Genomic DNA, 55,998 nt, shown 5'->3' with positions numbered 1-55,998 from the left:
GCGGAAGAACCGCAGGTAGAGGATCTCCTTCTCCCGCTCGGGGAGGTTGGCGAGGTACGGCTTGACCGCTTCCCGGGCCACGACCAGGTCGAAGCCCGCCTCCGGGGTGCCGAGGGTGTCGGCGAGCGAGCAGCCGTCGTCGCTGTTCTGCAGCTCCGCGTCCAGGGACAGGGGACTGAAGCTGTTCAGGGCCTGGGAGCCGAGCAGGACGTCCTCCACGGGCATGCCGGTGTGCTCGGCGATCTGCTCGGGGGTGGGGCCGTGGTCGTCGATGTTGCTGGTGAGTTCCTGGCGGGCGGCGCGTACGCGGTTGCGCAGCTCCTGGACCCGGCGGGGGACGTGCACGCCCCACATGTGGTCCCGGAAGTGGCGCTTGATCTCGCCGATGACCGTGGGCACGGCGAAGCTCTCGAAGGCGTTGCCGTGCGAGGGGTCGTAACGGTCGACGGCCTTGACCAGGCCCATGGCGGCGACCTGCTGGAGATCCTCCAGGTTCTCGCCGCGGTTGCGGAAGCGCAGCGCGAGGCGTTCGGCCATCGGCAGCCAGGCGCTGATGACCCGGCCGCGCAGCTCCTCCCGCTCGGGGCCGTCCGCCAGCGTCACCAGGCGCCGGAAGTCCTCGGCGGTGTCGGGGGCGTCGTCGTGCGGGTGCCGGCCGCGGCGCCCGGTGGCGGCGGGGGCCGCCGGCTTCGCCGCGCGGCGCTGCCGCTTGATGCCGCGGGGCTTGTTCGGCGGGCGGTTCGGGGACTGCTCCGCGCGACGCCGCGTGGAGCGGGCCTCCGTGCCGCGCTCCGGTGCCGATGCCGCCGCGGCGTCCGACACCTCGGACGCCTCCGGAACCTCCGCGGCGAACCGGCGGTCTTCGGTCTGCACTGTGTTCTGCGTCTTCACGAGCATGGTCCGGGCTCCTGGGTCAGCATCTCGTTCCAAAAGGACATGTCTGCATCCGTGGAAGAGCGGCCTGACAGGCGCGTCCTGCGGAAGTCACACTGCTCCCACGGGGCGTGCCTACGGGCCGAAGCACGTAACTCCTGCTGCCCCCGGCTTTCCGCGGCAAACAACCCGCCGAAAATTTTTCCCCACGGCCTTTCCTGCCCGACTCAAACCGCTTGTGAGCTGGGCTTTCGCCCTTCGGGGTCAGCTGTTCCCCGGAGTCCTCCGACGCACTGTCAGAAGGCAGCAGCCGACAGCCGCGACGGCCGCCGGGGCACCCGCGGCGGGGAGGAGAACGCGGTGGTCCACAACGGCGACCAGCCCCGCGCCGACGGCCAGTGTCAGCGCGTTGGGGGCGAAGAGAAGGGTGTTGGCGGTGGCGGCGGCCCGGCCCAGCAGTGCGTCCGGTACCTCACGCTGCACGGCGGTCATGGCGGCGATCAGGACGCAGGGCAGGCCCGCGCCGATCATCGCGCTCGCGGCCAGGGCCACGGGCACCGAGGGCAGGGCGCGCAGCGCGACACCGAGTGCGAAGAGCAGGATGCCCGCTGCCGCGAAGACCCGGTCGGGCATGCGCCGCAGCAGGGCGCCGGCGCACAGCCCGCTGAGCACGGAGCCGATGCCCTGCACGGCGTAGAGCACCCCGGTGAACGCGGGCGGGCGGTGCAGGCCGGCGTCCACCACCGCGTACACCGCGGCGCCGTTGAGCCCGGCCACGCCCATCGTGGCGGCGCCGGCGAGGACCAGCCGCCACAGCAACGGGTGCCGGCGGAGCGCGCCGGCCCCCTGGACGACCTGCGTGGTCCAGCGCTCACCCGGGGGCGGGCCGGTCGCGGGTTCCTCGACGCGCAGCAGCGCGAAGGCCGCAGCGGCGACGGCGAAGGTGACCGCGTCCAGGAGGGCCACGGTGGGACCGCCGAACCGGACGAACAGCCCGGCGCCCAGGAGCGGGGCGAGCAGCTTCATGCCTTCGTTCGCCGTCATGCGCAGGCCGTTGAAGTCGCCCCGCAGTTCCTGGGGTACGGCGGTGGCCACGAGGGCGGCCTCCGCCGCGTCGAGCAGGACGGAGCTGACGCCGTACAGCAGCAGAACGGCGAAGAGGATCCAGATCCGGTCGGCCGAGCGGACGGCGAGCAGCGGCAGCAGGGCGAGCGCCATGGCGAGGTGCACCCGGATCAGCAGCGGCCGCCGGCGCACCCGGTCGGCCACGGTGCCGATCAGCGGGCCGCAGAGCGTGGGTGCCCATACGCAGAAGGTCGTGAGGGCCGCCAGGCTGTCCGAGCCGGTGAGCGACTTGGTCCACACCCCGGCCGCCAGGAACATGGCGGAACTGCCGAAGCCCGAGACCACCACGCCGCTCAGGTAGTACGCCGCGTTGCGGTCGCGGAGCACCCGGACGCCGCTCCAGCCCATGCGGGCTCCCCTTCCCCCGTCACGCTCCCCCGCCGCACCGGACGCGGGCTCCCCTTCGCCCACTCCGCGTACGTACGGAGGCATCGTGGCCGTCCGGGGCGGGGCGCGGCAAGGGCGAGGCGGGCGGGACGGAGGGTCCGTACGGCCGCCGTGCCGCGGGGAGCGGAAATTGACGAGACGGTCCGGTTCGCCACGTGGTACGGTACGTACGTGCGATTCTTCTACTTCCTGTGACGGACCACGCGGCAGCCTGCCCCTCGTGAAGTGACCGAGGCAGCAGGCCGCCTGCCGTGTCCACGGCCGCTCGCCGGCCTTCCGTCGCTCTGACAGGAAGGACACACTCCCCGCCCGTACGGCGGGTGGAGTGTGTCCGGATCCGGAGAACCATGCACACCCTTGCCCTCCCCGCGCGTGCCCGCGCACAGCTCATCGCCGCCGACGTCCGCCTCGCCCGCGGCGGCCGGCCCGTCCTCACCGGCGTCGACATGACGGTCACCCCCGGCTCGCGCTGGGGCGTGGTCGGCGAGAACGGCCGCGGCAAGTCGACGCTGCTGCACGTCCTCGCCGGGGTGCTGGCCCCGGACGCCGGGACCGTGCGGCGCGTCGGCACCCTGGGCAGCGCCGAACAGGAGATGGACGCCGACGAGGACCGTACGGTCGGCGACGTCATCGACACGCACCTCGCCGACGCCCGTGCGGCGCTGGCGGCCCTCGACGACAGTGCCGCCGCGCTCGCCGCGGAGCGTCCCGGCGCCGACGACGCCTACCAGGCAGCCCTGGAGGCGGCCGAGGCGCTGGAGGCGTGGGACGCCGACCGGCGCGTGACGGTCGCGCTCGAAGCGCTCGGCGCGGTGACCGACCGCGCCCGGCGCCTGGTGACCATGTCGGTGGGACAGCGCTACCGGGTGCGCCTGGCGTGCCTGCTCGGTGCCGCCTACGACTTCCTGCTGCTGGACGAGCCGACCAACCACCTCGACCGGGCGGGGCTGGACTACCTGACCGGCCGGCTCACGCGGTGGGACGGCGGCGTGGTGGTGGTCAGCCACGACCGCGCGCTGCTCGGCGACGTGGCCACCACGGTCCTCGACCTCGACCCCAGCAGCGACGGCCGGCCCGCCGTGTACGGCAACGGTTACGACGGATACGTGGCCGGCCGCCGTGCCGCCCGGCAGCGCTGGGAGGAGGAATACGCCGAGCAGCAGGCCGAGCACGCCCGGCTGGCCGCGGACCTGACGGCCGCGCAGCAGCGTCTGGTCACCGGCTGGCGGCCGGGGAAGGGCACCGGAAAACACCAACGCGCCACCCGCGCGCCGGGGTTGGTCCGCTCGGTGCACCGCCGCCAGGAGGACCTCCAGCGGCACGAGGTGACGCTGCCCGAACCGCCCCTGAGCCTCGCCGCGCCCGAACTGCCGGCGCGGAACGGGGTGACGTGGGTACGCGCCGAAGGCGTCACCGTCGCCGGACGGCTGACCGCGCCCGCCGACGTGACGCTCCGGTCCGGGTCGCGGCTGATGGTCTCGGGCCCCAACGGGGCGGGCAAGTCCACGCTGCTCGCCGTGCTCGCCGGGCACCTGGAACCGGACTCCGGGCAGGTGCACCACGCCCGGCACGCACGGGTCCGGCTGCTCCGCCAGGAGTCCGCCGCCCCGGCCCGCCGCCGCGCCCGCGAGCTGTACGACGCGCAGCTCGCCGCGCTGGTCACGGCCGGGCGGCTGGACGGCGGCGAGACGCTTCCCCTGGAGCAGCTGGGCTTGCTCGCCCGGCGCGATCTGGACCGGCCGGTGCGGGAGCTGTCCATGGGCCAGCAACGGCGCCTGGACCTCGCCCTCGCACTGGCCGCCCGGCCGCACGCCCTGCTGCTGGACGAGCCGACCAACCACCTCTCGATCGCCCTCGTCGACGAGTTGACCGAGGCGCTCGAAGCGACTGCGGCCGCGGTGGTGATGGCCACCCACGACCGCCGACTCGGCCGCGACACCGCGCACTGGCCGCACCTCGCACTCGGCGCCGGCGCCACGGTCACCGCACCGGCCGACGCCGGATCCGCCGCCGCACGCGGACATCACGTGGCATGAGCGGCTTCGGGCCGGGCATAGTGCGGGTCGGCGCGCGCGAGATCTTCGGGAGAGCAGTCCGCCGATGGCGGGCATCGCACGCCATGTGATCGACGAGGTCACGGCCGATCGGAGTGGGGCGGCACGCAGTCCTGAGTCGCGCCGGTCAGTGGCTGCCGCCCGGCTTGCGGCCCCACGCGGAGATCAGCGGGGCCATGGTGAGGTCGAGCCGTCCCGCCGTGACGTTCGCGTGGTGTTCCTCGATCTCGGCTTCGGTGGCGAGGCCTGCCTCGACGAGGCGGTCGCGGAGTTGCCGTACCGTCGCGGCCTCCAGCGCATCGCAGGCCGGCGAGGTGACCGGGAAGTAGGCGTCGGCCGCCACGTCGGTGAGGCCGGCCTCGCGCAGCAGGCGCGGCAGGGTCCGCCCGAAGGCCAGGTCGGCGCCGCGCCGGGCGAGCAGTTCGCGGGAGCCCCGCCGCAGCCGGTTGGCCAGCCGCTCGGCCGGCCCGTGCTCGTCCGGACAGGCCAGCGGCTGCAGGGCCGGGTCGGCATCCTCCAGCACGAGCACGCCGCCCGGCCGGAGCGCCCGCACCATTGCCGCGAGGGCGGCCGCGCGCTCCGGTACGTGCACCAGGACCAGGCGCGCGTGCACCAGGTCGAACGGGCCGGGCGGCGGCTCCTCCGCCGCCACGTCGTGGCGCACCACCTCGTACGGGGCGTCCGACTCCATCCAGACCGTGTCGATGTCGGTGGCGAGGACGCGGCCGGCCGGGCCGGTGCGCGCTGCCAGCCAGGCCGGTACGCCGGGGCTGCCCGCGCCCACCTCCCAGCAGTGCCAGCCCCGGGTCACGCCCACGGCCGCCAGGTGCCGGAAGGTGACGTGGTCGAAGAGCTCTGACATCGCAACGAAGCGCTGTCCGGCCTCGGTCTGCTGGTTGTCGAAGAGGTATCCGTCGTCGTTCGCGTGTGCCACCCGGCGATCCTAGACGCGGGGCGCGGGACGGCCCGTCACCGTGCGGGATAATGCCGGCATGCGTATCTCAGCCAGGGCGGACTACGCGGTACGGGCCGCGCTGCAGCTCGCCGCCTGTAACGACGCCGGACCGCTCAAGGCCGAGGCCATCGCCGCCGCCCAGGACATTCCGCACAAATTCCTCGAAGGCATCCTGAACGACATGCGCCGCGGCGGGCTGGTACGCAGTCAGCGCGGCGGCAACGGCGGCTACCGGCTGGCCCGGTCCGCCGAGGCCATCAGCATCGCGGAGGTCATCCGCGCGGTGGACGGGCCGCTGGTGTCGGTGCGCGGCGTCCGGCCGCCGGAGCTGTCGTACACCGGGCCCGCCGAATCGCTGCTGCCGCTGTGGGTCGCGCTGCGTGCCAATGTCCGGCAGATCCTGGACGGGGTGTCGCTGGCCGACGTCGCGGCCGCCCGACTCCCGGCCGACGTCCTGTCGCTGACGGAGAGTCCGGAAGCCTGGACCAACCCCTGACGGGACCTGCCCCCTGACCCGCCCCCACCTGCGACGTCTCATATAACGAGAGCTTTCTGTCCGCCTTTTGAACACCCTCTTGTCACCAGGCATCGCCGCGTCGAGTATTCCTATCAATCCAGTGGGAAAACTAGGGAATCTGTGAGGTCGCCGTGCGTACGCTGATCCTGTTGGCCTTGGCCGGGCTGGGTGCCCAACTGGTGGACGGCAGCCTGGGCATGGCCTACGGCGTCACCTCCACCACACTGCTGCTCGCCGTGGGCACCAACCCCGCCGCCGCCTCCGCCACCGTCCATCTCGCCGAGATAGGCACCACCCTCGCCTCGGGCGCCGCGCACTGGCGCTTCGGCAACGTCGACTGGCGGGTCGTCCTGAAGATCGGCATCCCCGGGGCCGTCGGCGCCTTCGCGGGCGCCACGTTCCTCTCCGCGCTCTCCACCGAGCTCGCCGAGCCGGTGATGGCCCTCCTGCTGCTGGGCCTCGGGCTGTACGTGCTGGGCCGGTTCACCGTCGCCGGGCTGCCCACCGACAAGCTGGACAAGCCGCTGCGCAAGCGTTTCCTGTCCCCGCTCGGGCTGGTCGCCGGGTTCCTGGACGCCACCGGCGGCGGTGGCTGGGGCCCGGTCGGCACGCCGGCGATCCTGGCCAGCGGCCGGCTGGAGCCCCGCAAGGTCATCGGCTCCATCGACACCAGCGAGTTCCTGGTCGCGGTCGCCGCGAGCCTCGGCTTCCTCGTCGGCCTCGGCGGCGAGGGCGTCAACTGGCTCTGGGCCGTTGCCCTGCTGGCCGGCGGACTGATCGCCGCACCGATCGCCGCCTGGCTGGTCCGCCACGTACCGCCGCGCGTCCTCGGCTCCGCCGTCGGCGGCCTCATCGTCCTGACCAACATCCGCACCCTGCTGCGCAGCGACTGGCTCGGCGCCGGCGACGCCACCCAGTGGACGGTCTACGGCTTCGTCTACGTCCTGTGGGCGGCGGCCGTCGCCTACTCGGTCAAGGAGCACCGCCGCGCGAACAGGGCCGTGACGCAGCCCGCGGCGGAGCCGGCGGACGCACAACCCGTCGAGGCCACCACCACCTGACGGCCACCGCCCCGAACCCCCCACCCCGCAACCCCTCCCGGAGGTATCGCGTGTCTCTCGACACCCCTTGTCCGGCGCCCGCCGGGCAGCCGGCCGACGGCGGGCCCTGGCCGCGCACCGTACGGGAACTCGCCGACGACCTCGCCGTGGACGCGAGCGCCCGCGACCGGGCGGGCAAACCGCCCTACGAGGAGGTCTCCCGGCTGCGCGAGGCAGGTCTGCCGGCCTTCCTCGCGCCGCCGGGCCCGGACCGCGGCACGGACTGGCGCTCCGCCTGCGCCGCCGTACGGGAGATCGCGACGGCCGACAGCTCCCTCGCGGAGCTCCTCGCCCACCACCACGTGACCTCCTGGGGCCCCCGGCTCTTCGGCACTCCGGAACACGCCGCGCGGCTCGAACTCCGGGCCGCGCGCGGGCGGTGGCTCTGGGCGGGGCGCACCGACGCGCCGGAGAGCCCGGACGGCAGCGGCCTGTGGCTCGCGCCGCACGGCAGGAAGTACGTGCTCAACGGGGTGCGCGCGCTGGCCGCCGGCGCGAGCACGGCCGACCGGTTCCTGCTTTCGGCCCACCGCCTCGACACCGGGGAGCCGGTCGTCGTCGTGGTGGACCCGGCGCGGACGACCGTGACCCCCGACGCGCCGGAGGAGCGGCTCGGGCAGCGGCTCACCGGCGCGGCCAGCGTCGGCTGCGACGACGTGCCGGTGACGGCCGCTCAGATCCTGGGCACGGTCCCCGGAGACGAGCACACCGTTCTCCCGTACACCGCGCTCGCCCCGCTCGCGCTCCGCCTGATCCTGCTCCACGTCGGCCTGGGCAACGCCGAGGGAGCGCTGGCGGAGGCCCGCGACGTGAGCCGGGTGTCGCCCGGCGTCCATCCGTTCACCGACACCGGCAACGGCGAGTACGCCGCGGCGCCCGGCGAGGACCCGTATCTGCTCCTCGCCTACGGCGAGCTGGCGACCGCGGCGCACAGCGCGTCCTCGGTCGTCGACCGCGCCACGGACGCGATGGCGCAGGGGCTGCTGACGGGTCCCGCGCTCGGGCCGGACGAGCGCGCCGAGATCGCGTTCCTCGTCTCCGCCGCCGAGGCCGTCACCGCCGACGCGGCGCTGCACATCACCACGCGGATCCTCGAACTCACCGCGGGGGCACCGGGCCTCTCCCCCGCCACCGACCCCGGCTTCGACCGCTTCTGGCGCAACGCCCGTACCCTCACCGCCCGCAGCTCGGCCACGCACCGGCTCCGCGACATCGGCGCCCACTACCTCAACGGCGCCCGGCCGTCCCTCACTCTGCACGCCTGAGCCGCGGGGCGGCGGAGGCGGCGCACGCTAACGGCCCGCGGCCGTCCGGTGCAGTGCGTCGATGACGTCCTCGTCGGAGACCTGGGTGAAGTCGTCGTACCACTCGCCCACCGCGCGGAAGTCCGGCGGGCGGCTCAGGCAGAGCACGTCGTCGGCCTCCACCGCCAGCGCGGCGGCCGTGCTCGGGGAGGCGACCGGTACGGCCAGGAGGACGGTGGCGGGGCCGTGGCGGCGGAGGGCGCGCAGGGCGGCCCGGGCCGTCATGCCGGTGGCCAGGCCGTCGTCGACGAGGACGACCGTACGGCCGGTCAGCTCGGGCGGGGGGCGCCGGCCGCGGTAGAGGTCCTCGCGGCGGTGCAGTTCGGTGCGCTCGCGGGCGACGTCGGCCGTCAGCCCCTCCTCGGTGAGGCCGAGGAACTCCAGGGCACGGGCGTCGAAGAGCGGCCGGTCCTCGCCGGCCAGGGCACCGATGGCCAGTTCCGGCTGGCCGGGGGCGCCGATCTTGCGGGCGACGAGGACGTCCAGCGGTGCGCCCAGGTCGCGGGCGATCTCGGCGGCCACCGGGACGCCGCCGCGCGGCAGCGCGAGGACGACGGGGCCGTCGGGCGGGTGCCCGCCGATCAGATCGGGCCGGGTCGCCTCAAGGTGTTCCCGCACCCGCCGCGCGAGCTGCCGGCCGGCGTCTCTGCGGTCCGTGAAGCGCCTCACCGGGGGCCGCCCTCCCTGTGCGGCGGCCTGCCCGGCGCGAAGAACCAGTCGCGGGCCACGACGGCGACCTGGTCCAGGGCGCCGGACTCGGGGAAGAGGTGGGTGGCGCCCGGGATCACGTGGAGTGCGCAGCGGGCCGGCAGCCGGTCGGCGGCCTGCCGGTTCAGCTCCAGCACCTCCGTGTCGCGGCCGCCCACGATCAGCAGGACGGGGGCGCGTACCCGGCTCAGCGCGTCACCGGCGAGGTCGGGGCGCCCGCCGCGGGAGACGACGGAGCTGACCCGGTCGGCGCGTTCGGCGGCGGCCACCAGCGCGGCGGCGGAGCCGGTGCTGGCGCCGAAGAGGTGCGGGCGCAGCCCCGCGGTGGCCGGATGGGTGCGGAGCAGGTCGACGGCCGCCACGATCCGTGCGCCGAGCAGACCGATGTCGAAGCGGTGTTCCCGGGTCACCTCGTCGACCCGGTCCTCGTCCTCGGTCAGCAGGTCCAGCAGGAGGGTGGCCAGGTCGTTGGCGTGCAGGTACTCGGCGACCCCGCGGTTGCGCGGGCTGTGCCGGGAGCTGCCGCTGCCGTGCGCGAAGACGACCACGCCGCTGGGGTGCTCGGGGACTCGCAGGTCGCCCGTCAGGGAGACGTCACCGGCCGGTACGGACACCGTTTCGTCGAAGGTCATCGGACTCGCTCCCGCTCTGTTCGCCGGCGGTATGTCGCTCACCGATACGGGTAACCCCTCACGCAAGATCGTACTCTTCCGCGCAAAGCGGGCAAACGTGGCTGCGGTGGGCCGGGCGCGCACGGGGTCTTGTCAGCTCCGTTGGTATGGACCACTCTGGCTGCCGACCGACGCCGATCATGCCGATGGATGCCGAGGTGTGCCATGAACGACCGCTCGTCAGCGCGCGGACCCTCCGGACGGCTCGGCCGCCGCGGCTTCCTAGGCGCGCTGGCGGCGGGCGCCTCGGCCGCCGGCCTGGCGACCGCGGGCGCGGCACCGGCCACCGCGGCGGGGCGCGACGGGCACAAGGGGTCCGACGGACCGCGGCCGCTGTTCCTGGGGACCTACACCTCGATGCCGGGCGGCGGCAGCGGCATCGGACTGGCGGCGTACGACCCGGCGTCGGGCCGGATCACCGGCAACGGCGTGCTCCCCGGCGTCGCCGACCCGTCCTTCCTCGCCCTCTCCCCCGACGGCGGGACGCTGTACGCGGTCGACGAGAGCACGGACGGCGCGGTCACCGCCGTGGCGCTCGCCGCTGACGGCGCGCACCGCGTGCTGGGCAGCCGGCCGACGGGCGGCGCCGGCCCCTGCCACCTGTCCGTTCACCCCTCCGGCCGCTGGCTGCTGAGCGCCAACTACACCTCCGGCAGCGTCGCCGTGCACCCCGTCGACCCCGCGACGGGCGCCCTCGGCGAGCGCACCGACCTCGTGTCGCACTCCGCGCCACCGCCGGGCCCCGGGCAGGACGGCCCGCACGCGCACCAGATCGTCACCACGCCCGACGGCGGTCACGTCCTCGCCGTGGACCTGGGCACCGACACGGTCTACACGTACCGCCTGGACCCGTCGGCCGGCACGCTCCACCCGGTGTCGACGGCGGCGCTGCGCCCCGGAGCGGGCCCGCGCCATCTGACCTTCCACCCCGGGGGCCGGCACGCCTACCTCGCCAACGAGGTCGACAACACGGCGGTGGTCTGCGCGTACGACCCCGCCACCGGCCGGCTCACGCCCGGCACCCCGCAGCCCACCGGCACCGGGGCCGGGACCAGCTACCCGGCGCAGTTCCTGGTCACCCCCGACGGCCGGTTCGCGTACCTGGCCAACCGCGGCCACAACAGCCTGACCCGGTACGCCATCGAGGAGGACGGCGCCCGGCTGCGGCTGCTGGACACCGTGCCGGTGGGCGGCGACTTCCCCCGGCACATCACGTTCTCGCCGGACCACCGGCTGCTGTTCGCGGGAAATCAGCGGTCGAACACCGTCACCGTCTTCGCCGTCGACCCGGACTCGGGAGACCTGCGGCCCACCGGGACGCCGTTCGAGGCGCCGATGCCGGTGTGCGTGCTGCCGCTGCCGTGACGAGCGCCGGGCGGGTCCTCCGCGGAGAACCCGCCCGGCGCCCCTGCCCTCAGCTGCTCAGCCGGCTGCCCAGCAGCTGCTTGCCCAGCTCGGCGCCCTTGCGACTGTCGGCCTGGGCCTTGCGGAACAGCTCCGCCAGCTCGGTGTCCTTCTCCCGCTCCGCGTCCTGGATGTACGTCTCCATCCGCAGGGCGTTGTCCAGGCACGTCTGCGTGTACCAGAGCAGGTTGTAGTTCTTGTCCTTCGTCCCGGTGACCTCACCGGACTCGTGCGTGCTGGCCATGTGACCGACCTCCACGTCGTGGACTGGGACGTTGCGGGTGTCCGCCGCCCGACGGCCCAAACGCCGGGCCGCGGACCCGGCCGGTTCCGACCGGTCCGCCGCACTCCCGGGACCTCTGCGCCGGACATACGGGACGAAGGTCCCGCTTGCCGGGGTGCCGCGGGCGGCATCACAGGCTCGGAACGCCGTTCCGCGCGCTCCGAGGTCCGACCCGTACGACAGAAGGAAGGCACCGCCATGCTCAGGCCTGCGCCGACCTCGCCCGCCCACCTCACTCCCCCGGTCACCCCGGCCCTCCTCGCGGATCTCGCGGTGGCCGCCTGCACCGCACGCGCCCGGCTGCCGCGCGTCCCCGACATGACGGCGCCGCACGATGCCGACAGCACCGCCGAACTGCGCTCCATAGAGGCACTGCGCCCCACGTTCGCCGCCCTCGCGGAGGCCGCCGACGGCCGTGCCCTCGACCGCGCGCTGCGCACCGAACTGGGCGTGCTGGGCGAGCGGGCCGCGGACGGGACCGCCGCGCACCAGGGCGAGCTGTGGTCCGTCGGGCTGCTCGTGGCGGGCGCGGCGGCCACCGGCTGCCGGTCGGCGTACACGGCCTGCGCGGCGGCCGCGACGCTGGCCCGGCTGCCGTACGAGGGGGCGCCCGGCCCCGCCGACACACCGGGCGGCCGGGCCCGGCTGCACTTCCACGTACCCGGCGCGACCGGCCAGGCCCACTCCGGTTTCCCGCACGTACGGCGGGTCGCGCTGCCCGCGCTGCGCGAGTCCCGGGCACACGGCAGGCCCGAGACCGCCGCGCGGATGGACGCGCTGCTGACCCTGATGGCGACGCTGGACGACACCTCGCTGCTGCACGAGGGCGGGCCCGCTGCGCTGCTCTCGGTGCAGATGGACGCCCGGGACGTGGTGCGGGCCGGCGGTTACGACAGTCCGGGCGGCCGCGCCGCACTGGACCGGCTGCATGCCCGGATGCGCGACTCCGGGCTGACACCCCGCGGCAGCCACGCGGTCCTGTCCGCCGCCCTCTTCCTGGACTTCACGTTCGGCCCGGAGAACCAGGCACCGGGCGCCTGAAAGCCGGCGGGGCAGGCCCTCCCGAGGCTCCTGGCCTGCCCCGCCTCAACTCTTTCCGGCCTCGTCTCCTATGTGTCCGAGCCGACGATGCCGGTGAGGGCCTGCAGGCCCGTGACGACCTCGGCCGCGTCGGGGGCCTGCTCGGGGTCGGTGAGCCACTGCGTCATCAGGCCCGTGAACAGCGCCATCTGCGCGGCACCCAGGGTGCGGGCGGCAGCGTCGTCGATCTCGTCCTCGGGCGTGCTGAGCAGCAGGGCGGCCAGGCCCCGGCGGCCCTGGGCCTGGCCGCCGGACAGATAGCGGCGCAGATCCTCGGAGTGCTCGGCCTGCAGGAGGGCCTCGATCGTGGCCAGCCACAGGGTCCGGTCGTCCTGGAAGGACTTGATGATCGCGGCCCACATCGCCTCGTAGCGCCCGGCCGGTCCGCTGCCGGCCTCCCCGAAGGAGGCCAGCGTGCGGCCGATTCGTGTGCCCCATTCGTCGATCGCCTCGATGAGAGCGGCGGTCAACAGCGCCTCACGGGAGCCGAAGTGGTAGCCGATGGCAGCCATGCTGACGCCGCCGGCGGCGGTCACGATGTCGCGCACCGTGGTGCGGGCCCAGCCCTTCTCCTCCAGGCAGCGCCTGGCTCCCGCCAGCAGATCCTCGCGATTTCCCATGCGGGAACCCTACTCGAGAATTGATTCACCCGTCTTAGACGTACGCCTAATACATTTGCCTAAGACGTACGTCTTGAACGCTCGCGCAAATCTGTCTACAGTCGCGCCGAATCCACCGGCCGAGGGAGATGTCATGCGCGACGCCCGACCCGTCGATCGACGCCGCCTGCTCGGCCTCGCCACCGCCGCCCTCACCGCGGGGCCCCTCAGTGGCGCCGCCACTGCAGCGACCCCGCCGGCCACGGACCCGGTGGACGCCCTGAATCGCAGCGCCCGCCCTCTGGGCGATCTGACGGCCCTCGCTCGCATGGTCGGCGGCGCCCGCGTCGTGGGCCTGGGCGAGGCCTGTCACAGCGGCCACGAGTTCTTCGCCCTCAAGCAGCGCCTCTTCCGCCACCTCGTGGCCGCCAAGGGCTTCACCACCTTCACGCTGGAGGCGAGTTGGAGCACCGGCTTGCGCCTGGACGCCTATGTGACCCGCGGTGCCGGCGACCCCGCGCAGATCATGCGGGACGAGTTCCAGGGCCAGTACGTCTTCTGGAACACCCAGGAGTACCTCGACCTGATCCACTGGATGCGCCGCTACAACGTCGCCCACCCCGACCGGCCGCGGCTGCGCTTCGTCGGCAACGACCTTGGCTTCCCGGGCAGGACCGCCTTCGACCAGGTCGCGGACTACCTCGCCGAACACCGTCCGGACCTGGCCTCCGACATAGCGGCCTCGTACGCCTCCCTGCGGCCCGAAGCCGACGCCGAGGCCGGCCCGTGGATGGCCGACCAGCTCTACGCCAAGAGCGCGGCCGAGCGGAAGGCCGACGCCGACGAGGCCGCCTCCGCCCTTGCGCTGCTGCGCGACCGGGGCCGCCCGCACACTGCCTGCCGACACGGCCGAGAGGCGTACGCCTGGGCGGTGCAGAACGCCACCGCCATCGCGCAGAGCTTCACCGGCTACGCCTTCCCCGACGAGCAGTTCTCCGAGCGGATGCGCTATCGCGACCGGGCCATGGCCGCCAACACCGCCTGGTGGCTGCGCCACCGAGGCGGCAGGATCCTGCTCGCTTCGAACAACGGCCACATCGCCTACACCAGCGACAACCCGGCCGAGTTCCCCGAGCCCGCCGGCGCGGTCCTGCACCGCCGGCTCGGCGACGACTACGTCAGCATCGGCCTGACCTTCAACGAGGGCACCATCAACGCACTGCCCGACTACACCGCACAGCAGCCCAAGACCTACACCGTCGCCCCCGCGCCCGAAGGCCACAACGAGCACACCCTCGACAAGGTCCGCTACCGCGACTTCAGCATCGACCTGCGCACCGCGCCCGCTGCGGCCCGCACCTGGCTCGCCACGGCCCGCCCGACTCGCTCGTACGGCCTGTACTGGTCGGCCGACGACCCGGACACCGCACTGAGCCGCTCCTACGACATCCTCATCCACCTGCACCGAGTCACAGCCGGCCACCTTCGCTGACCCGACCGGGCCGGGCAGCCGAGCGGGAGAACGCCGCTGTACCGATGTTCCGCGAGGCCGTCTGCCGCCCCTCACCCCTCCGCACAACGCCGGAGCAGGGTGCTCAGCTCTGCCTCGAACTCGCCGTAGCGGGCGCGGAGTTCCGCTCCCGGCCAGTCGTCGGGGAGCAGTGGGTCCGGGAGGAGGGGGTCGGTGAGGAGGTGGCGGAGGATCGCCGCGGAGACGGTGAAGCGGCCGGCCGGGCCGGCGGCTTCGTCGAGGGCCGTGAGGAGGGTGCGGGCGCGCGCCGACCAGCCGGCCAGGTCCCACAGGCGGCCGGCGAGGGCGCACGGGTCGCCGTCCGGCGTCCCGGTCAGCCAGGTGCACTGCGCGGTGGCGACGGCGGGGCGCGCCCTGTCGAGGTTGGCGGGGCGCAGCCAGCTGCCCTCGCGCAGTTCGCCGAGGCGCAGGGCCGCCATCGCCTGGCGGAGCGCGGCACGCTCCGTGGCGGTCCGCGGCTCGGCGCCGCTGACCAGGGCGATCTCCCACTCCCCCGACCAGGGCACGGTGCGTGGGATGCGGCTCTCGTCCTGCCGGGCCTGGCGGTCCAGGAGCCGTGCGGTGAGCCCGTAGGCGCCGTCGCGCTGCCGCAGGTCACCGGCCGCGACCATCCGGGAGAGGGCGACCCGGACGGTGCCCTCGGCTATGCCGAACAGCTCGCCGACCCGGACCAGGGCGCGGGCGGGCAGCCGCGGCGGATGGTGGCCGAGGAGGGTGCTGAGCACGACGGAGCGTGCGGTGAGCGGCCGCAGGCCGAGGCGTGGTTCCATGGCAGGCATCATTACAGCCTTCCGCCACATACACGAAAACTGTAACGTCGACTCCATGACGGTCACCCATGAAGTCGTGAATCAGGCCCCGCCGCTCACCGGATTCAGCGCGGCGGACGACCCGGCCCTGCTGGAGGCGCTGCGCCGGGAGGACGCCGGGTGGGGCGAGCGCGAGGTGCAGGTGCTGGGCGCGCTGGCCGGCTCCGAGGAGGTCCAGGAGCTGGCCCGGATGGCGGAGGAGCAGCCGCCGAAGCTGCGCACCCACGACCGGTACGGCCACCGGGTGGACGAGGTGGAGTTCCATCCGGCCTGGCACCGGTTGATGACGGTGGCCGTGGAGCAGGGGCTGCACGCGGCGCCGTGGGCGGAGAACCGGCCGGGCGGCCATCTGGTCCGCGCCGCCAAGTTCTACGTGTGGTCGCAGGCCGAGCCGGGGCACGGCTGCCCGATCTCCATGACGTACGCGGCGGTCCCTGCCCTGCGGGCCACGCCCGAGCTGGCCGCCGAGTACGAGCCGCTGCTCGCGGCCCGTACGTACGACTTCGGACTGCGGCCGCCGCTGGGCAAGAGCGGGCTGATCGCCGGCATGTCGATGACGGAGAAGCAGGGCGGCTCGGACGTGCGGGCCAACACCACGCGGGCGGTGCCGACCGACGACGGCACGTACCGGATCACGGGCCACAAGTGGTTCACCTCCGCGCCGATGAGCGATGTCTTCCTGACGCTGGCGCAGACCGAGGAGGGGCTGACCTGCTTTCTGCTCCCGCGCGTGCTGCCCGACGGCAGCCGCAACCGCTTCCACCTGATGCGGCTCAAGGACAAGCTCGGCAACCGCTCCAACGCCTCCTCCGAGGTCGAGTACGACGAGGCGGTGGCCTGGCCGGTGGGCGAGCCGGGGCGCGGCGTGCGGACCATCGTGGAGATGGTCAACATGACCCGGCTGGACTGCGTGCTGGGGTCGGCGGCGGGGATGCGGGCCGGGCTGCGGCAGGCGCTGCACCACACCGCGCACCGGCGCGCCTTCGGCCGCGAGCTGGCGGACCAGCCGCTGATGCGCGCGGTGCTGGCGGACCTCGCGGTCGAGTCGGAGGCGGCGACCACGCTCGGCATGCGGCTGGCGGCCGCGGTGGACCGGTCGCAGGCCGGGGACGCCGCGGAGGGCGCGCTGCGCCGCCTCGCGCTGGCGGCCGGCAAGTACTGGGTCTGCAAGCGGGGCGCGACGCACGCGGCGGAGGCGCTGGAGTGCCTGGGCGGCAACGGGTACGTCGAGGAGTCGGGGATGCCCCGGCTGTACCGGGAGGCCCCGCTGCTCTCCATCTGGGAGGGCTCGGGCAATGTCGCGGCGCTGGACGTGCTGCGGGCGCTGGCCAAGGAACCGGCGGCGCTGGACGCGTACTTCGCCGAGGTGGAGGGGGCCGCGGGTGCCGATCCCCGGCTGGACGCGGCGGTGGCGCGGCTGAAGGCGATGCTGCCCGAGCTGGCCGATCCGGAGCGGGCGCAGCTGCTGGCCCGTACGCTCGGGGAGCGGCTGACGCTGGTCCTGCAGGGGTCGCTGCTCGTCCGGTACAGCCACCCGGCGGTCGCGGACGCCTTCTGCGCTTCCCGGCTGGAAGGCGACTGGGGCAACGCCTTCGGCACCCTGCCGGCCGGCGTGGACCTGGGCGCGATCCTGGCCCGTACCCGCACCAAGTCGCCGGACGAGGCACGCGGATGAGCACGGTACGGGTCGAGCGGCAGGGGCCGGTCACCACGGTGGTGCTGCATCGGCCCGTGGTCCGGAACGCCGTCGACCGCGTGACGGCCCGGCAGCTGGCCGACGCCTTCCGGGAGTTCGAGCGGGACGACGACGCCTCGGTGGCGGTGCTGTGGGGCGAGGGCGGCACGTTCTGCGCGGGCGCCGACCTCAAGGCGATCGGCACGCCGCGCGGCAACCGGGTCGAGCCGGACGGCGACGGGCCGATGGGGCCGACCCGGCTGCGGCTGTCCAAGCCGGTGATCGCGGCGGTCAGCGGGTACGCGGTGGCGGGCGGCCTGGAGCTGGCGCTCTGGTGCGACCTGCGGGTGGCCGAGGAGGACGCGGTCTTCGGGGTCTACTGCCGCCGCTGGGGCGTACCGCTGATCGACGGCGGCACGGTCCGGCTGCCGCGGCTGATCGGCGAGAGCCGGGCGATGGACCTGATCCTCACCGGCCGCCCGGTCCCGGCCGCCGAGGCGCTGGACATCGGGCTGGCCAACCGGGTGGTGCCGAAGGGCCGGGCCAGGGCCGAGGCCGAGGCGCTGGCGGCGGAGATCGCCCGGTTCCCGCAGGGCTGTCTGCGGGGCGACCGGGCGTCGGTGCGCGAGCAGGCGGGACGTACGGAGGAGGACGCGATGGACATCGAACTCCGTTACGCGCAGGCCTCGTTGGCGCAGGCGGCCGAGGGCGCCGCGCGGTTCGCCGCGGGTGCGGGGCGGCACGGAGCGAAGGAGGCCTGAGCCACCTCTCGGGGCACGTACCACATCCCGGACTTGAACGTGTTCAAGACAGCGCGTACGGTCTGCCGTACACGCAACTTGAACACGTTCAAGAGCAGGGGGAAGGCATGGATGTGCTCGTCCGCCTCATCGTCGCGCTGGGCATGCTGGCGGTGATACCGATGGGGCTCACGCTGGTCGACGAGCCCGGCGCGGCGCGGCTGCGGGGGATCTGGTGGCTGCCCGCTACGCTCGGCGCGGTGAGCCTGTGGCTGCCGCGCGGACCCGCCGCCACCGCACTCGCCGCCTGCTACGCCGCGGCCACCCTCGCCCTCGCCCTGCTCGCGCCCCGGCGGCTGCTGCGCACCCGGTCGCTCGCGCCGCGCGAGATCGCCGTACTCACCGCGCTGGCCACCCCGGCGGTCGCCGGCCTGGCACTGACCGCCGAGCGGCAGGGCACCGAGCTGTTCGGCTTCTCCCTGCGCATGCTGTCGCTGACCGTGCCGCACTTCCACTTCGCGGGGTTCGCCGCCGCGCTGGTGGCGGGGCTGGCCTGCCGGGCCGCCGACACCCCGGCCGCCCGGTGCGCCGCACTCGGCGTCCCGGCCGGCACGCTCCTCGTACTGGCCGGGTACTTCACCGGCGAGTGGGTGGAGTTCGCGGGCGCCGCGGTGCTCAGCTGCGGGATGTGGCTGGTGGGCCTGGCCACCCTGCGCGGTGCGCGCGCCACCGCCGACCGCACCACCCGCACGCTTCTCGCCGTATCGGCCGCGACGCTCGCGGCGACCATGCTCCTGGCGCTGAGCTGGGCACTGGGCGAGGCGAGCGGCCTGCCCCACCCGACCCTGACCTGGATGGCGGCGACCCACGGCGTGGGCAACGCGCTGGGCTTCGCCCTGTGCGCCCTGCTCGCCGCGCGCCGCCCGCAGCACTCCGCCCGCCCCGCCACCCGTACCGAGGAGCGTTCATGACCGCCGCACTCAGCTACCCCGAACACGGCGCCACCCAGCACGGCCCGTTGCCCGCCGGGTACCACCACCTGCGGGTGGAGGTCCTCGTCGGCCACGGCCGGGAGGTGCTCGAAAAGGCGGGCGAGGCGATCACGACCTTCCGGATGCACCGGACTGCCGGGGTCCGCATCCGGGCGGGCGCGGCGAGCGCCGACCCGGGGGTCCCGGTGGAGGCCGGGCTCGGCATCGGCCCGCTGCGCGTCGCCGCGCCCTGCCGGGTGGTGTGGAGCACGTACGACAGCGACCGCATCGGCTTCGGTTACGGGACGCTCGACGGGCACCCCGAGCGCGGCGAGGAGTCCTTCGTCGCGGAGCTGCGCCCCGACGGCTCCGTCTGGTTCACCGTCACCGCCTTCAGCCTGCCGGCGCGGTGGTACACCCGGCTGGCGGGGCCGCTGGTGCCGGTCTTCCAGCGGGCCTACGCGCGGCACTGCGGACGTACGCTGCGCCGGCTCGTCGGCCCCAGTACGTCCACTCCATGTTCATGACATCTTCACCAACTGACCAGTAGGTCATGAGACAACTCCTGGCATGTGTGAGCTGATTCCGCCGCAGGCGGACATGACCGAGGACCGGTGGCTGCGGAGCGGCACCGTCCCCGGCGGGGACCCGACCAGCCCCGCCGACACCCGCCCCGCTCCCCTGCTGAACCGGCGCACGCTCCTGGGCGGCGCCGTCGCCGGAGCCGCGCTCGCCGCGCTGCCCTACGGAGCCGTCGGCACCGCGGCGGCGCGGGACCGGGCGGCGGACGGGAAGTACCCCTTCCCCACCGCGGCCGACAGCAACGGGGAGTTCGCCGTGCTGGTGACCGGCGATGCCGGGACCGGCGAGGAGGGGCAGTACGCGGTGGCCGCGGCCGCCCGCGACCTGATGCGCACCGAACGGATCGGGCTGGCCGTCGGGCTGGGCGACAACATCTACGAGAACGGGCCGGAATCCGCCCACGACTCCGAATTCCAGGACAAGTTCGAGAAGCCCAACACCGGCATGGACGTGCCGTGGCTGATGATCCTGGGCAATCACGACTGCTCGGGGCTGATACCCGGCAGCGGCGGCGACCCCTCGCGCGGGGACCGGGAGGTGGCCTACGCGACGACCTCGAAGCGCTGGTACATGCCCAGCCGCTACTACAGCGTGGCGCTGCCGGCCGGCTCCGGCGCCGACGGCGCCGCGGGCGACGACCCGCTCGTGGAGTTCTTCGCGCTGGACACCACCCCCGTCTCCTCCTACGTCGTCCAGACCGATCCCTACTTCCACTGGGACGGTCCCTACATGCGCGAGCAGCGGGCCTGGCTGGAGGGCGCGCTGAAGGCGTCGCGGGCGCGCTGGAAGATCGTGCTCGGCCACCACCCGTACCTCAACAACGGCAAGCACGGCAGCGCCGGTTCCTACGACGGCTTCACCATCGGGCACTACACCAGCGGCATCCACCTCAAGGAGCTGTACGAGGAGGTGGTGTGCGGCCGCGCCGACCTGATCCTGTCCGGCCACGACCACACCCTCCAGATCCTGGAGCCGTCCGCGCGCACCGGCGGCACCCGCCAGGTCGTCTGCGGCGCCGCGTCCAAGACCGGCGACGGAAAGGCGCACTTCGGCAATCCGGCGGCGTGGCAGGACTTCGCGAGCCACGGCTTCATGGTCCTGAAGGTCTCCGCGAAGGGCCTGACCATCGACGCGTACACGGTGGACGTGGCCACCCGTACGGCGAAGCTGGCGCACCGCACGCGGACCGGCACGCCGGTGCAGGCGCCGGCCGCCGTGGGGAGCTGAGCCGGCTCACCGTACGGGGATCACCGCCGTCGGGCAGTGCCCGTGCAGCAGGACCGCGTTGGCGACGGAGCCCATGAGGCCGCCCTCGCGCAGCCGGCGGCGGTGCCGGCCGACCACCACCAGGTCGGCGGCGCGGGACGCGGCGACCAGCCGGCCCGCCACGTCGCCCTGCGCGACCACCTGGTCGACCGCCACCTTGGGATAGTGGCGCTCGGTGAAGGGACGCAGCCGCTCGTCCTGGCGGGCGCCGGCGTGGGCCTCCTCCTCACCCGAGGTGCGGTGGCCGGGCGGCAGGCTCTCGGGGTCCACGAGCAGGGGGTACGGGCTCGGGTACGCGGTGACCACCCGCAGCTCGGCGGACCTGCGTTCGGCCGCGGCGAAGGCGAAGTCCACCGCCTCGTCGGAGGTCTCCTCGGGGTGCAGGCCGAGCACCACCCGGCCCTGCGTCCCGGCGCCCGGGTCGGCGCGCCGCTCGTCGGGCACGACCACGACCGGGCACGCGGCCCGCATGGCGGCGGCCCGGCCCGCCGAGCCGAGCAGCAGGCTGGTGAAGCCGCCGCGGCCGCGCGAGCCGAGGACCAGCAGCCGGGCCTGCGCGCTCAGCCGGATCAGCGTCGAGGTGGACGCGCCGTGCGCGGCGAGATACCGGATCTCCGGAACGTCGGCACGGTCGGCCAGGTGCTCCTCGACCTCGCGCAGCACGGGATCGGCGGGGTCGGGGGCCGGGTGCGGATGGGCGTCGCCCAGCGCGCGCGGCATGGGGGTGATGGGCCAGACGTGCACCACGTGCAGCCGGGCCCCGGTGAGCCGGGCCGCCTCGGCCGCCCAGTCCAGCGCCCGGAGGCTGTTCGGCGAGCCGTCGACGCCGGCGATGACGGGCAGGGTGCTGTTCACGGTCTCCTCGATCCGTCGGTCGGGCACCGTCTCCGGTACCCCGATGTCCTGGGGCCTCTCGTGGCCGGTGGGGCGCGGGCACGAGGGGTGACGGCGCCGCGCACGGTCCGGGACACCCCGCCGTCCTCGGTTCCCATCCTTACCCGATATGACCGTAAGATCCCGGTATGGAGCGGAGCTGGGACGGGCCCGAGGCGGCGGACGGTGGGCGGGAGCCGCGCCGGAGCCGCCGCAGCCTCCTCGGGACCGGCCGGGAGCGGCCCCACCGGCCGGGCATCGCCCTCCCGGACCTGCTCGCGCTCAACCGGATGGGCTCCTTCGACTGGAACCTGGACAGCGGCGCCTTCGACCTGGACCCGGGCGGCCTGGCCGTCTTCGACCTGCGCCCGGAGGAGTTCGACGGGACCCGGCTCTCGCTGCTCCCCCGCGTGCCCCAGGAGGAGGGCTACCGGCTGGACAGCGCCATCGTGCAGGCGATCCAGCAGGGCCGGCGGTCCTGCGCCGCGTACTTCCGCATCCGCTGCCGGGACGGCACACCGCGCTGGACGCACGCCCAGGGCCGGATCCTGCGCAACGGCAGTGGACGCCCGTACCGGATGGCCGGCATCGTCCGCGAGGCCACCGCCGAGCTGGCCGACTCCGCGCTGCTGAACATCTCCGACGAGGAGCGCGAGCGGCAGACCAGGCTCGTGCAGTGGACCACCGCCGCACTGTCGCGGGCACTGTCGGTCGAGGACGTCACCGACGTGCTCACCGCGCCCGGCGGCCCGCTGCGGCTGGGCGCCGACGCACTGGTCCTCGGCCTGGTCGAGAACGGCGTGTTCGACGTCATCGCGGCCACCCCGCCGCTGGACGACGTGCCGGAACTGCTGCACATGCCGCTGGACCGGACGCTGCCGCTGTCCGACGCGGCCCTCACCCGGGAACCGTCCTACGTCGCCTCCCACGAGGAGCTGTTGCAGCGCTACCCGCGGCTCCGCCCGTACGTGCGGCACATCAGCATCCGCAGCGCCGCCTTCCTGCCGCTGGTCGCGCAGGACAAGGTGATCGGCGCGCTCGCGCTGGTCAACACCGAGGCCAAGGTCTACACGGCGGAGGACCGCAACCTGGCGCTGGCGCTGGCCGGCGTCATCGCGCAGTCCCTCCAGCGGGCCACCCTCTTCGACCAGGAGCGGGAGATCGCGACCGGGCTGCAGGCCTCGATGCTGCCGCGCCGGATCCCCGCCATCACCGGCGGCGACGTCGCGGTCCGCTACCACGCGGCGCGCACCGGCCGGGACGTCGGCGGCGACTGGTACGACGTCGTACCGCTGCCGCAGGGCCGTACGGGTGTGGTGATCGGCGACGTGCAGGGGCACGACACGCACGCGGCGGCCGTGATGGGCCAGCTGCGGATCGCGCTGCGTGCCTTCGCCGGCGAGGGGCATCCGCCGCAGACGGTGCTGGGACGGGCCTCCCGCTTCCTGGCCGAGCTGGAGACCGAACGGTTCGCGACGTGCACGTACATCCAGGCGGACCTCGCTTCGGGGGTGCTGCACGTGGCGCGGGCCGGGCACCTGGAGCCGCTGCTCGTGGACGCGGAGCGGCACGTGCACTGGCCGACCGTGCGCGGCGGGCTGCCGCTGGGGCTGGCCACCGTCTTCGGCGAGGACCACTACCCGGAGACGCAGCTGTCCATGGAGCCGGGCTCCACGCTGCTGCTGTGCACCGACGGCCTGGTCGAGCAGCCGGGCTCGGACATCCTGACCGGGCTCGACGCGCTGACCGGCGCCGTGCGGGACGGGCCCGGCGAGCTGGACGAGCTGGCCGACCACCTCTCGGACCTGCTGTGGGAGCGGCCGGGATCGCCGGACGACATGGCGCTGTTGCTGCTGCGGCGGCTGGCCGAACCGGGCGGCCCGGCGACCCCGCGCATCCGGCTCCACGTCCACCAGGCCGACCCCACGGGCCCGGCCGAGGTCCGCGCCGAGCTGCGGCGGATGCTGGACCAGTGGCGGGCGGGTGAGGTGGCGGGCGACCTCGAACTGGTGGCCACCGAGCTGATCACCAACGCGCTGCGGCACACCGACAGCGGGGCGCTGGTCTCGCTGGAGCTGCGTTCCGGCCCGCCGGACCGGGTGCGGCTGGAGGTCGAGGACCGGTCCAGCCACTGGCCGCGGCGGCGCAGCCCGGGCGAGACCGCGACCACCGGCCGCGGCCTGCTGCTGGTCGAGGCGCTGTCGGACCGGTGGGGCGCGGAGGCCCGGGGCGCGGGCAAGGCGCTGTGGTGCGAGTTCACCGTGCCCGGCCCCGAGGACCCGTGATCCGTGCCCGGCCCCGAGCGCCCCGGAGGTGGCGGTCATTCAGGGCTCAGCCCTTGGCGCCGTACCAGACCGTGGTGATGTTGCAGAACTCCCGGATGCCGTGGTCGCCCAGCTCCCGGCCGTAGCCGGAGCGCTTGGCGCCGCCGAACGGCATGCCCGGGTGCGAGGCGGTCATCCCGTTGAAGAAGACTCCGCCCGCCTGGATGTCGCGCACCAGCCGGTCCTGTTCGGCCGCGTCCTCGGTCCAGGCGTTGGAACTGAGGCCGAAGGGCGTGTCGTTGGCGACGGCGATCGCCTCGTCCAGGTCCGCGACCCGGAAGAGCGTGGCGACCGGGCCGAACGCCTCCTCGTAGTAGATCTTCATGTCCTTGGTGATGCCGGTGAGCACGGTCGGCCGGTAGAACCAGCCCAGGTCCATGCCCTCGGGCCGGCCGCCGCCGCACAGCACCGTGGCACCGTGCATCGTGGCGTCGTCGACCAGCTGCTCCAGGTCGGCGCGGCCCTGCTCGCTGGAGAGCGGGCCCACGTCCGTCCCGTCCGCCATCGGGTCGCCGACCTCCAGCGCCGCCATCTTCTCGGCGAAGAGAGCGGCGAACTCGTCGTAGACGTCGGTGTGGACGATGAAGCGCTTGGCGGCGATGCAGGACTGGCCGTTGTTCTGCACCCGGGCGGTGACGGCGGTGGCCGCCGCCTTCTCCAGGTCGGCCGAGGGCAGCACGATGTACGGGTCGCTGCCGCCCAGTTCGAGCACCGTCTTCTTGATCTCGTCGGCGGCGATGGCGGCGACCGAGCGGCCGGCGGGCTCACTGCCGGTCAGCGTCGCGGCGGCCACCCGGGGGTCGCGCAGGATCATCTCGACCGAGCCGGACCCGATGAGCAGCGTCTGGAAGGCGCCTTCGGGGAAGCCCGCGCGGCGGAAGAGCTCTTCGATGTACAGCGCGGTCTGCGGGACGTTCGAGGCGTGCTTGAGCAGGCCGACGTTGCCCGCCATCAGCGCGGGCGCGGCGAAGCGGATCACCTGCCAGAGCGGGAAGTTCCACGGCATCACCGCGAGCACCGGGCCCAGCGGGCGGTAGCGCACGTAGGCGCGGGCCCCGCCGGAGTCCTTGATGTCGGCGGCCCTCGGGTGCTCGTCGGCGAGCAGCGCCTCGGCGTGGTCGGCGTACCAGCGCATGGTCTTCACGCACTTGGCGGCCTCCGCGCGGGCCTGGGCCAGCGGCTTGCCCATCTCGGTGGTCATGGTGCGGGCGACGTCGTCGGCGTCGGCCTCCAGCAGGTCGGCCGCCTTGCGCAGCAGGGTGGCGCGCCGGTCGAAGCCGGTGGTGCGGTACTCCTGCCAGGCCTGGTCGGCGCGGACCAGGCGGTCCTCGATCTCGCCTTCGTTGAGCGCGTCGAACGTCTTGAGGGTCTCGCCGGTGGCCGGATTCACCGTGGCGATGGCCATGGGAAGCACCTCTCCTTCTGTCTTTCTGGTGGTGCGGGCGCGGGTGCGTACGGCCGCAGGGGCCGTACGCACGGGTTCCCGTTACGGCCGGGTCAATCCCGCCGGGTCGGCCCGGCGGGTCAGCCCAGCGGGCTCGGCTGCGGCGACGGCTCCGGTACCGGGTCGGGGCTCGGGCCGGGCGGTCGCGGCACCGGGGACGGTTCGGGGGTGGGCGGTACGGGGTCGGGCGGGCCCGGCACGGGGTCCGGGACCGGTCCCGGGCCCGGGTTGGGCGGTGTCGGGCCGCCGGGGTCGTGAGCGCGCGCGAGGTGCGGCTGCCGTTCCACGGAAGACCTCCTGGATCTCACGGTGCGGTGCGTACCGCGGGTGATCCGCCCGCGGCGGTGGTTCTCCTCGCCCCCGTACCCGAGTCTGGCCCGGCTATCGCTGCGGCGCGCGGCGGAATCGGATGGGCGGCGGGCGCGGAAAAGGCCGTGCGCGGGGGCGCGGGCGGGGCGGCCGCGCCCTACAGTGCCGTCATGAAGCCTTCGTTCCTGGCACTGGCGGCCGGTGCGGCCGCGCTCGCGCTGGCCGTCACGGCCGGCTCAGGACCGGCCGCCGCGGCTCCCGGGCCCCCGGCGGCGGAGCGGACCGGGGCGCCGCTGCCCGCCCGGATGGCGGACACCGGCGGCGGCAGTCAGCTGATCACGGCCGTGGCGCCGAAGACGTCCGCCACCCACGGCCGGCTGGTCTGGTGGGAGAAGCGGCACGGCCACTGGGAGCGGGCGGGCTCGGCGCCGGCCCGGTTCGGCGCGAAGGGCGTGACCGAGGGCAGCACCCGCGAGCAGGGCACGAACACCACGCCTACGGGCCTGTACGACCTGCCGTACGGCTTCGGGATCAGCGCGGCCCCGCCCGGTACCGAGGTCGACTACCGCCCGGTGCACGACGACTCCTGGTGGTGCGAGGACAACGCCTCCACCGCGTACAACCGCTGGGCCGAGCCGCTGCCCGCCGACTGCGCGGCGAAGGAGTCGGAGCGGCTGGCGGACTATCCGACGCAGTACGACCGGGCGCTGGTCATCGGCTTCAACTACGACGAGCCGGTGCGCGGCCGGGGCGCCGGGATCTTCCTGCACGTCAACGGGAAGGGCGCGACGGCGGGCTGCGTCTCGGTGCCGGCCGACGCCATGGCCCGCATCCTGGCCTGGGCCGACCCGGACCGGCGGCCGCACATCGCGATCGGGACGAAGTCCGGGGACACCGCGATCACCCGGTACTGAGCGGCCGCGCGGCGGGCGGGAGCCGGGGCCGGGCGCGTCAGGGCTGCGGGTCCCGGGCGTCGTAGCGGGCGAAGGCGGGGCGGCCCAGGCCGAGCAGCGTCACCACGACGACGCAGGCCAGGCCGCCGCCGACCACGGCGACGGCCGGGGTGGCGAGGTCGGCGGCGGAGCCGGCGAGGAAGTCGCCGAGCCGCGGGCCGCCGGCGACCACGACGATGAAGACGCCCTGGAGCCGGCCGCGCATCTGATCGGGGGTGGCGGCCTGCAGCATCGTGGAGCGGAAGACCATCGAGACGGTGTCGGCGCAGCCCGCGATCGCGAGGAAGACCAGGCCGAGCCAGAGGTTGCGGGTGAGGCCGAAGACGGCGACGGCGGCGCCCCAGGCGGCCACGGAGAGCAGGATCGCCAGGCCGTGCCGCCGGATGACGCCGAGCCAGCCGGAGAACAGCCCACCCAGGACGGCGCCGACGGCGGGCGCGGCGACCAGCAGCCCGACGGTCTTGGCGTCGCCGCCGAACCAGAGCGCCGCGACGGCCGGGAAGAGGGCGCGCGGCTGGGCCAGCACCATCGCGGCCATGTCGGCGAAGAAGGTCATCCGCAGGTTGGGGCGGGTGGCCAGGAACCGCAGGCCGTCCAGGACGGAGGCCCGCTTCGGCCGAGTGCCGTCCGGGCCCGCCTCGTGGTCCGGGCGCATCGAGGGCAGCCGCCACATGGCGTACAGGGAGGCGGTGAAGGCGACGACGTCGATGAGGTACGCGGCCTGGTAGCCCCACCAGCCGACGATGAGGCCGCCCAGCATCGGGCCGCCCATCAGGCCGAGGTTGCTGGTGAGGGAGTTCAGCGCGTTGGCGGCCGGCAGCTGTTCGGTGGGCAGCAGGCGGGGGATCATCGACGCGCGGGCCGGCGAGTTCATCGCGAAGCAGACGGCCTGGAGGGCGACGACCGCGTACAGCAGCCAGACCTGCCGGACGTGGAAGAGTGCGGCGCCCGCCAGCACGACGGACATCGTGGTGGCGCCGAGGGCGCTGAAGAGCCCCAGGGCGCGGCGGTCGACGGTGTCGGCGATGGCGCCGCCGTACAGGCCGAAGACGACCAGCGGGACGAGCGAGCAGAGGCCGACCAGCCCGACGGAGAACGTCGAGTGCGTGATGTCGTAGACCTGGAGCGAGACCGCGAGCGCGGTCATCTGCTGCCCCACCCAGGAGACGGTGTTCCCGGTCCACAGGCGGCGGTAGTGGACGGAGGTGCGCAGCGGGGTGAGGTCGGCGAATATGCGCGAGCGCAGGCCGGTGGGAGCGGTCTCAGTGGGCACGCGGCAGTAAAGCACGCGGAGCGCGGCATGTATGTGGCGGGGGCCACCTTCACGCCTTACAGGCTGTAGACGGCAGCCTTTCGTCCGTACCGCCGTCCGGCCCGTGTCCCGGGCGTCACGGGCACAGGAACTCGCACCACACGCTCTTGCCGTTGCCCCGCGGCGACACGCCCCAGACGTCCGCCAGCCGGTCGACCAGCAGCAGGCCGCGCCCGTGCACCCGGCTGTCGGCCGGCTCCTCGCGGTGCGGCAGCACGCTGGAGCGGTCGGCGACCTCCAGCCGGAGCCGCCGCTCCCCGTTCCTGGGCAGCGCGAGCGAGACCAGGGCGGCCCCGTCGGTGTGCAGCAGCGCGTTGGTGATCAGCTCGTCGGCGACCAGCTCGATCTCCTCGGCACGCGCGTGCGCGCCCCAGCCGCGTACCGCGTCCCGGATCATGTGCCTGGCCTCGGCGAGCGCGTCGGCGTCCCCGGGGGCGACCTGCCGGCGGACCGTGCCGTGGTGGTCCGGCGGGGCCGTACCGCTGCGGCGGAGCAGCAGCAGCGCCATGTCGTCCTCGCCGTCACCGCTGAGGGAGAGCGTGCACAGCAGGTCGGCGAGCTGCTGGACGTCCTGCGGCCCGGTGCGCACCGCCCGGGCCAGCCGGGCCATCCCGTCGTCCAGGTCGGCGCCGGGCCGCTCGACCAGGCCGTCGGTGCACAGCACCAGCGTCTCGCCGGGCGCGAGGTGCACGGTGGTCACGGGGTAGTCCAGCTGCCCGAACTCGGCGGACAGGCCGAGGGGCAGCCCGCCGGGCACGGGCAGCCGGCGGCAGATGCCCTCGGCGTGCCGGACCAGCGGGTCGACATGGCCGGCCCGGACGATCTGCAGCGCGCCGGTGGTCAGGTCGATGTCGGCGTAGGTGCAGGTGGCGAAGCGTTCGGGGTCCAGTTCGTGCAGGAAGGCGGAGGCGCGGGCCATGACGGTGGCGGGCGCGTGGCCCTCGGCGGCGTACGCGCGCAGGACGATGCGCAGCTGGCCCATGAGGGTGGCGGCCTGGGTGTCGTGCCCCTGGACGTCCCCGATGACGACGGCGACCCTGCCGCCTCCGGACGGCGGCCCCCCGGGCAGCTGGATGACGTCGTACCAGTCGCCGCCGATGTCCTGGCCCAGCTGCGCCGTGCGGTAGCGCACCGCGATGCGGGCGCCGGGGACGCCGGGGATGCGGCGCGGCAGCATGGCGCGCTGGAGCGCCTCGGCGAGGTCGTGCTCCTGGTCGAAGAGCATCGCGCGGGCCAGGCTCTGCGCGATGCTGCTGCCGAGCGCCACGAGGATGCTGCGTTCGTGCGCGCTGAACTCGCACTCCTCCCGGTAGAAGAGGCCGATGACGCCGATGGGGCGGGCCTGCGCGATCAGCGGGAGGTAGGCGGCCGAGCCGACGTTCAGGGGCTGGACGTGCGGCCAGAGCCGTGGATAGCAGGAGGCGAACTCCGCGCGGGAGCGGACGAAGCGCGGCGTGAGGGTGCGCACGACCTCACTCATCGGGAACTCGTCCGCCACTCGGGTGAACCGGTGCTCAGGGACGAAGCTGCCGGCCTGCCCCTCGGAGACGAGCTGGATGCGGCCGGCCTCCACCAGCCCCAGGATCACGTTCTCCACGCCCAGCCGGCTCAGCCCCTGGTCGTCGCCGAGGACGGCGATGACGTCGCGGACGCTCCGGGCGTGCGCGAGGGCCGCGGTGGTGCGCTCCACGACGGAGGTGTGCCCGCGGCGCCGGTCGCCCGGGGTCACCGGGCTCGCGGTGCGGGAGAGCTCCAGCTCCTGGCGGGCGTCGCGGACGATGCCGACGATGCGGTGCGGCCGTCCGCTGTCGTCCCGGTAGATCGTGCCGTGGGTGTGGATCCAGCGCAGCGCGCCGTCGTGGCGCCGGACGCGGAAGTAGGCGCCGTACGACTCGCTGCCGTCCTTGATGGCCTGCGCGACCAGGGAGTCCAGCCGGGCGGCCTCGGCGGGCGGGACCCGGTGGGAGAGCGAGGTGGGACGGCCGTCGAACTCGTCGGCGCGCAGGTCGAAGATCCGCAGCGCGGCGGCGTCCATGTGCAGCCGGCCGCGCTCCAGGTCCCAGTCGAAGCCGCCCATCCCGTTCAGCGCCAGGATGCGGTCCGGCGGGGCGGGCCACTCCTCCGGCGGCGACACGGGAGGGGACTGCGCGCCCCGTTCGGCCATGTCGTCACTTTCCCACATTTCCATCCCTTAGGGGATGTCTGCGCACCTGGCCGGACCCACCGGACACCGGATCTGACTTTCTCATCAGTCAGCCCTCATCACGCGCCATTTTCCCGCCCGCTGCCTAGGATTTTTCCGAGAATCGAAGCATCAGGCGTTGCGGTGATCTCATCACGCTGCTACGGTCCCGAACCATGCAGGAAGACCCCGGCACCCGGCTCGCCGACGAGAACGGCGACCTCACGGACCGCGTCAAGAAGGTGATCGACGGCATCGGCTGCAGCCACCGTGAGTTCGCCCGGCGCATCGTGATGGACCCCTCGAAGCTCTCCCGCTCCCTCGGCGGGACCCGCCGCTTCACCATCGCCGAAATCGTCCGCATCGCCGAGATCGGCGGCGTGGACACGGGCTGGCTGCTGGGCTCCCGGGCCGGGACGCCCGCGCCGCCGGAGGACGGGGCGGCACCCGCCCTCCCCGAAGGCGGCCGGCCGCTGCAGATCGTCCGCGAGACGGTCCGCCTGATCGCCGAGCACGGCTTCCACTCCGTACGCGTCGCCGACATCGCGGCGGCCTGCGGGACGAGCACCGCCGCGATCCACTACCACTTCCCCGGCCGGGACGACCTCCTGGAGGCCGCCGTCCGCTGGTGCATGGACGAGGACACCGCGCGCCGCGCGCAGGGCCTCGCCGGAGCCGCCGACGCCCGCGAGGAGATGCTCCATCTCATCGCGCTGCAGACCCCGCGTACGGAACAGCAGCGCCGGCAGTGGCTGGTCTGGCTGGACATGTGGGCCCAGGCGGCCCGCTCCACCGAGGTCGGGCGGCTGCACGACCACTACTACCGGCAGTGGCGGACCACCGTCGCCGACGTCGTGCGGCGCGGCGTCGAACAGGGCGTCTTCCGCCCCGTCGACGTGGAGTTCACCGCGCTGCGGCTGACCGCGCTGATCGACGGCCTGGCCACCCAGGTGCTGGCCACAGCGCCCGGCAGCACCACCCCCGACCAGATGCACGCCGCACTGACCGCCTTCGTGGACGACGAACTGACCGCCCCGTAAGGCACCCCGGACGACCGTCCGCCCACGATCGTGCGCGGGCAGGCGTGGCCGACGCCTGCCCGCGCACCCCCACTCTTCCCCTGCCGTCATACCTGACGGTTCGTCACCCATTCACCCGCAGAAGGGACTCCCGTCATGAACGACGAGGTCATCATCACCTGTGCGCTGACCGGCGCGGGCGACACCGTACGCCGCTCCCCGCACGTCCCCGTGACGCCGGAGCAGATCGCCACGTCCGCCGTGCAGGCGGCCGAAGCGGGCGCCGCCGTGGTGCACATCCACGTCCGCAACCCCGAGACCGGCGACCCCTCGCGCGACCCGAAGCTGTACGCCGAGGTCGTCGAGCGCATCAAGGAGACCGGCACCGACGTCGTCATCAACCTGACCGCCGGCATGGGCGGCGACCTGGTGCTCGACCCCGACCAGCCGCTGGAGAAGGGCGCCCGGCCCGGCACCGACCTGGTCGGCGGCCTGGACCGGCTGCCGCACGTCGAGGACCTGCTCCCCGACATCTGCACCCTGGACTGCGGCTCGCTGAACTTCGGCGACAACCTCTACATCTCCACCCCCGAGATGCTGCGCAAGGGTGCCAAGCGCATCCAGGAGCTGGGCGTCCGCCCCGAGCTGGAGATCTTCGACACCGGCCAGCTGTGGTTCGCCAAGCAGCTGCGCGCCGAGGGCCTCCTCGACGACCCGACCGTCTTCCAGCTGTGCATGGACATCCCGTGGGGCGCCCCGGCCGACCCGGGCGTGCTCCAGTCGATGGTCAACATGCTGCCGGAGAACGCGGAGTGGGCCAGCTTCGCGCTCGGCCGCATGCAGATGCCGTGGGTCGCCCAGTCCATCCTGCTCGGCGGCAACGTCCGCGTGGGCCTGGAGGACAACCTGTACCTCTCCAAGGGCGTGAAGGCCACCAACGCGCAGCTCGTCGAGCGCGCCGTGACCATCACCGAGTCCCTCGGCGCCAAGGTCGCCACCCCCGACCAGGCCCGCGCCCGCATGGGCCTGAAGCCCCGCGCCTGACTCCCGCTCCCCGTACGCCCGTTCCCACCCTCAGGAGACGCCTCCCCATGTCCTCCCCCGCTCCGCTCGCCCCCGAAGACGTACGCAAGGTCGCCTGCATAGGCGCCGGCGTGATCGGCGGCGGCTGGGTCGCCCACTTCCTCGCCCGCGGTTACGACGTGACCGCCTGGGACCCGGCCGACGACGCCGAGGAGAAGCTGCGCCGCCTGGTCTCCGCCGCCTGGCCCGCCCTTGAGCAGATGGGCCTCGCCGAGGGCGCCTCGCAGGACCGCCTCACCGTCGCGCCCACCCTCGCCGAGGCCGTCGCCGACGCCGACTTCGTGCAGGAGAGCGCCCCGGAGAAGCTGGAGCTGAAGCGCTCGCTGCTGGCCGAGCTGACCGCCGCCACCCGCGACGGCGTCGTCATCGCCTCCTCCACCTCCGGCTACCCGATGTCGGACATGCACTCCGACGCCGCCGACAACGGCCGCCTCGTCGTCGGCCACCCCTTCAACCCGCCGTACCTGATCCCGCTCGTCGAGGTCGTCGGCGGCGAGAAGACCGACCGCGCCGCCGTGGAGTGGGCCTCCCGCTTCTACGACATCGCGGGCAAGTCCGTGATCACCATGGACCGCGAGCTGCCCGGCTTCATCGCCAACCGGCTCCAGGAGGCCCTGTGGCGCGAGGCGCTGCACATGGTCGCCAACGGCGAGGCCTCGGTGCAGGACATCGACGACTCGATCACCGAGGGCCCGGGCCTGCGCTGGGCCTTCATGGGCCCGCTGCTGACCTTCGCGCTGGCCGGCGGCGAGGGCGGCATGGGCCACATGCTCGACCACTTCGGCCCGTCCCTGAAGTCCCCGTGGACCCGCCTGGAGGCCCCCGAGCTGACCCGCGAGCTGCGGGACGCGATGGTCGACGGCTGCGAGAAGGAGGCGGGCGAGCGGACGTACGCGGACCTGGTGGCCGAGCGCGACCAGGGCGTCATCAACGTGCTGCGCGCCACCGGCCGGCTCGGCGGCGCCAAGTGACGGCGGCCGCCGGCGCGCTGCCGCTCTTCCGGCAGACCGTCAAGGACGAGTGGATCGACTACAACGGTCACCTCAGCGAGGCGTACTACGTCCTGGTCTTCGGCTTCGCCACCGATGCGCTGATGGCGGAGACGGGACTGGGCCCGGAGTACCGCGAGGCGACCAACTGCTCGCTGTACACGGTCGAGGCGCACGTCCGGTACCTCCGCGAGGTCGAGCGCAACGCCGAACTGGCCGTACGCACCACCGTGCTGGGCGCGGACACCAAGAAGGCCCGCTTCCTGCACGAGATGTACGTCGCCGACGCGACCGGCGAACCGTCCGGCGACCCGGTCGCCACGGAGGAGCTCTTCGCCCTCCACGTCGACCAGGCCACCGGCCGCTCGGCCCCGCTCCCCGACGCGGTACGCGAGCGCCTCACGTCCCTGACCGCCCCGGCCCCGGAGTGGGCGGGCCGGGGGATCCGGGAGGTCTGACAGCGGTGCGGGTCCGGATGCTTCCGGGCCCGCACCGTCCGTGGGTGACATCCTGGAGGGGACCGTCCCTCGTCCGGGAGGACCACTGATGACCACAGGCCACCGCATCACTGTCGAGCGGAGCGACACCCATGTCCGCGTGGTGCACGACGGGGAAGTGATCGCCGACAGCACGCGACCGCTGGTGCTGCGCGAGACCGGGTATCCGGCCCGCTACTACGTGCCGCCGCAGGACGTCCGTACCGACCTCCTCGTCCCTTCCAAGACCACGACCCACTGCCCCTTCAAGGGCGACGCGTCCTACTGGTCGCTGCCGGACGGGACCGAGGACGCCGTGTGGGCGTACTCGGAGCCCAAGGAGGCCGTGGCGGAGATCAAGGACCACTACTGCTTCTACGAGACCGAGGTCGTCGAGGGCTGATGAGCACGGAGAGCCACGACGAAGGCGGCGACCCGGCCTGCTGGCTGGACCGGGTCTGCGACGCGTGCGGCCGGATCCGGGAGGACCCGGCCGCCGCGTGCCCGCACTGCGCGGCGGAGGCGGCGGACGGCGGTGCCGGGAACGGCGCGGCGAGCGCCCCGCGCGACGCGGCCCCGCGCGGCGCCGGTGCGGCCCGGCGCCGGGACCGGGACGCCGAGGGGCGGGCGCGCAACGCCCGGCCGCGGGACGGCCTGGGCCGCCCGCTGCCGTACGGCTCCCCCGGCGTCGCCCGGCAGCCGGAAGGCGTCGTACGGGAGCCGGCGGAGTCGCTGGCGGAGGCGCAGCAGCTACTGGACGACGGGATGCCGTTCCACGCCCACGAGGTGCTGGAGGATGCCTGGAAGTCCGGGCCGCCGGAGGAGCGCGAGCTGTGGCGCGGGCTCGCCCAGCTGGCCGTCGGGCTCACCCATGCGGCCCGCGGCAACGTCACGGGCGCAGGCTCGCTGCTGACCCGCGGCGCCGCCGCCCTGGGGCCGTACGCGGACTCGGCGCCGTACGGCATCGACGTCGCCGGGCTCGTCCGCTGGGCGGGTGACCTGGCCGGATCGCTGCGGGGGCCGGTCTCGGCGGCCGCTCACGCGCCCCGGCTGCGCGCCGCGGCGGAGCGCTGAAGCCCGGGAGCCGCACCGGCTCCCGGGCCCCGGGACAGCGCCTCAGCCCGCCTTGAAGCCCCAGTTCAGGAGGGCGGCGGCCTCCTTGTAGACCGCGTTCTTCCTGTTCTTGGGGTCGAGGACGGTGACCACGAGGGTGCGTCCGTTGCGTTTCGCGGCGGCGATGAGGGTGTTGCCCGCCTTGCTGGTGTAGCCGTTCTTCACGCCGACGATGCCGGGGTAGCGCGTCACGCCGCCCGTGCCGGACAGCATCCGGTTGGTGTTCACTATGGCGCGCGCACCCTTGGAACCACCGGGGAAGGTGGCCCGTACGGTGCCGCAGTACCGCGCGAAATCGGCGTTCTGCAGGCCCTTGCGGGCGAAGAGGGTGAGATCGCTCGCCGAGGAGACCTGCCCGGCCGCGTCGTAGCCGTCCGGTGTCTTCACGGTCGTGTCGTCGGCGCCGAGCGTGCGAGCCTTGGCCTGCATCTCCTTGGCGGTGGCCTGCCAGCCGCCGTTCATGTTCGCCAGGACGTGCACCGCGTCGTTGCCGGAGCGGAGGAAGACGCCCCGCCACAGGTCGGCGACCGTGTAGCGCTGCCCCTTCTTGATGCCGACGAGGCTGCTGCCCTCGCCCACGCCCTTGAGGTCGGCGGCGGTGACCGTGCGGACCATGTCGGCGGGGAACTTCGGCAGGACGGTGAGCGCGAAGAGCGTCTTCAGGGTGCTGGCCGGGGCGAGTTGGCGATGCGGCTGTTTCGAGCCCACCACCTGGCCGGTCGTGGCATCGGTGACCGTCCAGGCCTTGGCGCTGATGCCGGCCGGGGCCGCCGCCGCCGGCCCCCGGGCGCCGGCGAAGAACCCCGGCCAGACGGGTTCGGGCCAGGCCGCCGTATGGGGCGCGGAACGTTCGGGGAGTGCCCTGCCCTGTGTCGTGGGCGCGGCATGCGCGGGGGCGGGCAGTGCGAGGAGGGCGCCCGCCACGGCTATGGCCGTCAGGGTGCCCGTGGTCCTGGTCGAAGCGGTGTCGGTTCCCATGGAACCACGCTAGGGACACAAGCGGTCACGCGCAGTACCTGATGCGCCAGACGGCTCACGTGTCGCAGCGGAAGGCCCGCCCGGTGCGACGGGGGATGCACACCGGGCGGGCTCAGAACCTTTCTACCGCATGCCGGAACGGTTATGCAGGAAAAGCCTGTTCGAGTCGCCGCTACCAGGCGACGGGGAGCGACATCAAGCCACGCGCTCGGATGGACCTGCGCCACCGCAACTCCGTACGCGGAACGGTCGGGCGAAGGCCGGGGAAACGCTGAATCACGGCGTTGAGGGCCGTCTGCGTCTCCATTCTGGCGAGCGGAGCGCCGAGGCAGTAGTGGATGCCGTGGCCGAGCGCGAGATGGCCGAAAATATCGCGGTGCGGATCGAGTGTCGCGGGCTCGGGGAACCGTTCCGGGTCACGGTTGGCGGACGCCAGCGAGAGCAGCACGCTCTCCCCCGCAGGGATCCGCACGCCACCGATCTCCACGTCCTCGACCGGGAAGCGGCGGATGGCCAGCGGCGCCGGACCGTCGTACCGCGCGAACTCCTCCACGGCGCCGGGCATCAGCCCGGGATCGGCACGCAACTCCGCCAGCACGTCCGGGTGGTCGAGCAGCGCGAGGACGGCGTTGCCGATGAGGTGGACGGTGTTCTCGTAGCCCGCGAAGAGGATGAGGAAGGCGAGCGAGGTCAGCTCGTCCTCGCTGAGCCGGTCCCCCGCCACTCCGCCGTCGGCGTCCGCCTCGTCGCGCACGGCGATCAGGTCGGAGAGCAGGTCGTCCCCCGGCTCGGCGCGCTTGGTGGCGATCAGTCCGGTGAAGAAGCGCAGCATGGCGCCGATCGCCTCCTTCATCGCCTCGGGCCGGGACGGGTCGGGCGTGATGAGCGCGTCGGTCCAGGAGCGGAAGTCGTGCCGGTCGGTCTCCGGCACCCCCAGCAGATCGCAGATGACGATGATCGGCAGCGGGCCCGCGAAGTCGGCGATCAGGTCGGCGGTGCCCTTGGCCTCGACGGCGTCCAGCAGGTCCGCCGCGACCTTCGCCACGGGAGCGCGCAGCTTCTCGACGCGGCCGGGCGTGAACGCCTTGACCACCAGGCGGCGGACGCGGGTGTGGTCCGGCGGGTCCATGTTCAGCAGGTTGGCGTCCAGGGCCGGCGGCAGGGAGAAACCCCGGTAACCGTTCGAGCTGTTGCGCTTGTCCAGTGCGAGCCGGGGGTCGGCCAGACCGCTGCGGACGTCGGCGTAGCGGGTGACGAGCCAGGCGGGCTGCCCGTCGGGGCCGGTGATCCGGTGCACCGGACCGGCCTCCCGCAGCCCCTCGTACGCCGCGTACGGGTCGTCCAGCAGCATCGTCGGGTCGAGGGGGTCCGGACGGTCTGATGTGGGGGTCTTCTGCATGGATCCCGACCTTATGGGGTGCCGGCCGGCCACCCCCACCCGGGGCGGGGCCCGTCTCCGGCCGCGGACAAGAGCACAGGGCGGCCCCGGGGCCGAAACCCCGTGCCGCCCTGTGCCGTAGGCGGTTCGGACCCCCGTACCGAGCCACCTTGTCTGTGGTGCGCCGTTGCGGCGCTATGCCCCCCGCTCCTGCACGGTGCTGCGTTGTCGCAGCTCGGCGAGGACCGTCTCGGCCAGGGACGAGCGGTAGACGTCCGCGACCAGTGCCAGGTGTTCGTACTCCGCCGCCGGCGCCATGTCGGTGGTGACCACGACGGATTCGGCGTACGGCTCCGGGAGCCGGTCGGCCTGCCGGTTGTCCAGGCCCCGGCGCAGCGCCACCGCCTCGGCCACCGCGGCCAGTTGCGCCGCCTCGATGCCCACCGCGCGGGCCCGCTCGCGGGCGAAGTCGACGGCGTCGGCCTCGACGTACCGGCGGATGCCGCGCTGTACGTCGCGGATCTCCGCCATCTGGCGGTTGGCCCGCCACTCCAGGTCGGCGAACGGCCAGCCGCCCGGCCGCGAGCCCTCCATCGTCACCTCCGGGGCGTGCGCGGTGGCCTCGCGCCACAGGGGCGAGAGGCGGCGCAGCCGGCGCCAGGCGGACGCGCGGGGGCCGGCGGCGGGCAGCGCGAACCCGATGAGGACGAGGATCGCGGCGACCGAAGCGCTCAGCGGGGCCACGCCGTTGGAGAGCCACGGCGCCGGGCTGCCGGCCCAGGAGAGCGCGAAGCCGATGAGCTTGCAGGCGCAGTACAGCAGGCCCAGCCAGCAGCCGGCGGCCAGCACGCGCAGGCCGCGGGCCAGCCAGGACGGGCCGACCTTGGTGGCGTAGCGCGGGCAGAGGGTGCCGAGCCCGGCCAGGCTCGCGCCGAAGATGGCCAGGTACAGCATCAGGAACACCATGACGCCGGGCGCGTCGGTGTACGCGGTGCTGAAGTCCCGCGGGTGCTCCACGGCGTCCGGGCGGCCGACGGCGAAGCCGGTGACGGCCACCGCCCACGCCACCACGACGAGCCCGAGGACCGTACGGGTGCGGGTACGGGCCCGGCCGCGGGCCGCCTCGTCCTCGCCGCCGGTCCAGCGCAGCAGCAGCACCAGGGCGCCGGCCGCGAAGACCACGACGGAGGAGTACAGGAAGACCATGGCGAGGTTGGCGACGCCGGTGAACCGGTCGAAGGCGCGGTACAGGCTCGGCGCCGAGAACAGGAACACCGTGGCGACGCCCGCCGTCATCAGGGACGTCAGGCCCAGGTCGGCGTTGGCGCGGTCGCGCAGCCAGGCGCGGAACTTGTAGCCCGCGAGCCCCCAGGCGACGGCCGCGAAGCAGAGATAGACCACGTCAAACACGCGGCGGCCCTCCATCCTCGGAGCCGGTCCCCCGGTCCTCCGGACCGCTGTGCCCGGCGCCGTCCAGCTCGCGGCGGATGTGCTTGAGCGCCGGGCCCAGCGCGGCGGCGATATCGGCCGCGTCACCGCTGAGCGGCGGGTCGTCCTTGGCAGTGGCGGGCACCAGGTGCGCCATGAGGAGCGTGCCGAGGACCTCGGTCTCGCGCTCGGTGGCGTCGTCGTAGCAGTGGTGGCGCGCGAAGCGGGCGGTCAGGCCCATCCGCCGGGCGGCCGTGGCGACGTCCATGGTGGGCGTCCACACCTTCAGCGCGTTCTCGGTGACGGTGGGGTCCTGCTCATGGCCGAGGAGGAGGTGGCTCAGCTCGTGGAGGACGATGTGGGTCTGGTGCCAGGGCGAGGTCTGCCGCTCGTAGAAGACCCACCAGCCGTCGTCGGTGCCCGCGGTCATGCCGGAGACCACGCCGCCCAGGCTCATCGGCGCGATGCGCACGGGGCGCCCCACGCGCCGCGCCACGACCTCGCACAGGCCGGTCAGGTCGGTCGCGGCGGGCAGCGCCAGCTCCTGGACGAGCTGCTTGCACCTCCGGCGTATGCGCCGTACCCGCATGGCCGTACCGTCCTCGAATCCCGTCCGCCGCCATGCGACGAAGAGCTGCTCGTCAGTGGCCGGCATGCGGTTCCTCACCGCTGGTCGCCGGCGGGTCCGGCGGCAGGTCCATCTGCTGCCGGAACTGGGAGATGATCGTCGTGAGGCTGTCCTGCACCTCGGGCGGCAGACCGACCGAGCGCAGCGCGATCGTCCGCACCCGCTGGTCGCGCATGGCCGCGAGGAAGCTCAGTTCCTCCTCCACCCGGTCGGCCTGCGGCTGGGAGAGGTCCCCGACCAGATAGCCGACCGGCACCGCGAAGAACTTGGCGAGCGCGCGCAGCACTTCGTGGCTGGGGTTGGTGCGCCTGCCCTTGCGGAGCATGGACAGGTACTGCTCGGAGAGCGTCACGTCCCCGTACTCGGCGCCCTCGCTGATCTCCTCGGCGACGTAGGCGTTGGTGTACGGCGCGCCGGGCGGGTGCATGTGGGCGAAGAGGTGGTTCAGCCGCTCGGCGAGCGGGCTGTGCTCGCTCTTCGGCGTACCGTCGCCCCCTCGCGCCATGTCCGTGCCCCATCCCTGTCTGCTCTGGTCCCAGCAGCGGCCGAACGACGCGCGCACCCAACGGACAGTTGAGTCGCGCGCTCTCCGCTGTGCTCATCCTTTCATGAGCGGAACGAGACGCACCAGTCCACCTACGGACAGTCACCGCATCCCGGCGCAGGCGTGCATCAACTCGTGGTTGAGAAGGTTCCCCGGATACGCACGGTGTCGAGAAAACCGCCGACGGCCTGCGCGAACCCCGCGGGGTCAGCGGCGTACAGCCAGTGTCCGCAGCCGGGGAACTCGGTGAGTGCGGTGTGCGGCCGGGCACCGGCCATCCACTCCGCGGTGGCGCGCGTCAGCAGGAAGCTCTCGCCCGCCCTGAGCAGCAGGGCCGGCTGCCGGGAGGCGGCCCACCGGGCGGAGAAGTCGCCGGTGAAGGCGCGTTGCGAGGCCATCATGCCGTCCATGTCGAAGAGCAGCCCCCAGCCGTCCTCGAACTCCGCCGCGCTGTCCAGGAAGTAGCCGGCGTCCGGGATGCCCCGCGCCTCGATGGCGGCGCGCAGGGCCGCGCGCGAGGGGGTGCGGCGCGGCCACCGCGACACGTCCAGGACGGGCTGTGTCTCGGGGGCGTGGTTGCGTACGGTCATGTCCGCCACGACGAGGGCCCGCACGAGGTCGGGGTGGCGTTCGGCGAGCAGGAAGGCGACGGCGCCGCCCATGGAGTGGCCGAGCACGGCCGCGGGGCCGGCGTCCAGAGCGCGCAGGAGGGCCGCCGCGTCCGCCACGTACGCGTCCGGGGTGAAGGGGCCGCCGTGGTCGGAGAGTCCGTGGCCGCGCTGGTCCGGGGCGAGCACGCGGTACCGGCCGGCCAGCGCGGCGGCCAGCGGCGCGAAGATCCGGCCGCGGCCGAAGTGGCCGTGCAGCGCGAGCAGGACGGGCCCGGGGCCGCCGGAGTCGAGGTAGGCGAAGCGGCGGCCGCGCAGGCGGACGAAGGACTCGGGGACGGGCGCGGCGGACACGGCGGGGCCTCTCTCGTGGGCGTCGGACGTACGGACGCCCACGAGCATCCCAGCCGGCCCGCCGGCCGCGTCCTACCGCGCGGGCAGCGGCGCGGCGACGGGAGCCCCCGCCGCGGTGTCCGCCGCCGTCTCGTCGTGGTTCGGGCGGCGCAGGAGCAGCAGCATGCAGCCCATGGTCAGGGCGACCTGGAAGACCGCGTAGACGATGACCGCGGTGATCGAGCCGGTCCAGTTCAGCAGCGACTGGCCGATGATCGGGGTGGTGCCGCCCAGCAGCGTGCCGCACAGCTGGTAGCAGAGGGAGATGCCGGTGTACCGCAGGTGCGCGGGGAAGCGGCTGGCGAGCATGCCGGCCAGCGCCGCGTAGTACAGGCAGTGCGGGATGGTCGCCACCGCGACGCCGAACATCGCCAGGCCGTAGTTCTCGGTGCCGATGAGGAGGAACATCACCGGCATCAGGAACAGTTCGGGGATCAGCATCACGCAGACGGCCCGCGACCAGCTCTTCATCTTCGTGGCGAGGACCGCGCCGAAGGGCTGCACGATGATCTGGGTGATGTTGGCGACCAGGATGATCGTGAGGAAGGAGCTGCGGTCGAAGTCCAGGGCGCTGGTCGCCCAGGACAGCGCGAAGGTGGACTTGAAGTACGTGGCCGACAGGCCGATGGTGCAGGCGCCGATGCCCAGGACGATCAGCATCGGGTGGCTGCGCAGCACCTCGGTCAGCGGCAGCTTCGCGACCTCCTTCTTCTCGATCAGCTTCGCCATCGCCGGGGATTCGGCGACCTTCAGCCGGACGAAGAGGCCGACCATGACCAGCAGCGCGGAGGCGAGGAACGGCACTCGCCAGCCCCAGGAGGTGAAGGCGTCGTCCGGCAGCCGGCTGATGGCCAGGAACGACAGCGTGCTGAGCGTGTTGCCGACCGGCGAGCCCTGCTGTGCGAAGGCCCCGTACAGCACGGACTTGCCCTTGGGCGCGGACTCGGAGGCGATCAGGACGGAGCCGCCCCACTCGCCGCCCAGGCCGATGCCCTGGATCATGCGTATCGCCACGAGCAGGACCGGCGCGGCGATGCCGATGGAGGCATAGCCGGGCAGCAGCCCGATGGCCGTGGTGGACACGCCCATCATCAGCAGGGTGATGACGAGGGTCTTCTTGCGGCCGAGCCGGTCGCCGTAGTGCCCGAAGATGATGCCGCCGAGCGGCCGGGCGAGGAAGCCGACCCAGAAGGTCGCGAAGGCGACCAGCGTGCCGAGGGCGCCGTCCAGTTCGGGGAAGAAGACCTTGTCGAAGACGAGGGCCGAGGCGGTGCCGTAGATGTAGAAGTCGAACCACTCGATGGTGGAGCCGATGAAGGCGCCGATCCCGGCGCGGTTGGCGGCTCTGGTGCGGTCGCGTGCGGTGGGCGCGGTGGGCGCACTCATACGGACTCCCTGGGCGTCTTTGGGCAGGGGAAGGGGACACCAGGGGCGCCGCGTCGTCCCGAGCGGCGCCCCTGGGTGGTACGGGTGGTGCGCGATGTACTTGTACGGGGTACGGAGCGGCTACTGGCTCCGTACGAGGAATCGGCCGGGGGTCAGGCGATCCGCTCGAAGACGGCCGCGAGTCCCTGGCCGCCGCCGATGCACATGGTCTCCAGGCCGTAGCGGGCCTCGCGGCGCTTCATCTCGCGGGCGAGGGTGGCCAGGATGCGGGCGCCGGTGGCGCCGACGGGGTGGCCGAGGGAGACGCCGGAGCCGTTGACGTTGAGCCGCTCGTGGTCGGCCTCGCCGAGGCCCAGCTCCTTGGTGCAGGCCAGCACCTGCGCGGCGAACGCCTCGTTCAGCTCGATGAGGTCCATCTCGGCGAGCTTCAGGCCCGCCTTGTCCAGCGCCGAGCGGGTGGCACCGACCGGGCCGAGGCCCATGGTCTCCGGGGCGCAGCCGGTCCGCGCGAAGGAGACGAGCCGCACGATCGGGGTGAGGCCCAGCCGCTCGGCGGTGGCGGCGCTGGTGACCAGGCAGGCAGCGGCGGCGTCGTTCTGGCCGCTGGCGTTGCCCGCGGTGACGGTGGCCTCGGGGTCCTGCCGGCCCATGATCGGCTTGAGCTCGGCCAGCTGCTCGGCGGTGGTCTCGGGGCGCGGGTGCTCGTCGGCGGAGACGACGGTGTCGCCCTTACGGCCGCGCACGGTGACCGGCACGATCTCCTCGTCGAAGAGACCCGCCTCGATGGCGCGTCCGGCCCGCTGCTGCGAGCGGAGCGCCAGCGCGTCCTGGTCGGCGCGGCTGATGCCGTACTGGCGGCGCAGGTTCTCGGCGGTCTCGATCATGCCGCCGGGGATCGGGTGGTTCGCGCCGCCCGCGGTGACCCGGCCGCGGGTGAGGGAGTCGTGCAACGTGAGGTTCGGGCCCTTGATGCCCCAGCGGCCGTCGTGGGTGTAGTACGGCGCCGCGCTCATCACGTCCACGCCGCCGGCGATCACCACGTCGCTGAAGCCCGCCTTGATCTGCATCGCGGCGTCCAGCACGGCCTGCAGGCCGGAACCGCAGCGGCGGTCGATCTGCACGCCCGTGACGGTGTCGGGCAGGCCGGCGTCCAGGGCGGCCACCCGGCCGATGGCCGGCGCGTCGGAGGTGGGCCAGGCGTGGCCGAGGATCACTTCGTCGACCTTCTCGGGCGCGACGCCGGTCCGGCGGACGATCTCGCTGATCAGCAGGGCGGCCAGGGCGGCGGGGCGCTGTCCGGCCAGCGCCCCGCCGAACTTGCCGATCGGGGTGCGCAGCGGTTCGCAGAGGACGATTTCGGTGGGGTCGGACATGCCACGGCCTTTCCTGGTGCCCTGAGGGACGCTTCCCGGTGACTTTTCCACCCGAGCACTGAGCCGGTCCAATATCCAATTCGCCAAGGATTCGGACGCCAGGTTTATCAATCGGCGATCGGTACAGGTCAGACGCGAACCGGAGCCTTCCCTTCAGGTGTGGGCAGCGCCTCCTCGGCCACCGCCAGGACGGTACGCAGCGCCGCCGAGGGGTTGTCCGGACGCCAGGCCAGCGCGGCCTGCAGCCGTATCGGCGGGCCCGCCAGCGGCCGGTAGACCAGCCCGGTCTGCTGGATGTGCTGGCAGGAGGTGACGGTGAGGGTGACGCCCACACCCGCGGCGACCAGCGCCAGGATCGTGTACGAGTCGGGCGCCTCCTGCACCACCCGCGGGTTGAACCCGGCGTCCTCGCACGCCCGGACCGTGGCGTCCCGGACCGTGGACCCGGCGTTGGCGGGAAAACTGACGAACGGCTCGTCGGCGAGCGCGGCGATGGGGATGCGCCGGCGGCGGGCCAGCGGATGGTCCGACGGCAGCGCGCAGACCAGCTCCTCCTCGTCGATCACCCGGGTCGTGACGCCCGCCTGGGTGACCGGGAGGCGGACGAAGCCGAGGTCGAGCGAGCCGTCGGCGACCCCGGCGAGCGCGACGTTGGCGTACGTCTGGCCCTTCATCACCAGCTCCAGCGCCGGGTGCGCGGCCCGCACGGCGCGCGTGAGCAACGGCAGCGTCTCGTGCGTGGAGGCGCCGGCGAAGCCGATGGTGACCCGGCCGTACTCACCACGCCCGGCAGCCTTGGTGGCGCGGGTCGCGGTGTCCAGGTCGGCGAGGACCGTACGGACGGGATCCAGGAAGGACTGACCCGCGCTGGTCAGCCGGACCGAGCGGGTGTTGCGCTCGAAGAGCTGAACGCCCAGCTCCTTCTCCAGCTGGCGGATCTGCTGACTGAGCGGCGGCTGCGCCATCTGCAGACGCTTGGCGGCCCGGCCAAAGTGCAGCTCCTCCGCCACCGCGACAAAGGCGGTGAGATGCCGCAGCTCCATACCGTTCCGTCCATCCCTGCGAGCCGACTATTTCTTTCCCGATATCAGTCTGACCTTAATTCGGTATTGGACGGAGATCAATGGCCGGTGAAACGGTAAGCGGGACCGGATCCACACCCCGCACGCCGAGGAGCACCGTGGACAAGACCATGACGATGCGGGAGGCCGTCTCCTCCTTCGTCCATGACGGGGACACCGTCTCCCTCGAAGGCTTCACGCACCTCATCCCCACCGCCGCCGGGCACGAGATCATCCGGCAGGGCCGCCGGGACCTCACCGTCGTCCGGATGACCGCGGACATCGTCGTGGACCAGATGCTCGCCGCCGGCTGCGTCTCCCGGCTGGTCTCCTCCTTCGTCGGCAACTCCTCGGCCGGTTCGCTCGGTGAGCTGCGCCGCCGGGTGGAGAAGGCCGACCCCGAGCCGCTGGTCTTCGAGGAGTACAGCCACTACGGCATGATCTGCCGCTACCTCGCGGGCGCCCAGCGACTGCCGTTCTACCCGCTGCGTTCGTACGGCGGCAGCGACCTGCCCTCCGTCAACGAGGGCCTGCGCAAGGTCACTTCGCCCTACCCGGGCCCGGGCGGCGAGGCCGAGCAGGTCTACGTCGTACCGCCCGTCAACCCCGACGTGACGATCATTCACGCGCAGCGCGCCGACCGCAGCGGCAACACCCAGATCTGGGGCCTGACGGGCGTCCAGGCGGAGGCGGTCTACGCGGCGGACAAGGCGGTCGTGGTCGTCGAGGAGATCGTCGAGGACGAGGTCGTCCGCTCCGACCCGAACCGCACGGTGATCCCCTCGCACGCGGTGGACGCGGTGGTGGCCTGCCCGCGCGGCGCCCACCCCTCCTTCGCGCAGGGCTACTACGACCGGGACAACGCCTTCTACCGCGCCTGGTCCGGGATCAGCAAGGACCCCGACCGGCTGCAGGACTGGCTGAAGGAGTGGGTGTACGGCACCGCGGACCACGCGGAGTACGTCAGCAAGCTCGGCGAGGAGTTCTGGGACTCCCTCGCCGTCGGCGAGGCGATGAGCCTGCCGGTCAACTACGGGAGGCGACTGTGAGCACGGACCCGACCACCACCCCCGACGTGACCTCGTCCGAGCTGCTGGCCGTCGTCGCCTCGCGCGAACTGGCGGCGCGGCGGACGGTGTTCGCCGGTATCGGGCTGCCCACGCTGGCCGCCTCGCTCGCCCATCTCACGGTCGCGCCGCAGCTGGAGATCGTGTACGAGTCCGGGGTGTGCGGCGCGCACCCCTCGCACCTGCCCGAGACGATCGCCGACGCGGTGCTGATCACCGGCGCCGAGGCGGTCCTCTCGATGCCCGCGCTCTTCGGGTACGTCCTCCAGGGCGGCCACATCGACGTCGGGTTCCTCGGCGCGGCGCAGATCGACAAGTGGGGCAACCTCAACACCTCCGTCATCGGTGACTGGGACGCGCCGAAGGTGCGGCTGCCCGGCTCCGGCGGCGCGATCGAGGTGATGGCCAACTCCCGCGAGGTGTTCGTGGTGATGCGCCGCCACGACCCGCGCTCCTTCACCGAGAAGCTGGACTTCTGCACCACGCCGGGGCCCGACCGCGCCCTCGAAGAGGGCGTGCGCCCGCTCGGCACGGGCGTCACCCGGGTCATCACCGAGCTGGGCATCCTGGCCCGCACGGGCGTCGGCCAGGAGCTGACGCTGGTGGCCGTGCACCCGGGCGTGACGGTGGACCAGGTACGCGAGAACACCGGCTGGGACCTCGCGGTCGCCGACACCGTGGAGACCGTCCGCCCCCCGAGCGACGCCGAGCTGCGCCTGCTGCGCGAGGATGTCGATCCGGACCGGGTGTACCTGCGCTGAGCGCGTATACCTGCGCTGAGCGCGTGTACCTCCGCTGACCGCGTGGACAACGCCCGTGGTCACGCCGGGTTGTCAGTGGGTGGGGGTAACTTCATGAGGAGTGTGGTGGAGGCGGGGGAGGGGGTCTCGATCACGGGACTCTCCTTGTGAGGGTCGGGGCTCTCTTTGCGGGGTCGGGGCTTTCCTTGCGGGGGGGGCGGGACTTTCCTCGCGGGGAGAGGGAGGGGCCCTGCCACGGAAACGACGAGACGGACGGGCCCCGCCAAAGAACAGCTGGCGGCGGACCGGCACAAGGGAGTATCTGACGTGCGAATCAGGATCGTGGGCGCCGGCGTCATGGGTCGCGGCATCGCCCAGTGGGCCGCCACCGCCGGGCACACCGTCGAGCTGGCCGACATCCGTACGGAGGCGGTCGGCGCGGCCGTCGACTTCGTGCGGGGCATGCTCGACCGGGCCGCCGCCAAGGGCCGGATCGCGGAAGGGGAAGCGGCGGACACGCTCGCCCGCATCGTGCCGCTGGACTCCCCCTGGGCGCCCGGCGACGACGTCGAGCTGGTCATCGAGGCCGCCCGGGAGGACCTGGACACCAAGGCCGAGGTCTTCGGCAAGCTGGCCGAGACGCTCCCCGCGTCCACGGTCTTCGCGACCAACACCTCCTCCCTGTCGGTCACCGCGATCGCCGCCACGCTCGACGACCCCTCGCGCCTGGCGGGCCTGCACTTCTTCAACCCCGTACCGCTGATGAAGATCGTGGAGGTGGTGCCGGGCGCGGCGACCCGGCCGGAGATCCCGGAGCTGCTCACCGGGCTGGTGGCCGGCACCGGGCACCGCGCCGTCGTCGTCGCCGACACCCCCGGCTTCCTCGTCAACCACGCCGGGCGCGGCCTGGTCACGGAGGCGCTGGCGCTGCTGGAGGAGACGGTCGCCGACGTACCGGGGATCGACCGCATCGCACGGGACGTCCTCGGCCTGAAGATGGGCCCGTTCGAGCTGATGGACCTCACCGGGCTCGACGTGACCACGGCGGTCATCGACACGATCTGGCACGGCTTCCGCCACTCCGACCGGCTCCGCCCGTCCTTCCTCACCCCCAACCGGGTGACCGCCGGGCTGCACGGCCGCAAGGCGGGCCGGGGCTGGTACGCGTACGGCCCCGAGGACCCGGCGCCGGCCGCCGCCCCCGAAGCGCCCGTCACCGGCGACGCCAAGCGGCCCGTACGGGTGGCCGGCACGGGCCCCGGTACGGAGGCGCTGCGGTCGGCGCTCGCCGCGTCCGGCGCCGTGCTCGACGACGCCGAAGTCCCGGCCGACGACGCGCTCGTACTCGTCGCCACCTGGGGCACGACGGTCGCCGAAGCGGTGGCGGGCCTGGGCCTGCCACCGGCCCGCACCCTCGGCGTCGACCCGCTGTCCCTCGCCACCCGCCGCCGGGTGCTGGCCGCCACGCCGGCCACCGACCCGGAGGTGGCGGCCGACGCCCGTGCGGTCCTCGCAGCGGCGGGCGGCGAAGCGGAGCCGTACGCGGTGACCGTCGTACGGGACGCCGCGGGCTCCGTCGCGCAGCGGCTGCTCGCCTCGATCGTGTCGGTCGCGGCGTCCATCGCGGAGCGCGGTCTCGCGGCACCGGCCGACATCGACCTCGCCGTCACCACCGGCCTGGGCTATCCGCACGGGCCGCTGACCTGGGGCGACACCATCGGCGCTCCCCGACTGCTCGCGCTCCAGCAGGCGCTGCACCGTACGACGGGCGATCCGCGGTACCGCCCCACCCGCTGGCTCACCGAGCGCGCTCAGCTGGGGATGTCCCTCACCGACCCGGGCAACAGCCCGTTCCCGCAGGCCGGCTGAGCCTGCCTCCGACCCGGCCGCGGCGCATCGCTGATCATGCCCTGACTCCCGGTGCGCCGCGGCCGCGCACCCCACGGCGGCCGGCGCCCGGACACACTTGCCACGCCCGCATGCTTGTCATGCCCTCGCCATTCAACTCGCGCCAATGTCCCGCAGAGAGCACCTGACCAGCAAGGACAAGACCCGCACCGGGTTCCTCTTTCCCTGCCCGGCCGTTGTACTGGCGCCATGGACAACGACTGGTACGTGGACGACCGTTGCACCGACTGCGACGTCGCCAGGCAGCTCGCGCCCGGCCTGATCGACCGGGTGGGGCAGCGGTCCGAGGTGGTGCGCCAGCCGCGCGACGCGGCGGAGGACCGGGCGGTCCACGCCGCCGCCTTCGCCTGCCCGACCCGCTCCGTCCGCCCCGCCTCCGGGCGCCTCGACCCCGCGCTCGACCCCTTCCCGCTGGCCCTCGACGCGGCCGTCTCGCTCTGCGGCCACAACTCCCGGCAGACCGCCGGCGCCAACTCCTACCTCGTACGCCGCCCGGCAGGAACCCTCGTACTGGTGGACACCCCGCGCTGGAGCGAGGTGCTCGCCGCGAAGTACGCGGCGCTCGGCACGGTCACCGACGTCCTGCTCACCCACCGGGACCACGCGGCACACGGCCGCCAGTACGCGGACCACTTCGGCGCCCGGCTCTGGATCCACGAGGGCGACCTGGACGCGGCACCCGACGCCGACCGGGTGCTGCGCGGCACGGAGCGCGTGGAGATCGGTCCGGGGCTGATCGCGCACCCGCTCCCCGGCCACACGCGCGGCAGTGTGCTGTACGTCGCCGACGAGCGGTACTGCTTCAGCGGGGACAGCTTCTACTGGTCGCGCACGACGGGCGACATCGAGGTGGCGGAGAGCGTCACCTGGTACTCCATCGAGGAGCTGGCCGCCTCCCTGGCACGTACCGCGGGGCGGCTGCGCTTCGAGTGGCTGCTGCCCGGTCATGGCGACCGCAAGCACCTGCCGGCGGACCGGATGGCGGAGCGGCTGCGGGGCCTGGTGGCGCGCACGCGGCGACTGACGCCCCGGCCGGTCGACTTCACCGCGATGCGCTGGTGACACCGGCCGCGCCCGCGGCCCTCCCCTTCATGAGACGCCCCGGCCGACTTTCGTCGTGCGGGACCGTTGCGCGATCACGGTGCGGTGACCAATCATGACCGGCGAGTGATCTTCAGGTCCCGCTGAACGGAGGGTGCCGATGGCTGTCGGGGACGACAGCGCGGCCGTCGAGCTGCGCGGCGTCACGATGACGTACCAGGGCGCCGAGGGCGACTACACGGCCGTACGGGAGGTGGATCTGACGGTGGCACCGGGGCGGTTCGTCTCGGTGGTCGGGCCCACGGGGTGCGGCAAGTCCACGGTGCTCAACGCGGTGGCCGGGCTGCGCGAGCCGTCCGCCGGGCAGGTCCGCATCGGCGGCGAACCGCTGGACGGCCTGAACCGCAGGGCCGGTTACATGTTCCAGCAGGACGCCCTGCTGCCCTGGAAGACCGTCGTGCAGAACGTGGCGTTCGGCCTCGAACTGTCCGGCGTGGACAAGGCCGAACGCCTGGCGCGGGCCCACGAGTGGGTCCGGCGCGTGGGCCTGGCCGGCTTCGAGAACGCCTACCCGCACCAGCTCTCCGGCGGGATGCGCAAGCGCACCGCCGTCGCCCAGACCTGGATCGGCGACCCGGACATCCTGCTGATGGACGAGCCGTTCGGCGCGCTGGACGTGCAGACCCGGCAGGTCATGGAGAACGAGCTGCTGGCGCTGTGGACCGACAGCGGCAAGACGGTCCTCTTCGTCACCCATGACCTGGAGGAGGCGGTGTCGCTGTCGGACGAGGTGGTGCTGCTGTCCGCGGGGCCCGGCAGCGGCGTCGTCGGCCGGTACCCGGTCGACCTGCCCCGGCCGCGCGACCTGCTCGACATCAGGACCACGCCGCGCTTCACCGAGCTGTACGGCGCGATCTGGGCGGACTTGAGGAACGAGGTGATGAGGACCTATGAGCGCGCTTCCCACGGGACCGCGGGCGCCGGAGCTGTCCAAGACGCCGGCTGACACCGCACCGCCACGGCCCGCCGGGCCCCCGCGCCGCCGCCGGAGCGGCCCGTCCCGGCCCGCCGTGCTCGCGGCCCAGCTCGGCCTGGCCGTCGTGCTCGTCGCGGGCTGGGAGCTGGGCGCCCGTACCGGCGTCGTCGACCCGTTCTTCTTCAGCTCCCCCGCCGCCGTCGCCGGCCGCATCGGCAAGTGGCTGGGCAGCGGCGAGATCTACGGGCATCTGCTCACCACCCTGCTGGAGGCGGCGCTCGCGCTGGTCATCGGCGGCGTACTGGGCCTGGGCATCGGCTTCCTGCTGGCCCGCGCCCGCACCCTGGCCGCCGTCCTCGACCCGTACATCAAGGTGCTCAACGCGCTGCCGCGGGTCGTCCTGGCACCGATCTTCCTGCTCTGGTTCGGGCTCGGCATCTGGTCGAAGGTCGCCTTCGGCGTGACGCTGGTCTTCTTCATCGTCTTCTTCAACACCTACCAGGGCGTACGGGAAGTGGACCGGGTACTGGTCGACAACGCCCGGATGCTGGGCGCGAAGGAGAGCCAGCTGATCCGGCACGTGCTGCTGCCCAGCGCCATGTCGTGGATCTTCTCCAGCCTGCACACCAGCGTCGGCTTCGCGATCGTCGGCGCGGTGGTCGGCGAGTACCTCGGCGCGTCCGAAGGAATGGGCTACCTGATCGCGCAGGCGGAGGGGACGTTCGACACGACCGGGGTGTTCGCCGGGATGGTAGTGCTCTCCGCCGTGGTCGTCGTCATCGACCTCCTCGTCAACCGCGTCGAACGCCGTCTGCTGCGCTGGCAGCCCGCCCGCGAGCGCGGCCACGCCTGACCCGCCCCCTTCCCCCAGGAGAGTTCATGGCGCACCATCCCGCCCGCCGCCCCCTGCGCAGCGCCGTGGCCGCGGCTGCCTGCCTCGCCACGCTCGCCGCCGTCTCCGGCTGCTCGTCCGGCGGCGGGGGCGACGCGGTCCGCATCGGCGTCGGCGGCCAGCCGCTGCTGGTCTATCTGCCCACCACGCTCGCCCAGCAGCTGGGCTACTACAAGGAGGCGGGCGTCCAGGTACGGCTGGAGGACCTGCAGGGCGGGTCGAAGGCGCTGCAGGCGATGCAGGGCGGCAGTGTGGACGTGGTGAGCGGCTACTACGACCACACGATCCAGATGCAGGCCAAGCACCGGGACGTGGTCTCGTTCGTCAACATGCTGCGCTATCCCTCGCTGGTGCTGGCCGTCTCCCCCAAGGCGAGCAAGAAGATCGACTCGGTCGAGGACCTCAAGGGCGCGAAGGTCGGCGTGACCGCGCCCGGTTCGTCCACCGACTTCTTCCTCAAGAAGCTGCTCACCGACCACGGCATGAAGGCCGACGCGGCGAGCGTGCAGGGCATCGGGGGCGACTCCACGGCGGTCGCGGCGATGGAGCAGGGCCGGGTGGACGCGGCCGTCATGCTCGACCCGGCGGTCTCCCAGCTCCAGAAGCGGGTGGGCGCGAAGCAGGTGAAGCTGCTCACCGACACGCGTACCGAGAAGGGCGTCCAGGAGGACTTCGGCGTCTCGACCTACCCCGCCGCCGTCCTCTACTCCGACCGCGACTGGCTGGAGGACCATCCCGACCGGGCCCGCAAGCTGGCGAAGGCGGTCCTGAAGGCGCTGAAGTACATCGACACGCACTCCGCCAAGGAGATCGCGGCGAAGATGCCGCGCCAGTACGCCGGTGACGACCCGGCGGTGTACGAGAAGGCCATCGCGCAGGCGAAGGACGCGTACGCCAAGGACGGCCGGATCCGAGCCGACGGCGCGGCGGCGGTGCACAAGGTGCTCTCCGCCTTCACGCCGGAGATCGCGAAGGCGGATGTGGACCTGGAGAAGACCTACACGAACGAGTATGTGAAGTAGGGCGGTCCGGGGTGCTCTCGTACGAGGGCACCCCGGCCTCCGGTCAGTCCTGCGCCGCGGCGTCCTGCAACTCGCGGACCTTGGCGAGGAAGTCGCCGATGAACGGGTCACCGATCTTGACCGCGCCGTGCGGGCGGGTCTCCTCCGGGTCGGAGGTGATCTTCCCGGCGGCGCTCGCGTCGGCGTCCATGGCGGCACGTTCCTTCGCGGCCCCCGCCGTGTCGCCGTCCTGCACGGCGGTCAGCGCGGCGAGCCCGTGCCGCATCGCCGAGCCCCACAGCGCCGTGGCGTCCAGCCAGCGGTCGGCGTCGTGCAGGAACAGCTTGTCGGGCACCCCGGAGCGGATCACCCGCGGCGCGCGGGCGATGCCCTCGACCGTCGGGTGCAGCTTCGCGACCGCCGCCTCCGGGTCGCTGTCGTACGCCTTCCAGAACGCCGCCAGCCGGGCGCTGAGCACCGGGGCCTGCGGCTGCCACGGCGTCGGCGTGGAGCCGGGCGCGAGGTGGTTGAGGTCGACGAAGGTCTGTACGGCGTCGGCGGTCTCCGGGTCGCCGCCCGCGAGGTGCAGCGCGGACTGCCGGGCCGATCGCCGCACGTCGTAACCGCGGTCGTTCCAGGCGAAGTCGGCGATGGTGAAGACGGCGAGCTTGCTGGCCGCCTCCTGGTTCATCGGGTTGGAGACGACGCCGCTGAGGTGGTCGGAGAGGCCCGCCTCGCGCTTGTCGTACGGGGCGAGCAGCAGCCGGCCGGCGGTCTTGTCGAAGTCGTTGACCGGGTAGTTGTCCCAGACGAAGACCTTGCGGCCGAACAGTTCGGCGGCCTTGGCGGCCTGGTCGTTGGTGATCTCCGACGGCACCACCTCGGTGCCGGTCCACATCACCTCGATGTCCTCATCGAGCGTCGAGCGGAGCTTCTGCTTGTACGCGGTGTCGGTCAGGTCGCCGTACTCGGTCGGCACCATCTGGAGCGGGTTGGTGCCCTCGTGGGTGGCGATGAAGGCGCGCTGGACCTCGTTGAGCAGGCCGACCTGGGCCTCGGCGGCGGGTTCGCGGCCCGGCGCGCCGAACTTCTTCTCGTCCGCCGCGCAGTTCCACTTCGTGTAGCTGATGTCGTCCAGCGGCACGGAGAAGGAGCGGACGCCGAGGCCGTACAGCGACTCCAGCTTGGCGATGAGGGCCTTGACGTCGGCCGGGTCGGAGTAGCAGATGGAGTTGCCGGGCGAGACGGCGAAGGTGAAGCGGACGTGGTGGGCGGTCGCGCGCCGCACCAGGGCGCCCAGCTCGTCGAGCTTGTCGGCGGGGTAGGGATCGCGCCACTTCTCGCGGTGGTACGGGTCGTCCTTGGGCGCGTAGACGTAGGTGTTGGACTTGACCTCGCCGAGGAAATCCATCTGGTCCAGGCGCTCTTCGTGGGTCCACGGGGAGCCGTAGAAGCCCTCGATGGAGCCGCGCAGCGGCATGGACGGGAAGTCGGAGACCGAGGCGCCGGCGATCCGGCCCCCGGCGATCAGGCCGCGCAGGGTCTGCACGGCGTAGTACTGGCCGGCGGCGTCGGTGCCGCCGAGCGCGACGGTGGCCTGCCGCGACCGGTGGTCGGCGACGCGCAGCGCGTATCCCTCGGCGTGGTCCGGTACGTCCGTGCCGCGCAGCGCCGCCGCGACGTCCGGGCGAGTGGCCGGGCCGAGCAGCACGGTGAGCGCGGCGTGGCGACCGGGGCGGGTGCTGACATCGATGTCAAGCACGCCGTGCGCGCGCAGCGTCTTGAGGAGCAGCGTGCGCGCCGCCGCGTCGGTGTCCCTCCCGACGACGACGTTGACGCGGCCGCCGAGCCGGACGTCGGCCGAGACCCGGGTCATGTGCTGCGGGGTCGGCGAGATCACCGGGAGCGGCCGCTCGTGGCCGGCTTCCGGTGCCGCGCCGCCCGGTGCCGCGCCGCCCGGTGCCGCGCCGCCCGGTGGCGCGGCGCCCGGTGGCGCGGCGCCGAGCGTGGCGGCGGCGAGCAGCACGGCGAGCGAGCCGGTGAGCGATCTGGCGAAGACGGTCACGTGGCCTCCGGAGGTGTGGCGGACTGCGGGTGCGCGGCCGGCTCATGAGGGGAAGCGGAGCCGGTGCCTGGAACCGTCCGCAAGCCTCCGACATGCGGGAACGGACGTCAATGCCGCCTCGCCGGTCGGGACTTGGACTTTTCTGCGCCCGTTTCGTCCTGGTGCACATGCGCCACATCCGCATGTACGGTGCATCCGCTCCACGGTCGAGCCCATCGAACGGCGAGGAGGACGCATGCGCACCCGTCCACGTACCGGCAAGCTCCTGAGCCGCCCCTGGACCCTGCCGGTGCTGGCCGCAGCCGCGGTGGCCGCCGGGCTGCTGACCACGGTGCCGTACGGGACCACGGGCGGCGGGCGCGGGGACGGCGACGCCCCGGCCGGGCCAGCCGCCGGGCGCCTCGCGGCGGCCGGCGCGCCGCAGGGCAAGGCACGGCCCGACGCCCGGCACGTGGTACTCGCCGTGCACGGCGGCGCGGGCACCGCTCTGCAGCGCGACGAGACCTCGCCCGAACGGGAGAAGGCGTACCGGGACGGCCTCGCGGACGCGGTACGGGCGGGCAAGAAGGTGCTGGACCGGGGCGGCGACAGCGTCTCGGCGGTCGAGGCCGCGGTCCGGTCGCTGGAGGACAACCCGCTGTTCAACGCGGGCAAGGGCGCCGTCTTCACCGCGGACGCCGGGCACGAACTGGACGCCTCCATCATGCGCGGCTCGGACCTGGCGGCGGGCGCGGTCGCCGGGGTGCGCCACGTCCGCAACCCGATCTCCGCCGCCCGCCTGGTCATGGAGAAATCCCCGCACGTGCTGCTGGCGGGCGAGGGCGCCGACGGCTTCGCGGCCCGCAACGGCCTGGCGACGGTGACCCAGGACTACTACTGGACGCAGGCCCGCTGGGACGCCCTGATGGCGGCCAAGAAGAAGGCCGGCGGGGACCGTTCCGCCGCCGGCGCCCGCTCCTCGGCGGCGCTCGCGGACGAACAGGCGAAGGGCACCGTGGGCGCGGTCGCGCGGGACGGCAAGCGGAATCTGGCCGCCGCCACCTCCACCGGCGGCCTGACCAACAAGATGTCCGGGCGGATCGGCGACTCCCCCGTGGTCGGCGCCGGTACGTACGCCAAGAACGGCACCGTCGCGGCCAGCGCCACCGGCGACGGCGAGATCTTCCTCCGCGGCGCCGCGACCGCGACGATCTCCCACCTCATGGAGTTCGGCGGCAAGGACGTGGCAGCGGCGGCGTACGAAGTGCTGGTGAAGCGGCTGCCGAAGCTCGGGGGCGACGGCGGGGTGATCGCGCTGGACGGCAGGGGCACCTTCGACGCGCCGCACAGCAGCGAGGGCATGCTGCACGCCTACCTCACCGAGGACGGCACGATCGTGACGAAGATCTTCCCGGACGAGACCCCGCCGAACACCTGATCCGTCCGGGTACGGCAGGAAAGACCTGGTCGCACGGCGCGTGTCCGGTCCATAGGATCAATGGCATGTCCGACACGCCGTACCTCCGTCCGTCCGGCCGCCGGGAGACCACCGCATGACCGCGCCGCACCGCGAGGCCTGGCTCGACGTCACCTCCGGCGTCGCCGGGGACATGCTGCTCGGCGCGCTCATCGACGCCGGGGCCGCGCCGGAGGCCGTGCAGCACGCGATCGACGCGGTGATCCCCGGCGCCGTACGGCTGACCCGGTCGGCCGTCACCCGCGCCGGGCTGCGCGCCACCAGGGTCGGCATCGAGCCGCTGGCCGAGGACCATCCGCACCGGACCTGGCGCGCCATCAGGGGCCGGATCGAGGAGGCCGGGCTGCCGGGCCGGGTCGGCGAC

The 55,998-nt window shown here is 73.4% G+C and carries 51 protein-coding genes (2 of these 51 only partly in view); 29 read left to right on the top strand and 22 right to left on the bottom strand.

Features of this window, described 5'->3' with window-relative positions; genetic code table 11:
• Positions 1-714: the 5' portion of a SigB/SigF/SigG family RNA polymerase sigma factor gene (locus tag ABZ840_RS19925; protein WP_361561443.1), read on the bottom strand. 129 nt of this gene lie to the left of the window's left edge; 714 of the gene's 843 nt are visible here — the first part of the coding sequence; the start codon lies at positions 712-714; the stop codon falls past the left edge of the window.
• A 423-nt stretch (positions 715-1,137) separates the two neighbouring features.
• Entirely contained in the window at positions 1,138-2,346 is a 1,209-nt protein-coding gene (locus ABZ840_RS19920; RefSeq protein ID WP_361561356.1) for an MFS transporter, read from the bottom strand.
• 386 nt (positions 2,347-2,732) lie between these two features.
• Here ABZ840_RS19920 and ABZ840_RS19915 point away from each other — a divergent pair, with 386 nt between their 5' ends.
• The gene (locus tag ABZ840_RS19915; protein WP_361561355.1) at positions 2,733-4,421 is read left to right on the top strand and encodes an ATP-binding cassette domain-containing protein; all 1,689 of its coding nucleotides are present in this window, start codon (positions 2,733-2,735) and stop codon (positions 4,419-4,421) included.
• Positions 4,422-4,566: 145 nt separating this feature from the next.
• Here ABZ840_RS19915 and ABZ840_RS19910 read toward each other — a convergent pair whose 3' ends face one another.
• Positions 4,567-5,373, bottom strand: coding sequence for a methyltransferase domain-containing protein (locus ABZ840_RS19910; RefSeq protein WP_361561354.1), 807 nt, complete (start codon positions 5,371-5,373; stop codon positions 4,567-4,569).
• Positions 5,374-5,431: 58 nt separating this feature from the next.
• On the opposite strand from ABZ840_RS19910, the gene ABZ840_RS19905 reads away from it, so the two are divergent.
• From ABZ840_RS19905 to ABZ840_RS19895, 3 genes are all read left to right on the top strand, one after another.
• Positions 5,432-5,890, top strand: coding sequence for an Rrf2 family transcriptional regulator (locus ABZ840_RS19905; protein ID WP_361561353.1), 459 nt, complete (start codon positions 5,432-5,434; stop codon positions 5,888-5,890).
• Positions 5,891-6,042: 152 nt separating this feature from the next.
• Positions 6,043-6,972, top strand: a complete 930-nt coding sequence (locus tag ABZ840_RS19900; RefSeq protein ID WP_361561352.1) for a sulfite exporter TauE/SafE family protein — start codon at positions 6,043-6,045, stop codon at positions 6,970-6,972.
• A gap of 50 nt (positions 6,973-7,022) precedes the next feature.
• A complete protein-coding gene (locus ABZ840_RS19895) occupies positions 7,023-8,276 on the top strand; it encodes an acyl-CoA dehydrogenase (protein ID WP_361561351.1) in 1,254 nt (417 codons plus the stop codon).
• 27 nt (positions 8,277-8,303) lie between these two features.
• Here the strand turns inward: ABZ840_RS19895 and ABZ840_RS19890 are convergent, their stop codons facing one another.
• Together ABZ840_RS19890 and ABZ840_RS19885 are read right to left on the bottom strand one after the other, a co-directional pair.
• The gene (locus ABZ840_RS19890; protein WP_361561350.1) at positions 8,304-8,984 is read right to left on the bottom strand and encodes a phosphoribosyltransferase family protein; all 681 of its coding nucleotides are present in this window, start codon (positions 8,982-8,984) and stop codon (positions 8,304-8,306) included.
• Positions 8,981-9,655 carry a hydrolase gene (locus tag ABZ840_RS19885; RefSeq protein ID WP_361561349.1) on the bottom strand — a complete coding sequence of 225 codons (675 nt, stop codon included), beginning with the start codon at positions 9,653-9,655 and terminating at the stop codon, positions 8,981-8,983. Before ABZ840_RS19885 ends, ABZ840_RS19890 begins: the two co-directional genes overlap by 4 nt.
• Positions 9,656-9,859: 204 nt before the next feature.
• On the opposite strand from ABZ840_RS19885, the gene ABZ840_RS19880 reads away from it, so the two are divergent.
• Entirely contained in the window at positions 9,860-11,059 is a 1,200-nt protein-coding gene (locus ABZ840_RS19880) for a lactonase family protein (protein ID WP_361561348.1), read from the top strand.
• 49 nt (positions 11,060-11,108) lie between these two features.
• Here ABZ840_RS19880 and ABZ840_RS19875 read toward each other — a convergent pair whose 3' ends face one another.
• A complete protein-coding gene (locus ABZ840_RS19875) occupies positions 11,109-11,342 on the bottom strand; it encodes a hypothetical protein (protein ID WP_361561347.1) in 234 nt (77 codons plus the stop codon).
• A 237-nt stretch (positions 11,343-11,579) separates the two neighbouring features.
• On the opposite strand from ABZ840_RS19875, the gene ABZ840_RS19870 reads away from it, so the two are divergent.
• A complete protein-coding gene (locus ABZ840_RS19870; RefSeq protein WP_361561346.1) occupies positions 11,580-12,422 on the top strand; it encodes a triphosphoribosyl-dephospho-CoA synthase in 843 nt (280 codons plus the stop codon).
• Positions 12,423-12,490: 68 nt separating this feature from the next.
• On the opposite strand, the gene ABZ840_RS19865 is transcribed toward ABZ840_RS19870, so the two are convergent.
• The gene (locus ABZ840_RS19865; RefSeq protein ID WP_361561345.1) at positions 12,491-13,081 is read right to left on the bottom strand and encodes a TetR/AcrR family transcriptional regulator; all 591 of its coding nucleotides are present in this window, start codon (positions 13,079-13,081) and stop codon (positions 12,491-12,493) included.
• Positions 13,082-13,214: 133 nt separating this feature from the next.
• Here ABZ840_RS19865 and ABZ840_RS19860 point away from each other — a divergent pair, with 133 nt between their 5' ends.
• On the top strand, positions 13,215-14,552 hold the full coding sequence (locus ABZ840_RS19860; protein ID WP_361561344.1) for an erythromycin esterase family protein: 1,338 nt from the start codon (positions 13,215-13,217) through the stop codon (positions 14,550-14,552).
• Positions 14,553-14,623: 71 nt separating this feature from the next.
• Here the strand turns inward: ABZ840_RS19860 and ABZ840_RS19855 are convergent, their stop codons facing one another.
• Positions 14,624-15,361, bottom strand: a complete 738-nt coding sequence (locus ABZ840_RS19855; protein ID WP_361561343.1) for a PaaX family transcriptional regulator C-terminal domain-containing protein — start codon at positions 15,359-15,361, stop codon at positions 14,624-14,626.
• 55 nt (positions 15,362-15,416) lie between these two features.
• Between ABZ840_RS19855 and ABZ840_RS19850 the strand changes: the two genes are divergently transcribed.
• The 5 genes from ABZ840_RS19850 (at position 15,417) to ABZ840_RS19830 (ending at position 20,595) form a co-directional block, all read left to right on the top strand.
• Entirely contained in the window at positions 15,417-17,075 is a 1,659-nt protein-coding gene (locus ABZ840_RS19850; protein ID WP_361561342.1) for an acyl-CoA dehydrogenase family protein, read from the top strand.
• A complete protein-coding gene (locus tag ABZ840_RS19845) occupies positions 17,072-17,836 on the top strand; it encodes a crotonase/enoyl-CoA hydratase family protein (protein WP_361561341.1) in 765 nt (254 codons plus the stop codon). The genes ABZ840_RS19850 and ABZ840_RS19845 overlap by 4 nt, the downstream gene beginning before the upstream one ends.
• Before the next feature lie 107 nt (positions 17,837-17,943).
• Complete coding sequence (locus ABZ840_RS19840; RefSeq protein WP_361561340.1) at positions 17,944-18,786, top strand: YndJ family protein; 843 nt, start codon at positions 17,944-17,946, stop codon at positions 18,784-18,786.
• Positions 18,783-19,313 carry a DUF1990 domain-containing protein gene (locus tag ABZ840_RS19835; RefSeq protein ID WP_361561339.1) on the top strand — a complete coding sequence of 177 codons (531 nt, stop codon included), beginning with the start codon at positions 18,783-18,785 and terminating at the stop codon, positions 19,311-19,313. Before ABZ840_RS19840 ends, ABZ840_RS19835 begins: the two co-directional genes overlap by 4 nt.
• A gap of 43 nt (positions 19,314-19,356) precedes the next feature.
• Positions 19,357-20,595 carry a metallophosphoesterase gene (locus ABZ840_RS19830; RefSeq protein WP_361561338.1) on the top strand — a complete coding sequence of 413 codons (1,239 nt, stop codon included), beginning with the start codon at positions 19,357-19,359 and terminating at the stop codon, positions 20,593-20,595.
• Between the two features lie 6 nt (positions 20,596-20,601).
• Here ABZ840_RS19830 and ABZ840_RS19825 read toward each other — a convergent pair whose 3' ends face one another.
• Complete coding sequence (locus tag ABZ840_RS19825; RefSeq protein ID WP_361561337.1) at positions 20,602-21,489, bottom strand: universal stress protein; 888 nt, start codon at positions 21,487-21,489, stop codon at positions 20,602-20,604.
• 167 nt (positions 21,490-21,656) lie between these two features.
• Between ABZ840_RS19825 and ABZ840_RS19820 the strand changes: the two genes are divergently transcribed.
• The gene (locus tag ABZ840_RS19820) at positions 21,657-23,792 is read left to right on the top strand and encodes a SpoIIE family protein phosphatase (protein WP_361561336.1); all 2,136 of its coding nucleotides are present in this window, start codon (positions 21,657-21,659) and stop codon (positions 23,790-23,792) included.
• Between the two features lie 46 nt (positions 23,793-23,838).
• On the opposite strand, the gene ABZ840_RS19815 is transcribed toward ABZ840_RS19820, so the two are convergent.
• Positions 23,839-25,236: an NADP-dependent succinic semialdehyde dehydrogenase gene (locus tag ABZ840_RS19815; protein ID WP_361561335.1), complete on the bottom strand. Its 1,398-nt coding sequence runs from the start codon at positions 25,234-25,236 to the stop codon at positions 23,839-23,841.
• 518 nt (positions 25,237-25,754) lie between these two features.
• On the opposite strand from ABZ840_RS19815, the gene ABZ840_RS19810 reads away from it, so the two are divergent.
• Positions 25,755-26,498, top strand: a complete 744-nt coding sequence (locus ABZ840_RS19810; RefSeq protein WP_361561334.1) for a L,D-transpeptidase family protein — start codon at positions 25,755-25,757, stop codon at positions 26,496-26,498.
• A 37-nt stretch (positions 26,499-26,535) separates the two neighbouring features.
• Here ABZ840_RS19810 and ABZ840_RS19805 read toward each other — a convergent pair whose 3' ends face one another.
• Together ABZ840_RS19805 and ABZ840_RS19800 are read right to left on the bottom strand one after the other, a co-directional pair.
• Positions 26,536-27,810 (bottom strand): MFS transporter, encoded by a 1,275-nt coding sequence (locus tag ABZ840_RS19805; protein ID WP_361561333.1) that lies wholly within the window; start codon positions 27,808-27,810, stop codon positions 26,536-26,538.
• A 115-nt stretch (positions 27,811-27,925) separates the two neighbouring features.
• Positions 27,926-30,013: a SpoIIE family protein phosphatase gene (locus ABZ840_RS19800; RefSeq protein WP_361561332.1), complete on the bottom strand. Its 2,088-nt coding sequence runs from the start codon at positions 30,011-30,013 to the stop codon at positions 27,926-27,928.
• Between the two features lie 194 nt (positions 30,014-30,207).
• Between ABZ840_RS19800 and ABZ840_RS19795 the strand changes: the two genes are divergently transcribed.
• The 6 genes from ABZ840_RS19795 to ABZ840_RS19770 all read left to right on the top strand — a co-directional run bounded on the left by ABZ840_RS19795 (position 30,208) and on the right by ABZ840_RS19770 (position 34,672).
• Complete coding sequence (locus ABZ840_RS19795; RefSeq protein WP_361561331.1) at positions 30,208-31,071, top strand: TetR/AcrR family transcriptional regulator; 864 nt, start codon at positions 30,208-30,210, stop codon at positions 31,069-31,071.
• A gap of 135 nt (positions 31,072-31,206) precedes the next feature.
• A complete protein-coding gene (locus tag ABZ840_RS19790) occupies positions 31,207-32,094 on the top strand; it encodes a 3-keto-5-aminohexanoate cleavage protein (protein ID WP_361561330.1) in 888 nt (295 codons plus the stop codon).
• A gap of 47 nt (positions 32,095-32,141) precedes the next feature.
• Positions 32,142-33,104, top strand: a complete 963-nt coding sequence (locus ABZ840_RS19785; RefSeq protein WP_361561329.1) for a 3-hydroxyacyl-CoA dehydrogenase NAD-binding domain-containing protein — start codon at positions 32,142-32,144, stop codon at positions 33,102-33,104.
• Complete coding sequence (locus ABZ840_RS19780) at positions 33,101-33,580, top strand: thioesterase family protein (RefSeq protein ID WP_361561328.1); 480 nt, start codon at positions 33,101-33,103, stop codon at positions 33,578-33,580. The genes ABZ840_RS19785 and ABZ840_RS19780 overlap by 4 nt, the downstream gene beginning before the upstream one ends.
• Positions 33,581-33,668: 88 nt before the next feature.
• Complete coding sequence (locus ABZ840_RS19775; RefSeq protein WP_361561327.1) at positions 33,669-34,001, top strand: DUF427 domain-containing protein; 333 nt, start codon at positions 33,669-33,671, stop codon at positions 33,999-34,001.
• Positions 34,001-34,672, top strand: a complete 672-nt coding sequence (locus ABZ840_RS19770; RefSeq protein ID WP_361561326.1) for a DUF309 domain-containing protein — start codon at positions 34,001-34,003, stop codon at positions 34,670-34,672. Before ABZ840_RS19775 ends, ABZ840_RS19770 begins: the two co-directional genes overlap by 1 nt.
• Positions 34,673-34,714: 42 nt before the next feature.
• Here the strand turns inward: ABZ840_RS19770 and ABZ840_RS19765 are convergent, their stop codons facing one another.
• From ABZ840_RS19765 to ABZ840_RS19725, 9 genes are all read right to left on the bottom strand, one after another.
• On the bottom strand, positions 34,715-35,689 hold the full coding sequence (locus ABZ840_RS19765) for a serine hydrolase (RefSeq protein WP_361561325.1): 975 nt from the start codon (positions 35,687-35,689) through the stop codon (positions 34,715-34,717).
• Positions 35,690-35,861: 172 nt separating this feature from the next.
• Positions 35,862-37,088: a cytochrome P450 gene (locus ABZ840_RS19760; protein ID WP_361561324.1), complete on the bottom strand. Its 1,227-nt coding sequence runs from the start codon at positions 37,086-37,088 to the stop codon at positions 35,862-35,864.
• Positions 37,089-37,262: 174 nt separating this feature from the next.
• Positions 37,263-38,477 carry an MAB_1171c family putative transporter gene (locus tag ABZ840_RS19755; RefSeq protein WP_361561323.1) on the bottom strand — a complete coding sequence of 405 codons (1,215 nt, stop codon included), beginning with the start codon at positions 38,475-38,477 and terminating at the stop codon, positions 37,263-37,265.
• Positions 38,470-39,150 carry a hypothetical protein gene (locus ABZ840_RS19750; RefSeq protein WP_361561322.1) on the bottom strand — a complete coding sequence of 227 codons (681 nt, stop codon included), beginning with the start codon at positions 39,148-39,150 and terminating at the stop codon, positions 38,470-38,472. Before ABZ840_RS19750 ends, ABZ840_RS19755 begins: the two co-directional genes overlap by 8 nt.
• Positions 39,137-39,628: a helix-turn-helix domain-containing protein gene (locus ABZ840_RS19745; RefSeq protein ID WP_361561321.1), complete on the bottom strand. Its 492-nt coding sequence runs from the start codon at positions 39,626-39,628 to the stop codon at positions 39,137-39,139. The genes ABZ840_RS19750 and ABZ840_RS19745 overlap by 14 nt, the downstream gene beginning before the upstream one ends.
• A gap of 167 nt (positions 39,629-39,795) precedes the next feature.
• Positions 39,796-40,629 carry an alpha/beta hydrolase gene (locus ABZ840_RS19740; protein WP_361561320.1) on the bottom strand — a complete coding sequence of 278 codons (834 nt, stop codon included), beginning with the start codon at positions 40,627-40,629 and terminating at the stop codon, positions 39,796-39,798.
• Between the two features lie 72 nt (positions 40,630-40,701).
• A complete protein-coding gene (locus tag ABZ840_RS19735; RefSeq protein ID WP_361561319.1) occupies positions 40,702-42,054 on the bottom strand; it encodes an MFS transporter in 1,353 nt (450 codons plus the stop codon).
• Positions 42,055-42,206: 152 nt separating this feature from the next.
• The gene (locus tag ABZ840_RS19730; RefSeq protein WP_361561318.1) at positions 42,207-43,427 is read right to left on the bottom strand and encodes an acetyl-CoA C-acetyltransferase; all 1,221 of its coding nucleotides are present in this window, start codon (positions 43,425-43,427) and stop codon (positions 42,207-42,209) included.
• 128 nt (positions 43,428-43,555) lie between these two features.
• The gene (locus ABZ840_RS19725) at positions 43,556-44,470 is read right to left on the bottom strand and encodes a LysR family transcriptional regulator (RefSeq protein ID WP_361561317.1); all 915 of its coding nucleotides are present in this window, start codon (positions 44,468-44,470) and stop codon (positions 43,556-43,558) included.
• A gap of 149 nt (positions 44,471-44,619) precedes the next feature.
• On the opposite strand from ABZ840_RS19725, the gene ABZ840_RS19720 reads away from it, so the two are divergent.
• The 7 genes from ABZ840_RS19720 to ABZ840_RS19690 all read left to right on the top strand — a co-directional run bounded on the left by ABZ840_RS19720 (position 44,620) and on the right by ABZ840_RS19690 (position 52,134).
• Positions 44,620-45,537 carry a CoA-transferase gene (locus tag ABZ840_RS19720; protein WP_361561442.1) on the top strand — a complete coding sequence of 306 codons (918 nt, stop codon included), beginning with the start codon at positions 44,620-44,622 and terminating at the stop codon, positions 45,535-45,537.
• Positions 45,534-46,316: a CoA-transferase gene (locus ABZ840_RS19715; RefSeq protein WP_361561316.1), complete on the top strand. Its 783-nt coding sequence runs from the start codon at positions 45,534-45,536 to the stop codon at positions 46,314-46,316. The genes ABZ840_RS19720 and ABZ840_RS19715 overlap by 4 nt, the downstream gene beginning before the upstream one ends.
• A 306-nt stretch (positions 46,317-46,622) precedes the next feature.
• The gene (locus ABZ840_RS19710; RefSeq protein WP_361561315.1) at positions 46,623-48,164 is read left to right on the top strand and encodes a 3-hydroxyacyl-CoA dehydrogenase; all 1,542 of its coding nucleotides are present in this window, start codon (positions 46,623-46,625) and stop codon (positions 48,162-48,164) included.
• Between the two features lie 228 nt (positions 48,165-48,392).
• On the top strand, positions 48,393-49,265 hold the full coding sequence (locus ABZ840_RS19705) for an MBL fold metallo-hydrolase (protein WP_361561314.1): 873 nt from the start codon (positions 48,393-48,395) through the stop codon (positions 49,263-49,265).
• A gap of 139 nt (positions 49,266-49,404) precedes the next feature.
• Positions 49,405-50,250 (top strand): ABC transporter ATP-binding protein, encoded by an 846-nt coding sequence (locus ABZ840_RS19700; RefSeq protein ID WP_361561313.1) that lies wholly within the window; start codon positions 49,405-49,407, stop codon positions 50,248-50,250.
• Entirely contained in the window at positions 50,195-51,073 is an 879-nt protein-coding gene (locus tag ABZ840_RS19695; RefSeq protein WP_361561312.1) for an ABC transporter permease, read from the top strand. The genes ABZ840_RS19700 and ABZ840_RS19695 overlap by 56 nt, the downstream gene beginning before the upstream one ends.
• A 26-nt stretch (positions 51,074-51,099) precedes the next feature.
• Complete coding sequence (locus tag ABZ840_RS19690; RefSeq protein ID WP_361561311.1) at positions 51,100-52,134, top strand: ABC transporter substrate-binding protein; 1,035 nt, start codon at positions 51,100-51,102, stop codon at positions 52,132-52,134.
• A gap of 43 nt (positions 52,135-52,177) precedes the next feature.
• Here the strand turns inward: ABZ840_RS19690 and ABZ840_RS19685 are convergent, their stop codons facing one another.
• Complete coding sequence (locus tag ABZ840_RS19685; RefSeq protein WP_361561310.1) at positions 52,178-54,178, bottom strand: beta-N-acetylglucosaminidase domain-containing protein; 2,001 nt, start codon at positions 54,176-54,178, stop codon at positions 52,178-52,180.
• 235 nt (positions 54,179-54,413) lie between these two features.
• Between ABZ840_RS19685 and ABZ840_RS19680 the strand changes: the two genes are divergently transcribed.
• Complete coding sequence (locus ABZ840_RS19680; protein WP_361561309.1) at positions 54,414-55,595, top strand: isoaspartyl peptidase/L-asparaginase; 1,182 nt, start codon at positions 54,414-54,416, stop codon at positions 55,593-55,595.
• A gap of 115 nt (positions 55,596-55,710) precedes the next feature.
• Positions 55,711-55,998: the 5' end (the start) of a nickel pincer cofactor biosynthesis protein LarC gene (larC, locus tag ABZ840_RS19675; protein ID WP_361561307.1), read on the top strand. Its footprint extends 945 nt past the window's final position; the window shows 288 of its 1,233 coding nt (coding positions 1-288); the start codon lies at positions 55,711-55,713; its stop codon lies off the right edge, out of view.

The sequence above is a fragment of the Streptomyces sp. NPDC047117 genome, assembly GCF_040643545.1.
Classification (GTDB): domain Bacteria; phylum Actinomycetota; class Actinomycetes; order Streptomycetales; family Streptomycetaceae; genus Streptomyces.
This window is presented reverse-complemented; position numbering and strand designations above follow the sequence as displayed.

Bases quoted from the DNA above. Each gene is read 5' to 3' on its own strand.
- ABZ840_RS19920 (WP_361561356.1), bottom strand. From the start codon at position 2,346: ATGGGCTGGAGCGGCGTCCGGGTGCTCCGCGACCGCAACGCGGCGTAC.
- ABZ840_RS19915 (WP_361561355.1), top strand. From the start codon at position 2,733: ATGCACACCCTTGCCCTCCCCGCGCGTGCCCGCGCACAGCTCATCGCC.
- ABZ840_RS19905 (WP_361561353.1), top strand. From the start codon at position 5,432: ATGCGTATCTCAGCCAGGGCGGACTACGCGGTACGGGCCGCGCTGCAG.
- ABZ840_RS19885 (WP_361561349.1), bottom strand. From the start codon at position 9,655: ATGACCTTCGACGAAACGGTGTCCGTACCGGCCGGTGACGTCTCCCTG.
- ABZ840_RS19880 (WP_361561348.1), top strand. From the start codon at position 9,860: ATGAACGACCGCTCGTCAGCGCGCGGACCCTCCGGACGGCTCGGCCGC.
- ABZ840_RS19875 (WP_361561347.1), bottom strand. From the start codon at position 11,342: ATGGCCAGCACGCACGAGTCCGGTGAGGTCACCGGGACGAAGGACAAG.
- ABZ840_RS19870 (WP_361561346.1), top strand. From the start codon at position 11,580: ATGCTCAGGCCTGCGCCGACCTCGCCCGCCCACCTCACTCCCCCGGTC.
- ABZ840_RS19865 (WP_361561345.1), bottom strand. From the start codon at position 13,081: ATGGGAAATCGCGAGGATCTGCTGGCGGGAGCCAGGCGCTGCCTGGAG.
- ABZ840_RS19860 (WP_361561344.1), top strand. From the start codon at position 13,215: ATGCGCGACGCCCGACCCGTCGATCGACGCCGCCTGCTCGGCCTCGCC.
- ABZ840_RS19855 (WP_361561343.1), bottom strand. From the start codon at position 15,361: ATGGAACCACGCCTCGGCCTGCGGCCGCTCACCGCACGCTCCGTCGTG.
- ABZ840_RS19850 (WP_361561342.1), top strand. From the start codon at position 15,417: ATGACGGTCACCCATGAAGTCGTGAATCAGGCCCCGCCGCTCACCGGA.
- ABZ840_RS19845 (WP_361561341.1), top strand. From the start codon at position 17,072: ATGAGCACGGTACGGGTCGAGCGGCAGGGGCCGGTCACCACGGTGGTG.
- ABZ840_RS19840 (WP_361561340.1), top strand. From the start codon at position 17,944: ATGGATGTGCTCGTCCGCCTCATCGTCGCGCTGGGCATGCTGGCGGTG.
- ABZ840_RS19835 (WP_361561339.1), top strand. From the start codon at position 18,783: ATGACCGCCGCACTCAGCTACCCCGAACACGGCGCCACCCAGCACGGC.
- ABZ840_RS19830 (WP_361561338.1), top strand. From the start codon at position 19,357: ATGTGTGAGCTGATTCCGCCGCAGGCGGACATGACCGAGGACCGGTGG.
- ABZ840_RS19820 (WP_361561336.1), top strand. From the start codon at position 21,657: ATGGAGCGGAGCTGGGACGGGCCCGAGGCGGCGGACGGTGGGCGGGAG.
- ABZ840_RS19815 (WP_361561335.1), bottom strand. From the start codon at position 25,236: ATGGCCATCGCCACGGTGAATCCGGCCACCGGCGAGACCCTCAAGACG.
- ABZ840_RS19810 (WP_361561334.1), top strand. From the start codon at position 25,755: ATGAAGCCTTCGTTCCTGGCACTGGCGGCCGGTGCGGCCGCGCTCGCG.
- ABZ840_RS19800 (WP_361561332.1), bottom strand. From the start codon at position 30,013: ATGGCCGAACGGGGCGCGCAGTCCCCTCCCGTGTCGCCGCCGGAGGAG.
- ABZ840_RS19795 (WP_361561331.1), top strand. From the start codon at position 30,208: ATGCAGGAAGACCCCGGCACCCGGCTCGCCGACGAGAACGGCGACCTC.
- ABZ840_RS19790 (WP_361561330.1), top strand. From the start codon at position 31,207: ATGAACGACGAGGTCATCATCACCTGTGCGCTGACCGGCGCGGGCGAC.
- ABZ840_RS19785 (WP_361561329.1), top strand. From the start codon at position 32,142: ATGTCCTCCCCCGCTCCGCTCGCCCCCGAAGACGTACGCAAGGTCGCC.
- ABZ840_RS19775 (WP_361561327.1), top strand. From the start codon at position 33,669: ATGACCACAGGCCACCGCATCACTGTCGAGCGGAGCGACACCCATGTC.
- ABZ840_RS19770 (WP_361561326.1), top strand. From the start codon at position 34,001: ATGAGCACGGAGAGCCACGACGAAGGCGGCGACCCGGCCTGCTGGCTG.
- ABZ840_RS19765 (WP_361561325.1), bottom strand. From the start codon at position 35,689: ATGGGAACCGACACCGCTTCGACCAGGACCACGGGCACCCTGACGGCC.
- ABZ840_RS19760 (WP_361561324.1), bottom strand. From the start codon at position 37,088: ATGCAGAAGACCCCCACATCAGACCGTCCGGACCCCCTCGACCCGACG.
- ABZ840_RS19750 (WP_361561322.1), bottom strand. From the start codon at position 39,150: ATGCCGGCCACTGACGAGCAGCTCTTCGTCGCATGGCGGCGGACGGGA.
- ABZ840_RS19745 (WP_361561321.1), bottom strand. From the start codon at position 39,628: ATGGCGCGAGGGGGCGACGGTACGCCGAAGAGCGAGCACAGCCCGCTC.
- ABZ840_RS19735 (WP_361561319.1), bottom strand. From the start codon at position 42,054: ATGAGTGCGCCCACCGCGCCCACCGCACGCGACCGCACCAGAGCCGCC.
- ABZ840_RS19730 (WP_361561318.1), bottom strand. From the start codon at position 43,427: ATGTCCGACCCCACCGAAATCGTCCTCTGCGAACCGCTGCGCACCCCG.
- ABZ840_RS19725 (WP_361561317.1), bottom strand. From the start codon at position 44,470: ATGGAGCTGCGGCATCTCACCGCCTTTGTCGCGGTGGCGGAGGAGCTG.
- ABZ840_RS19720 (WP_361561442.1), top strand. From the start codon at position 44,620: ATGACGATGCGGGAGGCCGTCTCCTCCTTCGTCCATGACGGGGACACC.
- ABZ840_RS19705 (WP_361561314.1), top strand. From the start codon at position 48,393: ATGGACAACGACTGGTACGTGGACGACCGTTGCACCGACTGCGACGTC.
- ABZ840_RS19700 (WP_361561313.1), top strand. From the start codon at position 49,405: ATGGCTGTCGGGGACGACAGCGCGGCCGTCGAGCTGCGCGGCGTCACG.
- ABZ840_RS19695 (WP_361561312.1), top strand. From the start codon at position 50,195: ATGAGCGCGCTTCCCACGGGACCGCGGGCGCCGGAGCTGTCCAAGACG.
- ABZ840_RS19690 (WP_361561311.1), top strand. From the start codon at position 51,100: ATGGCGCACCATCCCGCCCGCCGCCCCCTGCGCAGCGCCGTGGCCGCG.
- ABZ840_RS19680 (WP_361561309.1), top strand. From the start codon at position 54,414: ATGCGCACCCGTCCACGTACCGGCAAGCTCCTGAGCCGCCCCTGGACC.